This window comes from Corynebacterium sp. H130 (assembly GCF_037572395.1).
GTDB lineage: Bacteria > Actinomycetota > Actinomycetes > Mycobacteriales > Mycobacteriaceae > Corynebacterium.
The window spans coordinates 115,344-173,014 of record NZ_JBBHLA010000006.1 but is presented as its reverse complement, the minus strand read 5'-3'; the positions used below and the strand labels follow the sequence as shown (position 1 = coordinate 173,014).

49 protein-coding genes and 1 tRNA gene (2 of these 50 cut by a window edge) are annotated in these 57,671 nt (G+C 58.3%); 17 read left to right on the top strand and 33 right to left on the bottom strand.

All coding sequences use genetic code 11. The annotated features are described in order from the left end of the window. Nucleotides 1-227, bottom strand: the 5' end (the start) of a protein-coding gene (gene mshD / locus WG939_RS11890; protein WP_339986075.1) for a mycothiol synthase. 682 nt of this gene lie to the left of the window's left edge; the window shows 227 of its 909 coding nt (coding positions 1-227); the start codon lies at nt 225-227; its stop codon lies off the left edge, out of view. A gap of 18 nt (nt 228-245) precedes the next feature. On the opposite strand from mshD, the gene WG939_RS11885 reads away from it, so the two are divergent. Both WG939_RS11885 and WG939_RS11880 read left to right on the top strand, forming a co-directional pair. After that, the gene (locus WG939_RS11885; RefSeq protein WP_339986074.1) at nt 246-1,001 is read left to right on the top strand and encodes an LmeA family phospholipid-binding protein; all 756 of its coding nucleotides are present in this window, start codon (nt 246-248) and stop codon (nt 999-1,001) included. Nucleotides 1,002-1,011: 10 nt separating this feature from the next. Further along, nucleotides 1,012-1,635, top strand: coding sequence for an FABP family protein (locus WG939_RS11880; RefSeq protein WP_339986073.1), 624 nt, complete (start codon nt 1,012-1,014; stop codon nt 1,633-1,635). A gap of 11 nt (nt 1,636-1,646) precedes the next feature. Here WG939_RS11880 and WG939_RS11875 read toward each other — a convergent pair whose 3' ends face one another. Next, entirely contained in the window at nt 1,647-2,504 is an 858-nt protein-coding gene (locus WG939_RS11875; protein WP_339986072.1) for an aminodeoxychorismate lyase, read from the bottom strand. Between the two features lie 31 nt (nt 2,505-2,535). On the opposite strand from WG939_RS11875, the gene ygfZ reads away from it, so the two are divergent. Together ygfZ and WG939_RS11865 are read left to right on the top strand one after the other, a co-directional pair. Beyond that, complete coding sequence (gene ygfZ, locus WG939_RS11870; RefSeq protein ID WP_339986071.1) at nt 2,536-3,555, top strand: CAF17-like 4Fe-4S cluster assembly/insertion protein YgfZ; 1,020 nt, start codon at nt 2,536-2,538, stop codon at nt 3,553-3,555. Nucleotides 3,556-3,713: 158 nt separating this feature from the next. Further along, nucleotides 3,714-3,923, top strand: coding sequence for a DUF3073 domain-containing protein (locus tag WG939_RS11865; RefSeq protein ID WP_339986070.1), 210 nt, complete (start codon nt 3,714-3,716; stop codon nt 3,921-3,923). Nucleotides 3,924-4,021: 98 nt separating this feature from the next. Here the strand turns inward: WG939_RS11865 and purM are convergent, their stop codons facing one another. The 4 genes from purM to WG939_RS11845 all read right to left on the bottom strand — a co-directional run bounded on the left by purM (nt 4,022) and on the right by WG939_RS11845 (nt 7,813). Then, nucleotides 4,022-5,092 (bottom strand): phosphoribosylformylglycinamidine cyclo-ligase, encoded by a 1,071-nt coding sequence (gene purM / locus WG939_RS11860; RefSeq protein ID WP_339986069.1) that lies wholly within the window; start codon nt 5,090-5,092, stop codon nt 4,022-4,024. Between the two features lie 15 nt (nt 5,093-5,107). After that, complete coding sequence (purF, locus tag WG939_RS11855) at nt 5,108-6,607, bottom strand: amidophosphoribosyltransferase (protein ID WP_339986067.1); 1,500 nt, start codon at nt 6,605-6,607, stop codon at nt 5,108-5,110. Between the two features lie 35 nt (nt 6,608-6,642). After that, the gene (locus tag WG939_RS11850) at nt 6,643-7,359 is read right to left on the bottom strand and encodes a VIT1/CCC1 transporter family protein (protein WP_339986065.1); all 717 of its coding nucleotides are present in this window, start codon (nt 7,357-7,359) and stop codon (nt 6,643-6,645) included. Nucleotides 7,360-7,432: 73 nt separating this feature from the next. Further along, entirely contained in the window at nt 7,433-7,813 is a 381-nt protein-coding gene (locus tag WG939_RS11845) for a sterol carrier family protein (RefSeq protein ID WP_339986063.1), read from the bottom strand. Nucleotides 7,814-7,871: 58 nt separating this feature from the next. On the opposite strand from WG939_RS11845, the gene WG939_RS11840 reads away from it, so the two are divergent. Then, nucleotides 7,872-8,858 carry an acyl-CoA thioesterase gene (locus tag WG939_RS11840; protein WP_339986061.1) on the top strand — a complete coding sequence of 329 codons (987 nt, stop codon included), beginning with the start codon at nt 7,872-7,874 and terminating at the stop codon, nt 8,856-8,858. Here WG939_RS11840 and WG939_RS11835 read toward each other — a convergent pair. The 5 genes from WG939_RS11835 to WG939_RS11815 all read right to left on the bottom strand — a co-directional run bounded on the left by WG939_RS11835 (nt 8,855) and on the right by WG939_RS11815 (nt 19,537). Beyond that, complete coding sequence (locus WG939_RS11835) at nt 8,855-9,775, bottom strand: class C sortase (RefSeq protein ID WP_339986059.1); 921 nt, start codon at nt 9,773-9,775, stop codon at nt 8,855-8,857. The genes WG939_RS11840 and WG939_RS11835 overlap by 4 nt on opposite strands. After that, nucleotides 9,747-15,728, bottom strand: a complete 5,982-nt coding sequence (locus WG939_RS11830) for a DUF5979 domain-containing protein (protein ID WP_339986057.1) — start codon at nt 15,726-15,728, stop codon at nt 9,747-9,749. The genes WG939_RS11835 and WG939_RS11830 overlap by 29 nt, the downstream gene beginning before the upstream one ends. A 44-nt stretch (nt 15,729-15,772) precedes the next feature. After that, complete coding sequence (locus tag WG939_RS11825; protein ID WP_339986055.1) at nt 15,773-17,059, bottom strand: isopeptide-forming domain-containing fimbrial protein; 1,287 nt, start codon at nt 17,057-17,059, stop codon at nt 15,773-15,775. Further along, nucleotides 17,056-17,934 carry a class C sortase gene (locus WG939_RS11820; protein WP_339986053.1) on the bottom strand — a complete coding sequence of 293 codons (879 nt, stop codon included), beginning with the start codon at nt 17,932-17,934 and terminating at the stop codon, nt 17,056-17,058. The genes WG939_RS11825 and WG939_RS11820 overlap by 4 nt, the downstream gene beginning before the upstream one ends. An 88-nt stretch (nt 17,935-18,022) precedes the next feature. Further along, nucleotides 18,023-19,537 (bottom strand): SpaH/EbpB family LPXTG-anchored major pilin, encoded by a 1,515-nt coding sequence (locus tag WG939_RS11815; protein ID WP_339986051.1) that lies wholly within the window; start codon nt 19,535-19,537, stop codon nt 18,023-18,025. Nucleotides 19,538-19,954: 417 nt separating this feature from the next. On the opposite strand from WG939_RS11815, the gene WG939_RS11810 reads away from it, so the two are divergent. Further along, nucleotides 19,955-22,588, top strand: a complete 2,634-nt coding sequence (locus WG939_RS11810) for an ExeM/NucH family extracellular endonuclease (RefSeq protein ID WP_339986049.1) — start codon at nt 19,955-19,957, stop codon at nt 22,586-22,588. Nucleotides 22,589-22,746: 158 nt separating this feature from the next. Here the strand turns inward: WG939_RS11810 and WG939_RS11805 are convergent, their stop codons facing one another. From WG939_RS11805 to purD, 12 genes are all read right to left on the bottom strand, one after another. Beyond that, nucleotides 22,747-23,235, bottom strand: coding sequence for a glutathione peroxidase (locus tag WG939_RS11805; protein WP_339986047.1), 489 nt, complete (start codon nt 23,233-23,235; stop codon nt 22,747-22,749). Between the two features lie 9 nt (nt 23,236-23,244). Beyond that, a complete protein-coding gene (locus tag WG939_RS11800; protein ID WP_339986045.1) occupies nt 23,245-23,922 on the bottom strand; it encodes a DUF2334 domain-containing protein in 678 nt (225 codons plus the stop codon). Nucleotides 23,923-24,003: 81 nt separating this feature from the next. Continuing rightward, nucleotides 24,004-25,443 (bottom strand): cation:dicarboxylate symporter family transporter, encoded by a 1,440-nt coding sequence (locus WG939_RS11795; protein WP_339986104.1) that lies wholly within the window; start codon nt 25,441-25,443, stop codon nt 24,004-24,006. Between the two features lie 449 nt (nt 25,444-25,892). Continuing rightward, nucleotides 25,893-27,989 carry a S9 family peptidase gene (locus tag WG939_RS11790; RefSeq protein WP_339986043.1) on the bottom strand — a complete coding sequence of 699 codons (2,097 nt, stop codon included), beginning with the start codon at nt 27,987-27,989 and terminating at the stop codon, nt 25,893-25,895. A 102-nt stretch (nt 27,990-28,091) separates the two neighbouring features. Next, a complete protein-coding gene (locus WG939_RS11785; protein ID WP_339986041.1) occupies nt 28,092-28,841 on the bottom strand; it encodes an ABC transporter ATP-binding protein in 750 nt (249 codons plus the stop codon). Then, nucleotides 28,838-29,914, bottom strand: coding sequence for a FecCD family ABC transporter permease (locus WG939_RS11780; RefSeq protein ID WP_339986039.1), 1,077 nt, complete (start codon nt 29,912-29,914; stop codon nt 28,838-28,840). Before WG939_RS11780 ends, WG939_RS11785 begins: the two co-directional genes overlap by 4 nt. 2 nt (nt 29,915-29,916) lie before the next feature. Continuing rightward, nucleotides 29,917-31,074, bottom strand: a complete 1,158-nt coding sequence (locus tag WG939_RS11775; protein ID WP_445227911.1) for an ABC transporter substrate-binding protein — start codon at nt 31,072-31,074, stop codon at nt 29,917-29,919. A gap of 158 nt (nt 31,075-31,232) precedes the next feature. Beyond that, on the bottom strand, nt 31,233-32,126 hold the full coding sequence (locus tag WG939_RS11770) for a phosphoribosylaminoimidazolesuccinocarboxamide synthase (RefSeq protein ID WP_339986036.1): 894 nt from the start codon (nt 32,124-32,126) through the stop codon (nt 31,233-31,235). A gap of 59 nt (nt 32,127-32,185) precedes the next feature. Further along, a complete protein-coding gene (gene purB / locus WG939_RS11765; protein WP_339986034.1) occupies nt 32,186-33,616 on the bottom strand; it encodes an adenylosuccinate lyase in 1,431 nt (476 codons plus the stop codon). A gap of 12 nt (nt 33,617-33,628) precedes the next feature. Further along, nucleotides 33,629-34,291 (bottom strand): potassium channel family protein, encoded by a 663-nt coding sequence (locus tag WG939_RS11760; protein WP_339986032.1) that lies wholly within the window; start codon nt 34,289-34,291, stop codon nt 33,629-33,631. Next, the gene (locus WG939_RS11755) at nt 34,284-35,639 is read right to left on the bottom strand and encodes a TrkH family potassium uptake protein (RefSeq protein WP_339986030.1); all 1,356 of its coding nucleotides are present in this window, start codon (nt 35,637-35,639) and stop codon (nt 34,284-34,286) included. Before WG939_RS11755 ends, WG939_RS11760 begins: the two co-directional genes overlap by 8 nt. Before the next feature lie 18 nt (nt 35,640-35,657). Beyond that, a complete protein-coding gene (gene purD, locus WG939_RS11750) occupies nt 35,658-36,917 on the bottom strand; it encodes a phosphoribosylamine--glycine ligase (protein WP_339986028.1) in 1,260 nt (419 codons plus the stop codon). Between the two features lie 32 nt (nt 36,918-36,949). On the opposite strand from purD, the gene WG939_RS11745 reads away from it, so the two are divergent. Together WG939_RS11745 and WG939_RS11740 are read left to right on the top strand one after the other, a co-directional pair. Further along, a complete protein-coding gene (locus tag WG939_RS11745) occupies nt 36,950-37,357 on the top strand; it encodes an HIT family protein (RefSeq protein ID WP_339986026.1) in 408 nt (135 codons plus the stop codon). Nucleotides 37,358-37,391: 34 nt separating this feature from the next. Further along, on the top strand, nt 37,392-37,931 hold the full coding sequence (locus WG939_RS11740) for a lipase family alpha/beta hydrolase (RefSeq protein ID WP_339986024.1): 540 nt from the start codon (nt 37,392-37,394) through the stop codon (nt 37,929-37,931). Between the two features lie 131 nt (nt 37,932-38,062). Here the strand turns inward: WG939_RS11740 and WG939_RS11735 are convergent, their stop codons facing one another. The 3 genes from WG939_RS11735 to WG939_RS11725 form a co-directional block, all read right to left on the bottom strand. Further along, the gene (locus tag WG939_RS11735) at nt 38,063-39,433 is read right to left on the bottom strand and encodes a sensor histidine kinase (protein ID WP_339986020.1); all 1,371 of its coding nucleotides are present in this window, start codon (nt 39,431-39,433) and stop codon (nt 38,063-38,065) included. After that, nucleotides 39,434-40,138 carry a response regulator transcription factor gene (locus tag WG939_RS11730; RefSeq protein ID WP_339986018.1) on the bottom strand — a complete coding sequence of 235 codons (705 nt, stop codon included), beginning with the start codon at nt 40,136-40,138 and terminating at the stop codon, nt 39,434-39,436. It abuts the gene before it with no gap. Between the two features lie 110 nt (nt 40,139-40,248). Further along, nucleotides 40,249-40,995 (bottom strand): MerR family transcriptional regulator, encoded by a 747-nt coding sequence (locus tag WG939_RS11725; RefSeq protein WP_339986016.1) that lies wholly within the window; start codon nt 40,993-40,995, stop codon nt 40,249-40,251. A gap of 80 nt (nt 40,996-41,075) precedes the next feature. Between WG939_RS11725 and WG939_RS11720 the strand changes: the two genes are divergently transcribed. After that, nucleotides 41,076-42,341: an MFS transporter gene (locus WG939_RS11720; RefSeq protein WP_339986014.1), complete on the top strand. Its 1,266-nt coding sequence runs from the start codon at nt 41,076-41,078 to the stop codon at nt 42,339-42,341. A 906-nt stretch (nt 42,342-43,247) separates the two neighbouring features. On the opposite strand, the gene WG939_RS11715 is transcribed toward WG939_RS11720, so the two are convergent. The 4 genes from WG939_RS11715 to WG939_RS11700 all read right to left on the bottom strand — a co-directional run bounded on the left by WG939_RS11715 (nt 43,248) and on the right by WG939_RS11700 (nt 46,793). Then, entirely contained in the window at nt 43,248-44,213 is a 966-nt protein-coding gene (locus WG939_RS11715; protein WP_339986012.1) for a diaminopimelate dehydrogenase, read from the bottom strand. Nucleotides 44,214-44,361: 148 nt separating this feature from the next. After that, entirely contained in the window at nt 44,362-46,101 is a 1,740-nt protein-coding gene (locus WG939_RS11710; RefSeq protein ID WP_339986009.1) for a pyruvate dehydrogenase, read from the bottom strand. A gap of 144 nt (nt 46,102-46,245) precedes the next feature. Further along, on the bottom strand, nt 46,246-46,719 hold the full coding sequence (locus WG939_RS11705) for a GNAT family N-acetyltransferase (RefSeq protein ID WP_339986007.1): 474 nt from the start codon (nt 46,717-46,719) through the stop codon (nt 46,246-46,248). 1 nt (nt 46,720) lies between these two features. Beyond that, a tRNA-Thr gene (locus WG939_RS11700) sits at nt 46,721-46,793 on the bottom strand. 110 nt (nt 46,794-46,903) lie between these two features. On the opposite strand from WG939_RS11700, the gene thrE reads away from it, so the two are divergent. From thrE to otsB, 5 genes are read left to right on the top strand one after another with little or no spacing between them, the layout of a single operon-like run. After that, nucleotides 46,904-48,319, top strand: a complete 1,416-nt coding sequence (gene thrE, locus WG939_RS11695; protein WP_339986005.1) for a threonine/serine exporter ThrE — start codon at nt 46,904-46,906, stop codon at nt 48,317-48,319. Nucleotides 48,320-48,375: 56 nt separating this feature from the next. Then, complete coding sequence (locus WG939_RS11690) at nt 48,376-48,729, top strand: hypothetical protein (protein ID WP_339986003.1); 354 nt, start codon at nt 48,376-48,378, stop codon at nt 48,727-48,729. A 9-nt stretch (nt 48,730-48,738) separates the two neighbouring features. Then, nucleotides 48,739-50,160 carry an alpha,alpha-trehalose-phosphate synthase (UDP-forming) gene (locus WG939_RS11685; protein WP_339986001.1) on the top strand — a complete coding sequence of 474 codons (1,422 nt, stop codon included), beginning with the start codon at nt 48,739-48,741 and terminating at the stop codon, nt 50,158-50,160. Between the two features lie 2 nt (nt 50,161-50,162). Then, the gene (locus WG939_RS11680; protein WP_339985999.1) at nt 50,163-50,582 is read left to right on the top strand and encodes an META domain-containing protein; all 420 of its coding nucleotides are present in this window, start codon (nt 50,163-50,165) and stop codon (nt 50,580-50,582) included. A 10-nt stretch (nt 50,583-50,592) separates the two neighbouring features. Further along, complete coding sequence (gene otsB / locus WG939_RS11675) at nt 50,593-51,351, top strand: trehalose-phosphatase (protein ID WP_339985997.1); 759 nt, start codon at nt 50,593-50,595, stop codon at nt 51,349-51,351. Here otsB and WG939_RS11670 read toward each other — a convergent pair. Continuing rightward, on the bottom strand, nt 51,321-52,385 hold the full coding sequence (locus WG939_RS11670; protein WP_339985995.1) for a LacI family DNA-binding transcriptional regulator: 1,065 nt from the start codon (nt 52,383-52,385) through the stop codon (nt 51,321-51,323). The two genes, otsB and WG939_RS11670, sit on opposite strands and share 31 nt — an antisense overlap. A 186-nt stretch (nt 52,386-52,571) precedes the next feature. Between WG939_RS11670 and WG939_RS11665 the strand changes: the two genes are divergently transcribed. From WG939_RS11665 to WG939_RS11655, 3 genes are read left to right on the top strand one after another with little or no spacing between them, the layout of a single operon-like run. Further along, nucleotides 52,572-53,621 (top strand): metal ABC transporter solute-binding protein, Zn/Mn family, encoded by a 1,050-nt coding sequence (locus tag WG939_RS11665; protein WP_339985993.1) that lies wholly within the window; start codon nt 52,572-52,574, stop codon nt 53,619-53,621. A gap of 19 nt (nt 53,622-53,640) precedes the next feature. Continuing rightward, on the top strand, nt 53,641-54,342 hold the full coding sequence (locus WG939_RS11660; protein ID WP_339985991.1) for a metal ABC transporter ATP-binding protein: 702 nt from the start codon (nt 53,641-53,643) through the stop codon (nt 54,340-54,342). After that, a complete protein-coding gene (locus tag WG939_RS11655; RefSeq protein ID WP_339985989.1) occupies nt 54,342-55,190 on the top strand; it encodes a metal ABC transporter permease in 849 nt (282 codons plus the stop codon). Before WG939_RS11660 ends, WG939_RS11655 begins: the two co-directional genes overlap by 1 nt. Before the next feature lie 235 nt (nt 55,191-55,425). Here WG939_RS11655 and rlmB read toward each other — a convergent pair whose 3' ends face one another. Further along, a complete protein-coding gene (gene rlmB / locus WG939_RS11650) occupies nt 55,426-56,367 on the bottom strand; it encodes a 23S rRNA (guanosine(2251)-2'-O)-methyltransferase RlmB (protein ID WP_339985987.1) in 942 nt (313 codons plus the stop codon). Between the two features lie 9 nt (nt 56,368-56,376). Then, a protein-coding gene (cysS, locus tag WG939_RS11645) for a cysteine--tRNA ligase (protein ID WP_339985985.1) crosses the window boundary here: on the bottom strand, nt 56,377-57,671 show its 3' portion. 64 nt of this gene lie beyond the right edge of the window; the window shows 1,295 of its 1,359 coding nt (coding positions 65-1,359); its start codon lies beyond the right edge, outside the window; its stop codon occupies nt 56,377-56,379.

Genomic DNA, 57,671 nt, shown 5'->3' with positions numbered 1-57,671 from the left:
GGAACCGCAGCAGCCCGATCAAGCGCAAGTACTCCAATAAGCCGCCCTTCCGAAAAGGAAAGGAAGTGCTCATGACCGAGCCGGGCATCGCTGAGTCCAAGCATGAATTGTTCCGAAAACGGCGCGATGCCATTTTCTGCCTCCACGATGTTTAGAAACTCGATTACCTGCTGACGAAGCTGCGGATCGTCGACGAGCGTGTGGGGGCTAGTGGCATTGTTGTTCATAGGCCCCATAATAGAGATGTGAAGACTTCCCTCCGCATGGCCGCAATATTGCTCGGCTCGACGTTGGCCGTCGGCTGGCTCGCCGATAGTGCCGTTGCCATGCGCGCCGAACGGACCATCGCCTCAGATGCCCAACAGCACTCGCGCCTCAGCGTTGCGCCGCGCATTAATTTAGGAGGCTTCCCCTACGTCGCAAATATCTGGCGCGAGACGACGCCGTCGATGAGCGCGGAAATGCTCGACGTCAACGTGCCTGGATTTGGCATGGTGAACGCGCGAACGGAAGTGGAGGACCTCACGCTGGACCGGGAGGAAATCCTCACCGGTCAAATAAAGGAAGCGCCCGCAAAGATTGTGCGGAGGTTTTTGCGTCTCGACGGCGTCGCCATGGGAGAACAGTTGGGAATCACCGATCTGGACATCTCCAACCCTTATGACATTTCCCCATCCGGCGGTCCTTCTTCAGAAGTGCAGCTCACGGGAACGCCGGAGGGCTTTAGTGAGCCGGTCACTGTCGTCGCGAAGCTGCGAATTTCTGGTTCCACGATCACGATGACCCCGGCGCGCTTTGTGGACGTTCCGGAGGGTCGCCAGCGTGAGGTTCAGGAAGCGTTCACGTGGACGATCGACAGTCGCACCCTCCCTATTCCAGCGCAAACAAACCGCGTGTACTGCAGCGGCGGTTCGATCTATTTTGAGGCCGAGCAGCGCAACACCACCGTCGATGCGTCGAATCTGTCGCCGATTTCCAAGTTGGACCCTAAGCTCCGCTAACCTGGATGCTATGACAGACAACACCCTGAGTGGTTCCGACGCTGTAAATCTTGCCGCAGAGCAGTCCAAGCTCACCGCGGATCGCAACATTCCGGGCCTCGGTGAACTCCCGATTCCCGATGACACCGCCAACCTCCGCATGGGCCCAAACCTTCACGATGGTTTGCTCGCCCTGCTGCCACTGATCGGTGTGTGGCGCGGTGAAGGCCAGGCCGATACCGCTGTTGACGGCCAGTACAACTTCGGTCAGGAAATCACCTTCGCCCACGACGGCGAGAACTACATCGCGTACAACTCCAAGATGTGGAAGCTCGATGACGAAGGCAAGCCAACCGGCCTGGACATGCGCGAAACCGGCTTCATCCGCATTGATTTGAAGGACGAAATCGAGTTCATCCTCTGCCACTCCACCGGCGTCGTCGAAATTTTCTACGGCAACCCGCTCAACGAGCGCGCATGGCAGCTCGAGTCCGCATCCACCATGGTTACCGCCTCCGGCCCATCGGCTCTCGGACCGGGCAAGCGCCTGTACGGCTTGCTGCCAACCAACGAGCTGGGCTGGGTCGACGAGCGCCTTGTCGACGGCGAGCTGCACCCACGCATGTCAGCGCAGCTCAAGCGAGTTATTGGCTAATTAGAAGTACCTCAGGCTTTACTCTTGAGGTACTTCTCCCACGACTTTTCCGCCTTGGAATCGGCGAGCTTATGCTCATCCAAACGCGTAACGCGCACCGGGCCCCTCGTTGAGGACACCAACCACACGCTATCGGCTTTAAGCAGGTCTCCGTAATACATCGGCTTCTGCTTACAGTTTAATCCCAGCTTTTCTACCTGGGCAAATAGTTCGGCCTGCGTGGTGCCCGCCAGCACTGGTCCTTCGGGAAGAGGGGTGCGCACCTTTTGGCCTCGAACGGTGACGATCGTCGACGTCGCCCCCTCAAGCACCTGCTCCCCTGCAGTGAAGATGACATCGTCGTACCCTTTGGCCTTGGCGTAGCGCAGCGCCGCCATATTTTCGGCGTAGGCCAGTGTTTTTGCCCCAAATGTGCTCCATGGGGCCGGTTCCGACAGTTCAAAGCCACGTGATCCGGTCAGCACCTTTACGCCCTCTTTGCGCTGTCGAAGGATGTCAGGGCTCAGCGGCTTCACCACGAGCCACGTGCTCGGAATATCAGGCCTGCTGGCACGGCCCCGTGACATAGTCCAGGTGCAGGCTGCTTCGCCGTCACCGTTCTTCTCTGCCCATTCCGTGGCAGCTTCCTGGGTAGCGGAGGCCCAGTGGGAGCGAATCGGCGCAGGTAGCCCCAGAATGCTCGCTGAGCGGACAAAACGGTCCAAATGACGTTCCAGGTTCACTGGTTTACCGTCGACGATTTTGATGGACTCAAAGACGCCATCGCCACGAGTTACGGCAGCGTCGTCCCAGAACAGCATGGGCAGCGCTGGACTGTGGGCGCGGGTGGATCCACCGAAGGGCTCCAAGATGTAAATCAGCGGGCTCATACCTCCCAGGCTACGCGCTAACATCGACCTTGTGACTTCGTACGTTTCTCCCCTGCTTAAACGCCCCGGGGCCAGCCCCCTCACTGAGGACTCCCCCGTCGATCACGACGGCGTAGCCTGGCACTACGGTCAGCCCCTCATTGAGCAAGGCTTCTCAGCGGCTATCGTTGACCGTTCCCACCGCCCCGTAATCCTTGTTTCGGGCCCTGACGCAGCGCAGTACCTCAATAATCTCCTGTCTCAAAAGCTCATTGAGGCCCTCCCCGAGCACGCCGTGGCAGCGCTCGATCTTGATGCCCAGGGCCATATTCTGCACCATGCAGACGTGGCTCAAGTCGGCGACAAGTTCTACCTCGACCTACCTGCGGCGCAAGCTGATTCCTTCCAGACCTACCTGGAAAAAATGGTGTTCTGGTCCGACGTGACGATCACCCGGGAAGACCTCGCCATCGTGAGCCTCATCGGTGAAGTTAACGTCCCCGATGCAGTGTTTGTCCGTGTCCTCCCGTGGCGCACCGACATTGCCGTACCCCGCGCCGAGCTCTCCGAAGTCGTGGCCTCCCTAGAAGCCGAAGGTGCCCAGCTCATGGGCCTGATGGCCTACACCGCCGAACGGGTCAAGCATCTGGAACCTGAACTCGGCGCTGATATGGACGCCAAGTCCATTCCCCACGAGGCCCCATACCTCATCGAACACGCCGTTCACCTTGAAAAAGGCTGCTACCGCGGACAAGAAACGGTGTCCCGAGTGCACAACCTGGGCCGTTCGCCACGAGTCCTCGTCATGCTGCACTTGGACGGCTCAGCCCCCACCGAACCTGCCCCAGGCACCGAGATCACGGCCAATGGCCGCACAGTCGGGCGCCTCGGGACTGTCGTTCACGACCACGAACTCGGCCCGATCGCCCTCGGCCTTGTGAAGCGATCCGCACTCGGCTCGGCCTTGCAGGCGGGTGACTGCGCCCTAGCCGTCGATAAGGCGTCGCTTGTCGACGACCAAGGCGAGCGTCCCGGTCGAGCTGCCATTAATCGGCTGCGCGGGCTGACCTAGGGGGTATTTTCCCCGGAAAACTCGCTACTCATCACCCCGTTTGAGCATTTTTCGTCACTACCCGCTATTGTGTCTTACAGGAATACACACACATATAGATTTCAAGCCCTGGGGCGACGAGTTTTCGTTCGCCCCGTTTACTCCAAGGGGGTCAGGCCATGGGTCGCGGCCGTGCCAAGGCAAAGCAAGCCAAGGTTGCTCGTCAGTTGAAGTACAACACGCCGGAGATGGATCTCGATCAGCTCCAGCGTGAACTGGCAGGAAAGTCTTCGAATGACTCTTCCGTCCAGGAATCCGACAGCTATGAGGATCCATACGCTGACTGGGCGGATGACTGGGACGACACTCCTGGAGCAGGACGCCGCTAGCGCCTGCACATCAGCGAAAAATTAAGCGAGGTAAGAATCCACTCGGACTCTTACCTCGCTTAAAGTGTTGGGCTACCTATTGGTAGCCCTTACAGCTGCTATGCGTCTGGGTGGGTACCCGTAAGTACTGCACGTTCGGTCTCGCCTTCGGTGGCGGCGCGAACGGTTCCAAGCTCCCAAGCCTCGATGTGACGAGCGGTGAGCATCGCCAGGGCGCGATCGCGGTCCTCTGCTGCAACAACAGCGACCATGCCGACACCCATGTTGAAGGTCTTTTCCATCTCTTCCTGAGGAACAGTGCCGAGCTTCTCGATGGTGCGGAAGATCTGACCAGGGGTCCAGGTAGCGCGGGACATCTCTGCCACCATGCCTTCTGGGATCACGCGAACCATGTTGCCAACCAGGCCACCGCCGGTGACGTGGCAGAAGGTGTGAACTTCGCACTCAGCAGCCAGCGCCAGGCAGTCCTTGGCGTAAATGCGGGTTGGCTCGAGCAGCTCCTCACCGAGGGTGCGACCAAGCTCTTCCATGTGGGCATCAAGTGGCAGACCAGCCTTTTCCAGGAGGACGTGGCGAGCCAGGGAGTAGCCGTTGGAGTGCAGGCCGGAGGACTTCATGGCGATGAGGACGTCGCCGGTGCGGACGCGATCAGGGCCGAGGACTTCATCAGCCTCGACGACGCCGACGGCGGTTGCAGACACGTCGTAGTGGGTTGGCTCCATGACGCCTGGGTGCTCCGCGGTCTCGCCACCAAGAAGTGCGCAACCAGCCTGGACACAGCCCTCGGCGATACCAGCTACGATCTGAGCGACGTGCTCAGGAACGACCTTGCCAATAGCGATGTAGTCCTGCAGGAACAGTGGCTCAGCGCCACAAACCACGAGGTCATCCACGCACATTGCCACCAGGTCAATGCCGATGGTGTCGTGCTTGTCCATGGCCTGAGCCACAGCGAGCTTGGTGCCGACGCCGTCGGAGCCAGCAGCCAGGAGAGGCTCCTTGTACTTGCCCAGTGCAAAAAGTCCGGCGAAGCCACCGAGGCTACCGCGAACCTCAGGACGGGTGGCGCGCTTTGCCAATGGCGCGAACAGTTCGACTGCGCGATCGCCGGCCTCAATGTCAACGCCAGCGGCAGCGTAGGACGTTACTTGTTCGTTGTTGTCAGTCATTGGAAGATTCCCTAATTAGTTGTTTTCCTGCATGGAGCGGACAAGGTCAGCGTTGGCATTGCCTTCTGGCAAACCGAGTGGGTAGTTGCCGTCGAAGCACGCACAGCACAAGTTTTCGCGCTGCTCGCCCGTTGCCTCGACCATGCCATCTACCGAAACGTATCCGAGCGAATCAGCGCCAAGCGCCACGCGGACAGATTCGACCATGGCGGCTTCGTTGGAGCCGTCCACGTTGTTGGCGATGAGCTCGCCAGGGGACGCGAAGTCGATGCCATAGAAGCATGGCCACTTCACAGGTGGCGAAGCGATACGGACGTGCACTTCCGCAGCTCCTGCTTCACGCAGCATACGAATGAGGGCGCGCTGGGTGTTGCCGCGCACGATTGAGTCATCCACCACGACGAGCTTCTTACCAGCGATTTCACCCTTCAGCGGGTTGAGCTTCAAGCGAATACCAAGCTGACGGATCGTCTGAGTTGGCTGGATGAAGGTTCGACCAACGTAGGCGTTCTTCACCAAACCCAAGCCGAACGGAATGCCGGAGGCCTGGGCGTAGCCGACCGCAGCAGGGGTGCCTGAGTCCGGGGTTGGCATGACCATGTCGGCCTCTGCCGGCCATTCCTTGGCCAGACGGCGACCGATCTCCACGCGGCTTGCGTGAACGGACTGGCCATTAATGACGGAGTCTGGGCGGGCAAGGTACACATGCTCGAAGACGCAGAGCTTGCGGGTTGATTCCGCATAGCGCACAGTGTGAATACCGGCTGCGTCAATGCGGATCAATTCGCCTGGTTCCACGTCGCGGACGAAAGCTGCACCAACGATGTCCAGGGCGCACGTCTCGGAGGCGACGACCCAACCAGAGTCGAGGCGACCAATAGACAGCGGGCGAACGCCGTGCGGATCGCGCGCCGCGTACAGGCTCTTGCCGTCCATGAAAGTCAGGCAGAATGCGCCCTTGATGCGAGGCAGCAGCTCCCGAGCGGAGTCGAAGATAGTCTTGCCATCACGAGCATTGTGAGCCAGCAGCGCGGTCATGATGTCGGAGTCAGATGGGTGCGTCGCTGGGTCAACGAGGCCAAGCTTGGTGGCTTCGTCGAGAAGCTCAAGGTAATTGACCAAGTTGCCGTTGTGTCCGAGAGCGACATCGACGTCGTCCGGAGTCACGCGGAACATCGGCTGGGAGTTTTCCCAGGAGACACCACCGGCCGTCGAATAGCGGGTGTGCCCCACCGCGAGGTCGCCCTTGAGCGCTCCGAGGGATTGTTCGTCGAAAACTTGCGAGACCAGGCCGAGGTCCTTGAAAACGACAATGGAGTCGCCATCGCCAACTGCGATACCGGCGGCCTCCTGGCCACGGTGCTGCAGGGCGTAAAGACCGTAGTAGGTGAGCTTTGCGACGTCTTCGCCGGGAGCCCACACACCAAAAACGCCACACTCTTCGCGAGGGGCGTTTTCTCCGTGGTCATCAAGATCCGGGCGGGAAAAATTTCCGTTGTCTACCACGGTGTTCATCGTAGCCTGTCTAATGGCCAACTACCACATTCCGGTTATGCTACGGACACACCAAAGACCCAACCGATGCCGTAGGTGACAGCCAAAGCGAGGGCTCCACCGACTACCAGGCGCATAACGGAGCGGGACTTGCTGGAGTCGGAGAACTTGGCGCTGAGCCCACCAGTGATGGTCAATGCAACGAGGGTACCCAGCAGAATCACCAGGACTCGCGCACTCAGCGGGGCGAAAATGGCGCAGAGGAACGGGATCATCGCACCGACAACGAACGCCACGGCGCTCGAACCCGCGGCCACCCAAGGGTTGGTCAGCTCCTCGGCATCCATGCCGAGCTCCATATCGAGATGGGCAGCCAGCGCATCATGCGCTTCCATCTCGGTGGCTGCCTTCTCTGCGGTCTCGGGGTTCATGCCCTTTTCCTGCAGAATGCCGACGAGCTCCTGGTGTTCGTGCTCTGGGAACTGCTCCAGCTCCCACTTCTCCTTGGCCACCAGACGCTTCTCGGTGTCACGCTGTGCGGACACAGAAACGTACTCGCCAAGCGCCATGGACACCGCGCCGGAGGCGACTGCTGCCATACCTGCTGTCATCAGTTCTTTAGAACCAGCACCGGCAGCCGCGACTCCCATGAGCAAACCTGCCACGGACACAATGCCGTCATTCGCGCCCAGCACACCCGCGCGCAGCCAGTTCAGCTTGGAGTTGACTCCGGTTGCGTGTGGTTCGAAAAACTCGTTGGAGTGATCAGACATTGCGTCTCCTTTATATGTTGCTTTACCCCAGCCTAAACAACATTTCCGCAGGTCACAACCAAAGTAAGGCTTGTCAAACCAAGGGTAGCCAATGCTGAATCTCAGTTGCGCGCGTTCCAGAGGCTTCCACTCGACCAGCAGCAATCGCCTGGTCAAGGTCAATTTGACCGGTTGCCAATTGCAGCCACGTCAACGGATCGGTTTCCACCACATTCGGTGGTGTTCCCCTGGTATGACGTGGCCCATCGATGCATTGAATAGCCACAAACGGCGGAACTCGAACTTCCACCGAGTGCCCCGGCGCGATCTTCTCCAGCGTGCGGGCGGTGCGCCGGACGGCGTCGGCAAGCAAGCTTCTGGGTGGCTTCGGCGCGCTCTCCGGCTCCTCCACCCACTCCTTGACCGCAAGCACCGCAGCGCGGGTTTCGGCTGGATCAGCTGTTGCTTTCGGCATCTTCCCTCCAAGTGGTTATAGTGACATTACTAACAAAAACCGACCGGAAAGTCCGACAATGCCTGATCGTTCCCCGTCAATTACGCTTCGTTTTCTCGCAGCTCCTACCGATGTTCTCATGGCCGGCAATCACGGTGTCAATGGCGGCCGTGTGCTGGAGTGGATCGACAAGGCGGCGTATGCGTGCGCGACGTCGTGGTCCGGAACCTACTGCGTGACGGCATATGTTGGCCACATTCACTTTTTCCGCCCCATCCCTTCCGGACACATGGTGGAGGTCCGCTCGAAGATTTCCATGACAGGCCGCTCTTCGATGCACATCGTGAACGAGGTGTACTCCGCAGACCCACGAGATGGCCTCTTCACGCGCGCCTGCGACTGCCTGGTCATCTTCGTCGCAAAGGACACCGCCACCGGCGCGACCGTCCCCGTGCCACCTTATGAGCCATCCACCGCCGAAGAGGTGCGCATGCACCAAGCAGCGCTCTCCCGTATCGAGCTGCGCAACGCCATCGAAGCGGAAATGGAGAAGCAGACCTACGACGGCCCTTCGGACGCCCCACGCCTGATCACCCGATTCCTGGCCAAGCCAACCGACGTGAACTGGGGTGGCAAGGTCCACGGTGGCACCGCAATGGAGTGGATCGACGAGGCAGGCGCAGCCTGCACCATGGAATGGTCCGGCGAACACACCGTCGCCGTGTACGCCGGTGGCATCCGCTTCTACCGCCCAATTCAGATCGGCGACCTGATCGAAGTGGATGCCCGCCTGATCCGCACCGATTCCCGAGGCATGCAAACCTCGATTCACGTCCGCTCCGGCGCACCACGTGGTGGCCGCTCCAACCTGCAGACCGCCATCCACGCAACCGTGTCCTACGTGGCCGTAGACATCGACGGCAATCCGCTCAACGCTCGTCAGTTCACCCCGGTGACCGAGGAAGACAAGCGACTCTGGGAGCACGCAGCTACCCTGCGCGAACTGCGCGCACAGTACTCACCGCAGCCACTCGTGGCTCAGCGACCGGTGAATCACACGGACTAGGCGCCTACGCTGTCGCCGGTTGGCAGGGCCTTGGAATCCCTATCAGAGGACTCCTGGCGCTTCCGGCGACGACGCCTGCGTTCCCCAAGGATTACGAACAAGAACACCAGCAGCAGGATGAGCAGGTCGAGGATCATCCACCACGAAAGTGGCAGTTTCCAGTGCGCTCCCGGATCTTCAAAGGGCGGCTCAATGCGCTCGGCCTCGACCAATAAACGGTCGGTATTGAGTCCGTAGGGAGTGCAGGTAATAAGTGTCAGCTTGTCTCGCCCGTGCTCATAGGTGACATCTTGCCATTCGTTTGGCTTGACTACTTTCCTGCCGGTGACTTTGTAATACAGGGTTTCGTCAAGCACCTGAATTTTGACGATCGCCCCATTCTTCACAGCAGGAAGTTGGTCAAACATTGAGGCATTGACCATGCCCGTGTGGGCGGTGATCACTGCGTTGTTGCCCTTACCTCCTACCGGCAGGTCTGAGCCAAACATATGCCCGGCTCCCTGGTAGAGGACTTGAGGTCTAGTCGAGTGCGCGATAGGAAGATCGACGCCGATCGACTCGATCGTTATTCGACCGATGGTGCCTTTGGTCTCCGGAGGCGCCAACGTCTTCATGTAGCGATCAAACCCCGGAGAAGACTCCTCAGGTGGCATGGCATGATGCCCTTGTGCTTCGAGCCAGGCATTGTATTCGTGAGCCTCGCGCCGTAGTCGGAGAATTTCCTCCCGCGGTTCAATGTCCTTGACCTGGGTGCTGTAGTCTCGGGCTCTTTGCTCGATGAGGTGGTTGTTCCACAGCGTCGCCACAATTGGATATAGCAGCAGTAGCGCTCCCAGCATCAGCCACAGCCAGGAGCGCCGCTTTTTGCTTCGCGACGCCCCTTGGCCGTTACTCTTGCTCTTCTTCGTCACGCTCACGCTTCCAACGGTAGAGGCCATACCCAAGAATCAGCAGGCCCAGGAGAAGGACGTACACGAGGGTTTGCATGCCGGTTTCTGGCAGCAGCCACGCGACGGAGTCCATAGGCCTAAATGCACCGTAGTTGTCAGACGTGCTAACGATGCCTGCATCGGATTGTGCTTCAATGAAGACCTGCCCGTCGTCAGGGGTGTAGTAGAAGTTCTCGGTGTGTGGCGCTGGAATCTTCACGTCGAAGGAACAGGTCGTCGATTGTCCTGGCGTCACTGTGGTTCCAGAGATCGAACACACGCTGGCTGGGATCGTGCCTGTGTCGTCGATAAGCACTTCGGTGCCGCCGACGATGACGGTCATGCCTGCGAGGCCACGCTCGACGATCTTGAGATCGCGGAGGTCAAAAGCACCGGTGTTGTTGACGGTGTAGTTGAATCTCATGGTGTCCTGCGTGTGCGGAATCAGCGCGAGGTCTGCGATTCCTCCGGTGATGGAGCTCAGCGGCGAGCCGTCAATCGTTTTCACGACCTCCATGCCTGGGAAGGTGTTGAGGGCAGTGAGGGACCAACTTGGGCCTGCCGTGGTCAGGTCGCTGGCCGTTGTTACATTGCCGACGTCGAAGAGCACAGTGCTGAACTTAGCTTGCAGTTCCGGGTCGACGACTTCTTGCACCCGTGTGTTGTTGATCAGCGCGCCTGTTTCGGAAACAGACACCATGGCATCGTATTCAGCGACACCGTCGTCCGTCTCGGTCACGTTGCACGTCGACATCACGGGAACGTTAGGGATCACGTACTGCTCCCCTGCTTGGAGGCTAAACGTTTGTTCCGTTCCAGAGCAGTGCTCAGTAAACGTGAAGCTTGTCCCCGTTCCTGAATATCCGACAGCTTCCTTGGTGAATGCCACATCCACCTTGTCCTGCTGGAAGTACGTCTCCGCAGCTACCACTACCACCGACTGATCGCTTGGAGCGTCGGACGGAATTGTGAAGTCATAGGTGTACGACTTATAGGAGTCATCAACTGCGGTGGCGTCCGACAGCTTCGACAGGTCGGTGCGTTGCATCGTGCCACCTTGCCAGCTGTTGAACTGGGTAAACGGACGACGATCCCCTGCAGTTACTTCGAGCAATGGATTGGCAGCCAGGGCAGGCGACCCATTCAGATCGAAGGAACACGTCGCTCCCACCGGGAGGTCAAAGGTCAACAAGGCCGGTGGCACGCTTGGCGAAGACACCGTTCGCCCGATGGCAGCCGCGTCCTTGGAAAGTGTTTGTGTTTGCTTGGTCTGAGACGGGTCATTACAGGTGACCGTGACGTTGTACCCAGCGGGATCAGCTGCAGAAATCAACCCGTCATGGGTGAGCGAAACCCCAACGGGAGTCGTGTTTCGACTAATCGAGTTGACGAAGTCGTAGGACTCCACAGGGCTAGACGCGTCAACCCATTCCGAGGTGGAAGCAGCCTTGACAATCAGCTTAGGATTCGGGGTGTTAGTCAATTCTTGTGGGAGGTTGCGCGTCTCAATCTCTTCGAAATTGCACAGCGCGCCCGTTGGCACCGTAACCTCTGGCGAGGCGTATTTCCGCACCTCATTGCCGTTGGCATCGGTGAAAACTTCCCCGAATTGTGGCATTTCCAGCGTCGGATCAAGTTGATCGCCATCCATACCGATGTTCGAGTAGGTGTAGCCTACGCCCTTGCACTGTAGGGAGAAGTCGACTGCGGTGGCGTCGGTAAGCAGCGCGAGGTCACCGGGCTTGCCGACGAATTCCTTCGTCATCTTGATCTTGGTCTTGATGTAGTCGTAGGTGTTGACCAGTTCAACTTCGTTGTTGATCGCCCCGTCTGCGCTGTTGGCAATGACGCGGAAGTATTGGGAGGTGGTTTCGCCATCCGCCAAGTCAGTGTCAACAAACGCGGTGCCGTCGTTCTTATCCACGACCCAACGCACCTGCTTGGGGCGCAGGTTCGCGGTCAAAGGATCGCCGTTGGCATCGGTCAGGCTGAGATTGAGCTGTCCGAATTGATCTCCAGTGAGCTTGCAATCCGCTCCCACAGGGACGCCGTGGAACGTCGTGTCACTCGGGCCATAAATCGTGGAGGTAAAGGTTCCCAGCAACGCTCCGGCATCACCAGTTCCGGTTTCCGGATCATGGCATTCCATAGTGAAGTTGTGGGTGTGGAACGGAATCAGCTGACCTGCCTGGTCATACTGAGCTTGGATGGATCCCGGAAGCTGCGCTGTCTTCTTGACAAAGACGTCACCGAGAATGCGGGCGAAGGTGTTGGTGAAGACCACTGGGTTCTCGCCACTTGCGATAGTGAAATCCACCGTGCGCTCAGCCGTGCTGCCACCGGCGGTCACCTCTTGTTTGACGCTGACGCCATCCGCGGTGGTCGTGGACAATTCTGTCGCGGTGCAGCGGGATCCAACTTCGTGGGTACCGAAATCCAGGGCGCCGGTCACGGATGAGACGGTTCCGGAAACGATCGTTGGGTTTCCGCCGAGCGGCCCAACGCAGCTCATGGTGACGGCGAAATCTCGTTCTCGTTTGATTTGCTTGCGTGCGTCAGAAATGAACTTCTCTGTTGCTGGGTCGAACACGACGTTCTTCGTCGCGCTGACATTTTCGCGTACGTAGTCATATGAGTGATCGATCGCCAGAATTGACTGGTCACCAATAGTGAAGGTTGCGACGACATTTTGGGTGTTGTCGAAACTGCTAGTGACTGGCGTCGTGGTGGTGTCTTCCTCGTAGCGCACTGTGCTGAATCGGGTGATTGGGAAGGATCCAGTGGTGCCGTTGTTCAGCGCGCGCGTTCGGTCGTCAGTGCTGGTCTCGCTTAGTTCACACGTGGCCCCCTTGGGCAGGTTTGCCGATGGAATCGTCAACGTGGAGTTGTCACTGGACAAAGTAAGAGTGGAATTCGCACCAAGATCAATCGGCGCGCCAAGCGCATCGTTGCAAGTGAGCGAATAGGTGACGTCCTTTTGCAACTCAACGTGGTTTTGTGAGTACTGCTTGATGGTCAGTCCCTGCCCTAGAGGCGTGAATGTGTTGGTGACCGTCGCAGTATTAGTCGGGGCCTGCACCTGCAGCGACGCGTTTTCGTCATCGGCGTCCCACACCACGCCGGAATAGGTGGCGGAGTCAGGTGCCTTCTCTGTGAAGGTACACGTGTTGCCGTATGGAACTCCGAGGCTTCCGGCCTGGTCATTGACCAAAGCCCCATCAGCGGAGTTCAGCTGCAATGTTGTAGATGAGCCACCATCGACGGTGACATCTCCTACCAGTCGGACCACACCAATGGTGCCGTCGGGACGCACCACCGAACGCGAGCCACAGTCGAAGGTGAATGAGAAGGTGTTGGGCAGACTGCCCGTGATGCCATTGGTATTGACCTGCTTGTTCAGCTGAACGGTGCCCAGTTTCGGGCTGTATGTGTTAGTGACCAGCACTCGGTTTTGGGCGGCATCAGTCGAGTTGCTTACCTTTAGGATTGGGGTCGTTTGGGCCTGCTCATTGGTCAGCTCAGTGATGGTGTCGCTCTGGTCTGCGCTCTTTAGAGTCGTCTTATCAAGGATCACTTCATTGACGGTCGGAAGACCAGATTCATAAATGATGCAGTCAGCGCTCACTGGGATTCCCGGAATGACGGCTGAGTTCTTGAGCGGATCGGCATTTACCGTAAGGGTACCGGTGGCTTCCTTTGGCAATGCGGACCCCCACGTGCAGCGATAGCTCATCGTGAAATCAGACTTCACCAATGTCGGGTTGGAGGCAGCCGGTCCTGCAAGTTCCTTGATTACCTTGACGTCACGAAGCTGATAGGAGTAGTTCGCCACAATGTGCATTTCGCTTGTCGACGGTGTCCCTCCAGCCGGATAGTCCGGCAATTTGAAGGAATACGAGCCATCTGCGTTCTTTGGCACCGAGGCACCGTTAAAGGTGACGTCCCGCCCATCGAACTTGACTACCTTTGATTCCGCATCGGACAAACCGGTGAGTGGCTTGACGGTACAGTCCCGGTCTACTGGGATACCTGGAATCTGGATGCTGCCATTAGCAATAGTCCCGGTACGGACAATGTCTAGCTGTACATTTTGGTTTTGGTACGACGTACCTGAACAGGTGATTTCGAATTGGTATGGCCGAGATGTTCCTTCAGGGAGTTCACCCATAGGGTCACCAACGAGTTCCTTGGACAGCGTCAGTGTGCCCTCGCGGTAGTCATAGTTGTTGGTGGCGACAAGAGAGTTTTCTGCAGTCAGTACCTTGGACACCGACGGCAGCGAATCAGCTGATTGATTACCACCTGTCCACGTCAAGGTGTGAGTCTCACCGGGGCCTGGATTTGGTTGGTCAGCAGGAAACTCCTCGGTAAGAGTGCACTGCAGTCCTTGCGGCAGCTTAGTGGTGGTCTTTGATTCGCCTTTCATCAAAGGGATGACGCCCGTGAGTGGGATGCCTGGGTAAGCCGTCGAAAAGCCATTGGCGTCTTGGCAGGTGTACCGCATGTTGTAGGTACGTATAATGACGTCGTCGAACTGACGGGCGGTGCCGGTGACGTTCTTTGTCAATGAGACCGCGGCCGGTTCAAAGCGCGGTTCCCAGGTGACATTGCATTTGACGGGGACGTTGTCCGGATTTGTGAAGACAAGCTCACTGGAATCGGGCTTGTTGGTGAGTGTGAATCCACTCGGTGGCGTAGTGCCCGCCCTGATTGTTTGGGTAGTGGCATCATTCAAGACGCAGGTCCAGATTGGTTCGTAACGCTCCAAGGCTTTTTGAGCATCGGCTCCAGAAGCAACGGATTTAAAGACGTAACTGTCGAGGACCGTACCACCGGCATCCAGGGTACGTAGCTGGGTCGTGTACTGACCCGAATAGGAAGGAACCGGAGTATCCGTGGTGCCAATGCGATCGTACATGTTGAAGTCGAATGACGTGCTCTGGCCAGTAGCCGCTTGTTCATAGGAAGTATCGACGGGCTCAAGGGCACCCGCGAGACGTCCAAGATCGATCGCCAAAGCAATGGATTGAAAACCCGTCGATGCCGTGTAAGTGCCGAATTCCAAATTCTTTGGACTCTTAGCGGTAACGATATAAGAACCTGGTTTTGCGATGTCGGTGGTTTTGTAGCCACGTGGGTAACAAATGAAATCGCGAACACGACCACCTGAGGAGCTACCCCATTCATTCACCGGCTCGGTACCGACACCATAGATAGCCCCAGTTTGCCCTGCGGTATTGGAACATGCCGGAATAAAGCCCGCTGGGGTTACCGTCTTCACCAAGCCAACAGAGCCTTCTCGGTTTTCCATGGAGATCAGTTCGCCAGTACTGCCCGAGTAGGTGTTTGCAGCATCCATCATCATGATGGAATAGTTGGGAACCACCTTCCCGTTTTCGTCCTTGATCGTGATGTTTTCCATGTTGAACATCAAGTCGCGTTCGTTAAAGGCACCTCTGTTGGCAAAGTCCAAGATTGGCTTGGAATCAAAGTTGTTGTACGGCAAGAAGGTGTCCGTGCCAAGGGCCTGGAGGGTAGCAATGTTTGATGGGTTGGCAAAGACTGCGCGCTCCGGCTGGAAGGACGGCGTATCCGTGCCAGTAATCAGCGGGATGGTCGAGTTCACATCCGTATTGACTACCCGCATCGTGAACGTCAACGTATAACGACCGATCTTCTTGGTGATCGTCTGCGGTTTGTCTCGGTAGAGCTGGAAACCAGTCCAATCAATCCAGCACAGCTGCTGCCCAAGTGAGGCCAAACTACCGGTGCCCTTACGGAAGTTGCAGTCGCCCATGTTGTACTGCGAACCGGTTACTTGAGCTTCCGCCTTCGGCGCAGGCAGAGAAAACGGATTGTTGGGAACTACGAGGCCACCGAACACAAAAAAGAGGACAGCGAAGAAAGCTAGTACACGCTGCATTTTCTTCGAGTAATTCACAGTCCTACCTTTCTGTTCCGATCCAATTACCTTTACGCTGTTGTTCACCGCTCCTCCTCTTCCTCCGAGCGGCGCCGACCGCCTAGCAAGATCCACCCCAGGAGTGCTAACAATGCGGCGACGAGCGCAACTCCAAGAACACTGGCGCCTGTACTGGCTAAGCCTTTGCTCAGCCGTGGCAAGCCTCGCTGTGGCTGTGCAGTGGGCTCAGAGCTGCCTTTGACCGGAGCCGAGGAAGAAGATCCCGCAGATGATCCCCAAATACCGATCAAAATTGGCCATCCTGGCAAGCCCGGCATTTCGGGTTGTGGCTGCCCGGGCTCGCATTTACAGATCACAATTGGATTCGTGGCAATTGCTACGGCATCAAGCCGCTGTGGATCCGGCACCTTGTTTTCCGGCAGTGGGTATACAGCCTGTTGGAATGAGAACTTGGGCTGTGACGAAATCGGTGTGTACACGTGCCTCATCAGGTCAAAACCCCAACCGTCCGGAATCACGAATGCGGTGTTGGGAACGATTTCTCCCATAGCAGTTGCATCAGCAACGGTGGCTTCAAATGTGGTGACAACGCGTGTTTCTGGATGGCCAGCCCGGGCTGCGGCCAATTTCTCCAGGCCAGCGTCGGTGAATTGGACGATGACGGACGCTGATTGCTGGTCGAAGGAGTGCCGGTAGTCCACATCTTCTTGGAGTTCTTGCTCCCCATGGCCCGCGATCGAGACACGGAGATTGCCCAGGTAGCTCATGCGCGAATCAATCGGGTCAACGATCGCATATTGATGAAGCACACCGTTTTTATCTGGCTCAGGAATTCCCGTGGTGATGGTGAACGTAGCCGGGTCTTCGTTGGTGACGCAGAATTTGTCAGTTTCCTTCACAGCAGGCAGAGACTGATTTTTCGGACGGACTACTTCATCTGCAGAAATCGACACCAAAAATGGTGTCGCCTGGAGATAGTTGATATTGCCAACTCGATAAGGTTGCTCGCGAACTAGATACACACCTGGAGCTAATCCAGGGAATACCGCAAGGCCTTCCGCATTCGTCTCCGCCACGATGGCCGGCCCCATCGGATATGGCGACGCGTCCGTGAGCACGGAAATGTCTTCTTGGGTCAACCGAGAAAGCTCTTCAGGGGAAGTAGGCGGCATCCCGATCAGTTGATTGGCCTGAAACGGTACTCCCGCAACCGGTTGTCCAGCGTTGGAGTCCTGACCATCGGTTTTCACAATGGTGAGCGTGTAGCCAGTCTGTGCTGCAGCAGTGGGCAACCCCATCACGAGCAGTGTGAAGACGAGGGCCAATGCCGTCGAAAAGCGCTGGATCACTGCTCCTCCTTCTTCCTGCGCCTGCGCATCGCTAACAGCCACCACAGGTAAAGGATGACGAGGATGGCAATGACAACCGCCGCGATCATCCACGGCTGCCACGGGCTTTTGTATTCCTGTTTGATGCTTGTGTCGGGTAGATCGACTCGGTGGCCACGGACCAGGAGTCGATGCGAATTGATTCCGTACGGTGTGCAGGTGATCAGCGTGACGTAGTCTTTGCCCTCTTCAGGACGCACACCTTCGACCTCGCCGGGCAGTACAGTCTTAATCTGGTCCACCTCGTAGGCAAGCTGCTCCCCCGCTACCTCCACAATGAAAATGTCCTTCTCTTTCATGTGGGTGAGGTTGTCGAACATCGTGAGGGTTGCCAGTCCGGTATGTCCGGTAAGGACTGCATGCGTCCCCTCGCCGCCCACCGGCAGCGCGGTACCGTACAGGTGTCCGATGCCGTGTGTGAGCGTGCTTTGCGACGTCCCGTGGTAGACCGGCAAATCGATGCCCACAGCGGGTACCCGAAGGCGCGCCATCACTCCGCTAACTTGCAGCTGACTTTCGTAGTCCTTGTAAGCGGGGTTAGAGGTGTCTGGACCATTGACCCAGGGGTCCTTGGCGCCAAACTTTGGGAGTCGCTGGTTGTAGGCGTGAGCATCGGCAAGCATTTGGTTGCGCTTGGCATCATCGAGTCGTTGCACCTCACGGGAATAGCCTTCGGCGATCCGATGCTGTTCCACGTTCTTGTAGTGCGTGATTGCAACAGGCGCCAAGAGAACAAGTATGCCGAGGATGAGGTAAATGAAGCCGCGCGGATTGGTTCGCTTGCTCTTTTTGGGCCCCGATGAGGTCTGAAGCTTGACTGAATGTCTACTACCCAACTGTCCTCACCTCACCGACTTACCGAAATGCGCGCCATTGCCTGCTATGCGCCAATGGCGCGCACTTTTGTTCTCCTTTGTTTCCTAGTTATGCGGTCTGCTTGTTGTCCTTGTAGGAGGTGTAGAGACCGCGTGCGAGCAGTGCGCCGCCGATGATGAAGATGAGAACAATGCCCCACGCACCGGTGGCTGGCAGCTGACCGATGATGGAATCCTTCACGTTGTTCACGGTGACGGTGAACTTGCGATTCGCGGAGTCGTAGGAAAGGACGCGTGGCTCTGGATCACGAGCGAATCCCGTCGGTGCTTTGGTTTCGAGTGCGCAGTAGGTGTTCGTGACGTTGCCCGTGGCGCCACCAGAGAATGAGGATGCTGGCAGGCCGTAGGCGTTAGCAGTTGCGGTGCCGGCATTATCGGCGACAGTCAGTGTTGCATTGGTAGCAGTACCATCAGCAGCGGTGGCCAGGGTAAGTGGCGACCCGAGGAGCTGGTACTTGCCTGCATTATTTGGGTCCGGCTGGCACAGGTAAACCTGGAACTGTGCGCCTGCCATTTCAGCAGAGGTGCCACCGGTCTTAGTGATGGTCAGATCACCGTAGGTCGTGGAAGTTGGACCGGAAGGATTCGTTCCATCAACTGGCACGTCGGTAGTCACGGTTCCGTTGTTGGGCAGTTCGACGGTGGCGGTGTTCACGATCGTGCCAGAAGCCGGAATGCTCTGAACAGTGGCATCAAACGCTACCGAGACCTGCAGAGTTGGATCGTCCTTGCGGGCAGCTTCCAACTTGTCCAAGCCCGTGCGAGTGAAATCAACGCGAACAGTGTTGCCAGTCTCTGAAACCTTGTAATCAGTTCCAGCAGTCAGAGCAGGAGCAGCGGTTCCTACAGCCGAAACCTTCACGGTTCCCGTCTTGAGGGCCAGGTTTGCAACCAGTTCGTCAACGATGTTGAAACGATCCATGGCGCCGGCAGGAACAGGAGCGTTAATGGTGTAAGACATAGTGCCACCAAGCTGCGCCTGATTGTCGTTAGCTTGCTTGTTTGGCTGCACGTTCTGGTTCTTCGGGTTGACCACTTGGTCATAGGTCCAGGCACCGTCAGTTCCGGAGTAAGGCAAGGTCACCAGGAATGGTGCAGCAGTGGTGTAGCCAGCAGTGGTGAGCTCAGTGACGCGGTAAACGCCAACAGTGAACTGGGAATTCGTTGTGGTGCTGATAACAGCCTTACCACCGGAAACGGAGAGTTCCACTGCGTTGAAGGCAGAGTCGATTGGAGCATTTGCTGCGGTCATGCCGGCCAGCGCGGTCCAGCCATCTTGGGTGGTGAGATCAACAGAGACCTTCTCAATCCTGAACTTGACCTCTGGAGAATCTGGGATTGGAGTGCTGGTATTACCAGGTTCACCCAAGTACTTGTTGATAGTCAGGCTGACTGTATGTGCTGGATCAATCGTGCCAGCTGGCGCCGGAGCTGCGGTTGGCAGCGGGGTTTCAGTTCCAGCCTGCGCACCAGCAGCTGGCATATCGACGAATGCACCGCCGAAGACGAGTGCTCCTGCAGCCATCACCGCTGCGATGCGACGTGAGATTCCTACCTTGGTCATTCCTACCATTCCCTGTTCTCCCCTAATTAACTGGGGAAATGCATGCTGTTATAGGAAGTGGCACGAAACTATTGACAGTTCTCGCCACTTCACCCACACACCTAACCTATCGATCAAATAGACAGGAAACAAGCAGCTAACTACTCGGCAATGTGCAGTTTTCTAATATTAACGACAGAGGAAACCAAGAAACCCTGCTCGGAAGTCATTCGTTTTCAACAAAACTCTCAGGAAATAAATTCATAAGAATTATTCACCTTTTTGACCCGCTCGGAACTTGACCAAGCGAACATTTGGTTAAATCTTCCCCACTTCCAACCAAATCCCCAGCTGGCGTCACATTTTCATAACGAAAATTTTCCGATTCTCTGTTATACGTAAGTGGCTATCATCCACATCGAGCCCCAAGGAAGCTTCGTGTTCACTCGTCGTCGCTCTACCGCCCTGATCGCGGCAGTATCTACCGCGGTTAGCGTTGCACTTACCCCTCAGGTTGTTGCCACCCCAGCTGGCGACAACCTTGTTATTTCAGAGGCCTACGGAGGCGGCGGAAACGCCGGCGCCCCATTAGCCAATGACTTTGTTGAGTTGTACAACCCAACCGATGCCCCGATTGACCTCAGCGGTTACTCCATCGAGTACTACTCCGCTAAGGGCGGCTCCGGTGGCACTACCAAACTCACCGGCACCATTCCGGCCAAGGGCTACTTCCTGATCCAGATGGCCGCAGGATCCAATCCTGCTACTGCGCTGCCGACCCCGGATGCCGTCGGCACCCTCGCGATGGGCGGCACCAACGGTTCCGTGAAGCTGGTCAAGGACGGCGGCGATGTGGACGTCGTCGGCTGGGGCACCGCAACGATCGTCGAAGGTGCCGCTACCGCTGCGACCTCGAGCAGCACCTCTGCGCAGCGCACTAATCCTGACGCAGATACCGACAACAACTCCGCCGACTTCAGCGTGAGCGCTCCTACCCCACAGAACTCTGGCCAGGCTCCAGTCACCACGGATCCAACTCCAACCCCAACTCCTACGCCAACCCCTGCTCCTGGCGATGTCACCATCGCCGAGATTCAGGGCACCGGCGACGCGTCCCCGCTGGTGGACAAGCAGGTCACCACCAAGGGTTACGTCACTGCTGCATACCCTGAGGGCGGATTCAACGGCTTCTACGTGCAATCCGGCGGAACGGGCGTCGAAAAGCAGGCCGGCGAGGCATCGGACGGCATTTTCGTTTACCAGGGCAAGGGCGCCCAGGTCCCACAGGCTGGGGAGTGCGTGAGCGTTGCTGGCACTGTCGCTGAGTACGGCGATGCGGGCAAGTCCCTCACCCAGCTGAAGAACGTCACCGTCACCCCAGCTACCGACTGTGGCGCGGCCGTGAAGCCGGTTGAGATCGACACCATGGCTGCTGATCCAGCTCTGCGCGAGGCATATGAAGGCATGCTGGTGCTGCCAAAGGGCGCGTACACCGTCACCAACAATTACAACCTCAACACTTTCGGCACTGTCGATCTAGCCATCGGCAACGAGGCATACAAGCAGGCCACCGACGTTTTCGCACCATCCACCGACCCTAACTCGGACGTGCAGAAGGAAATGGCCCGCCAGGCAGCTGAGGTAGTCACCCTCGACGACGGCCGTAGCGCCAACTACATGAAGACCGACAAGGAAACCCCGCTGCCATACATCGCACAGGCAGGCACCATCAAGTCCCTGCGCACCGGCGACGGCGTCACCTTCCAGCACCCAGTGGTCTTCGACCAGCGCTACGGCGCATGGAGCTACCAGCCAACGTCCCCAATCACCGGCAACAACACCGCCACCGAGCTGCCAATCACCTGGAACGATTCCCGCGCAGCCATACTCAACGTGCCAGACACCGTCCAGGGTGACTTCTCCATCGCGTCCTTCAACGTGCTGAACTACTTCACCTCCCTCGGCGAGAACGAAGCAGGCTGCCAGTTCTACGCCGACAAGGACGGCAACCCAGTCACCACCAACTACTGCAATGTCCGTGGCGCCTACTCCACCGATGCTTTCCAGGATCAGCAGGCCAAGATCGTCGCTGCTATCAACAAGCTGAACGTTTCGGTCCTCGGCCTCGAGGAAATCGAAAACACCCCTGGTGACCGCGATGCTGCCCTGGCCCACCTCGTCTCCGAGCTCAACAAGGCCGGTGGTAACTGGGAGTACGTCCAGTCCCCCGCGAAGCTTCCTGCCAGCGAGGACGTGATCCGCACCGCATTCATCTACAACAAGGACAAGGTCAAGCCAATCGGCGAGTCAGTCATCTTCGACACCGCAGAATTCACCGGTGTCGCCCGCCAGCCACTCGCCCAGGAATTTGCCTCCGTCGCCGACGAGAAGCAAACCTTCGTGGCCATCGTGAACCACTTCAAGTCCAAGGGCTCCGTCGCACACGGCGACGAGGACATGGGCGACGGCCAGGGCAACAACGCCAACCTACGCACCGAACAATCCAAGGCAGTCATGCGCGAACTCGCCGCCCAAACCCAGTGGGCCGACAAGCCAGTATTCATCCTCGGCGACCTCAACTCCTACGCCAAGGAAACCGCCGTCACCGCCTTCACCGACGCCGGCTACACGCTTATCGACGGCGGGTCCGAGTCCTACCAGTTCGGCGGCCGCCTCGGCTCCCTGGACCACGTCCTCGTCAACGACAAAGCCAAGGACCTCGTCAAGGACGCCAAGGTCTGGGACATCAACGCCGACGAATCCGTCGCCTTCGAATACTCCCGACGCAACTACAACGCAGTCGACTTCTACGCCCCAGACGTCTTCCGCTCCTCCGACCACGACCCAATCAAGGTCGGCTTCAGCTTCGGCGCTACCCCGGTGGATCCAACCCCAACCGATCCAACACCAGCGCCAGGCGGATCCTCCGGATCTAGCGAAGGCTCCTCCAGTGGCGGAATCCTCGCCGTCCTCGCAGGCATCGCAGCCCTCTTCGGCGGACTCGACTTCGTGCTCCGCACCTACTTCCCAGCGCAGTACGAGCAGCTGAAGCAGCAGCTCTTCCGCCACTAAAGGAAATCTTTCCCCTATTTGGACCGGAATTCCGGGGTTTCCCCAGGACAGAGGTTCCAAATAGGGGATCTTTTTCTTCCCTCCGGAAATCTTTCCCCCAATTGGACACGCCCACCTGGGCAAATGCCCGAAAAGGCGCCCAATTGGGGGAAAGATTTCTAGATTGGCAGGTTGTCTTCGATCAGATCGATGATTTCATCATCCTCAGGATCGGTCTTCGGCCGGAAACGTCCGATGACCTCGCCTGATGGCGCGATGAGGAACTTCTCAAAGTTCCACTGCACATCCCCTGCTTCGCCAGTGGCATCCGGGGTCTTCTTCAGCTCCACAAACAGTGGGTGCGCATTTTCCCCGTTCACGTCTGCCTTCGCGAGCATCGGGAACGTCACCCCGTAATTCCGTGAACAGAAGGAAGCGATCTCTTCAGCACTCCCCGGCTCCTGCGCCCCAAACTGGTTGCATGGCATGCCGATGACGAAGAATCCACGCATTGCGTAATCATCAAACAGGCGCTGCAAGCCCTCGTATTGGCCGGTCAGGCCACATTCGCTCGCGGTGTTTACTACCAAGATGAGGTGGCCCGCCCAATCCGCGAGAGTGGTCCTTCGGCCGTCGAGAAGCGTGATGGGGGTGTCAAAAATGCTCATGCGGCCAGGCTAGCGGAAGTCGCGGTAGTCGCGCGGGACGGCGCCGGCGGCGAGCGTCTTGTCGACGGCTTCGCGGAAATCTCCCATGGTCTTTTTGTCTGACAAGTTGCGTGCGGACACGGAAAGACGGACGATGCGGCCTTGCCCTGCGCCTCGCGTAGCTGCGCGGATGATGTTTTTACGCCACCATTTCGCGGCGCCGTAGCCTTCGCCGTAGGAGAGGTTGCGGGTTTGGAAGAATTCGCCGGTGGCGAGGTTGTGGATGCCACGGGTGGAAGATGCGAGGGTGAACCCGAATTCCGGGAGGACGCCGAGGGTGCCTTCGGAGAGTCGCCAGCGAGGTGGGGCGAAGAGGTCGGTTTCGAAGCCGATTTTGTGCATCTGTCGCGTGGCGCCCTTGAGCCTGAGGCGTGCCTCGTGGGATTCGAGGTTGGCGAACTCAGCGCGACGCCCCTGAACTGCCTGGTCGAAGCCATTCAGGATGATGGCGCGGTCTTGGGCTTTCTGATCGAGCAGCCATTGCTTGGTGTCGGGGTCTTTGGCGAGGTGCCAATTGCCGTCGATATGCGGTGCGATGAGCAGTGACACGGGGACGCCCGCGGAGTCGAGGCGGCTGATGAGCTTTTCGGTATCGGCACGCGTCGCATCGAAGATGCTTGAGATCGAAACCAACAATGTGCCGTGCATGAGGGGTATTATCGCACGGCTCAGCCCACCCCGCCACAGCAAAAGCCCCCAGCAATTGCTGGGGGCTTCAGGCGCAAGCGATTAGTGCTTGTAGGCGTCCAGGTCGACCTGCGGCGTTGGCTGCAGGGTCATGTTTGGAGCGTTCTCGACCTCTGGGTTGCGGAGGTCAACTTCGGTGTCGTCATCGGCGGGAACGTAAGGAATTTTGCCGTTGAGGACGTCCTTGACGCGATCCTTGTCGACGGACTTCGTCCACGTACCAACCAGCAGGGTTGCCACGGAGTTACCCGCGAAGTTCGTGAGCGCACGGGCCTCGGACATGAACTTATCGATGCCCATGATGACGTCCACACCACCCAGCAGCGCTGGGGAGTGCGACTGCAGGCCAGCAGCCAGGGTTGCGATACCTGCACCGGAGACGCCTGCGGCGCCCTTGGAAGCGATCATCATGAAGACCAGCAGGCCGATCTGCTCGCCGAGGGACATCGGCATGTGCATTGCGTCAGCGATGAAGATTGCAGACATGGTGAGGTAAATCGCGGTGCCGTCCAGGTTGAAGGAGTAACCGGTCGGAACGACGATACCCACGGTGGACTTGTCCACACCAGCGTGCTCCATCTTGCGCATGAGGTTAGGAAGCGCAGACTCGGAGGAAGAAGTAGCAACGATGAGCAAGAACTCTCGGCCCAGGTATTTGAGCAGCTTGAAGATGTTGAAGCCACCGAATACCCACAGCACCAGACCCAGCACGACGAACACGAAGAGGAAACAGGTGATGTAGAAGGCCAGCATCAGCACTGCCAGTTCCTTGACTGCTGCCATACCGGAGCCACCAACAACACCCGCCATTGCGCCGAATGCGCCGATTGGCGCCAGCCACAGGATCATGTTCAGGATCTTGAAGACGACCTTCTGCAGGTGCGCCACGAAGCCCAGAATTGGCTCACCAGACTTGCCCATGCCCTGAACAGCAAAGCCGAACAACAGGGCGATGAACAGCACCTGGAGCACAGAGCCCTCGGTAAAGGCGGAGAACATGGTCTCCGGAATAATCGACTGGATAAAGCCAAGCGTGCCCGTTGCCTTCTCAGGATCCGGCGCGGACTTCGGATGCTCAACCGGCGCGATGTGCAGGCTGGAGCCTGGCTCAATGTAATTGCCCACCATGAGGCCCACTGCAAGAGCGAAGGTAGACATGGTGATGAAGTAAGCCAGCGCAATACCGCCCGCCTTACCGACGGTCGCAGCCGCACGCACCGATCCAATACCCAAAACGATGGTGCAGAAGATCACCGGCGGGATGATCATCTTGATAAGGTCGACGAACATCTTGCCGACGACCTTCCACTCCTTAGCGTGAGCTGGATCGACGATACCGAAGGTAACACCGGCAATGATCGCGATGATCACCATGATGTACAGCCAGTGCGTACGGTCCTTGCGAGGCTTCTTAGGCTCCGCGATCTTAGGCATGTCGGTGCCCACCGCTAAGCGCTGCGCGGACTCCACGTTGCCGTGCATCGCACCAATGGCATCAGCCGTATTGTGTTCGGCAGAGAATTGCCCCTCTGCCTTTGCGTCTTTGTCAGACATGTGTGGTTGTGGTCCTTCTACGAATGGCCAATCTTCACGACGGCCTAAGTGAACTTAACGCTCGCTGCTCGACGCACAGCCCTTTTCCCACCTGATGTGAAACCCACGAATGGGCGCACGGAAGTGTATCGCGGGGCACATCGAACCTTCTGCGAACTGTAGCGCCACGCTGCCTTCTTAATCAATGCACAGATTGCCCCGAGAAAACCGCCCCCAAAAGCGGGATGAAAAATCACAAAAGTGTGACGCCTTCGTTTTCGCAGCGCACAGGCCTAAGGTGACAAATCCGCAAGTGAAAATCGGTTGGTTCAACAATCTAGTGAATCACATCACACAGGCTCGAATAGGGGTAAAAATACCCCCACCCACCTGGCATTTTAGGATTCGAGGCCGGACACTTGATTCACGAGCCACGCGAGCTCAAACGCAGATTGACGCCAACGTTCATAGCGCCCGGATACGCCACCATGACCGGCCGCCATTTCCGTTTTGAGCAGGAATTCGCCCCCGGAAGCGGTATCTCGCAGCTTGGCGATCCACTTTGCTGGCTCAACATATAACACTCGGGTGTCATTAATGGACGTCACAGCCATGATGTTCGGGTACTTCATCGGTGCCACATTCTCATAAGGCGAATAGGACGCCATGTACTCATACACATCGCGATCCTCCAGCGGGTTCCCCCACTCTTCCCATTCCAGCACCGTGAGCGGCAGCTCTGGCATCAGAATCGAGGTGAGCGGATCAACGAAAGGCACCTTCGCTGAAATCGCCTTGAAACGATCAGGAGCCATATTGGCCACGGCGCCCATGAGCAGACCACCCGCAGAACCCCCCTCAGCGCCCAGCATCTCTGGCGTGGTGATGCCCTCGGCAATCAGATAGTCGGCAACATCGATAAAGTCCGTGAAGGTGTTCTTCTTGGCCAGCATCTTGCCATCGTCATACCAGCGACGCCCCATCTCACCACCCCCGCGAACATGCGCAACGGCGAAGATAATGCCTCGGTCATAGACCGACACCCACAGATTGGAGTAGCTCGGATCGAACGAGTGCTCGTAGGAGCCATAGCCGTAAAGAATCGTCGGGTTAGGCTTGCTCAGATCCAGGTCAGCTCGATGAACTAGCGAAACCGGGATCTTAGCTCCATCGCGCGCCGTCACCCAGCATCGCGTAGCCACGTAGTCTGCAGGATCGTAGCCACCCAAGACCTCCTGCTGCTTGAGCAGGGTACGTGACCGGGTTTCGATGTCTAAGAGGCTGACGCTCGCTGGCTGGGTAAAGCTGCCATAGGTGTAGCGGTAGACCGGCGTATCCCATTCTGGGTTTCCGCCACCTCCGACGCTGTAGAGCTCCTCCTCAAAGGACATCTCTTCAAACGCAGTGTATCCAGGGTCGAGCTTCATGATCGCCAGGCGACCGATTGCATCCCGGCGGTAACCAAGAGCCAGGAATCCTTGGAAAGGATCAATGCTTTCCAATCGGACGTCAGAGCGATGCGGGACCAGGACATTCAGCTCATCGAGCTGGAAAGATCCGACCGGGCATTCGCCGATCTCAAAGTTAGGGCCGGTGGCGTTGTGGATGACGAGCCAACGGTCTTCCCCATTCACCACGGCGTGGTCAACGCCGTACTCGATGCCTTCTACGCGAGGAAGCAAGCATTGGAACTCACCCGTCGGATTGTCCAACTCCAGGCTCCACATCTCCGAGGTCATCTTTGATCCAACCTCGATGAGCAGGTACTTCTCGGAACGAGTCGTGCAGATCCCCACCCAGAAGCGCTCATCCGGCTCATAGAACACCCGCACGTCTTCAGAGACAGGGGTGCCTACTCGGTGACGCCACACCGAGTCCGGGCGCCATGCTTCGTCTACGCGTTGGTAGAAGACGTACTCATCGCCCGCCCAGGTGGCGCCTGCTGAGATGTCCTCGATGACGTCGTCAAGCAGCTCTCCAGTGCGCAGATCCTTGATGCGCAAGGTGTAGCGCTCATCGCCCTTGGTGTCCTCAGAGAACGCGAGGAAGTTGCCACTCAGGGTGACAGTTGATGCGCCGAGGGAGAAGAAGTCATGGCCTTCGGCCATGGCGTTGACGTCGAGCAGTACTTGTTCGTCGGGCTCTGGCTGCTCTGTAATCGTTGGAGGCAGCCAGGCATCATGTCCTTCGGAAACCCGGAGACGGCAGGCCGTGCCGTAGCTCTTTCCTTCTTCGGTGCGGGAGTAGTACCAATACTGCCCCTGGCGAACCGGGACCGACATATCGGTTTCTTTGATGCGCCCCTTGAGCTCCTGGAACAGATTCTCTTCCAGTGCCTTCAGGTGCGCCGTCTGCTCCTGGGTGTAGGCATTTTCTGCCTCCAGGTAGGCAATGGTGTCCGGTGATTCCTTGTCGCGCAGCCATTCGTAGTCATCGACGAAGGTAATGCCGTGGTGAGTGCGAGAAATTGGGCGTTTGTCAGCTACTGGATACATGTTTCAAATGATACAGATGAAGCCGGAAGCAAAATTCGACATTCCCACCCTATTTTCAGTCGAATTTGGGGCGAAAATGTCGATTTCTACCCACGCTTTGAGTCAGAAACACAAGACTGGCGAGCCCTCATGCTGCAGGATTTGTGCTTCTACTTGATAGACCGCATCGATGAGTTCCGCAGTCACAATCTCATCAGGCGAGCCTTGCTCTACAAGTTGACCTTCCTTCATAACCACAAGCTCATCGCAAAAACGCGCTGCCAAATTGATGTCATGGATGGCAATCAGGGCGATCCCTCTCATGTCACGAACCCGTTTTCGCAAAAGTTCAAATAGGAACAGCTGTCTATGCAGATCAAGTGCTGAGGTTGGCTCGTCCAACAACATTACGGTGGGATCGGTAACTAGCATCTGCGCCACTGCCACCATCTGTCTCTGACCACCAGACATGTCACTGAGACAGACATGAGCCAAGTCCTCCAATCCGAGCTCATGCATGATTTCCGCGGCTAGAAGCTGCGCCACTCGGGTCCCGAAGTGCCTCCTTGCCGCAACAATCACAGTTTCGAATGCAGTCAATGCGGCAGATTTGGGCAGGTCCTGAGGAACATAGCCAATATGGTCCCTCAAATCACGGCCCGAAATGACTTGATCACCAATGGTCAATTCCACTGAGCCATTCACGGTCCGGTGCACCCCAGCGATCGACTTCATTAGCGTCGACTTGCCTGAAGCGTTGGGACCTAACAAACCAACAACGCGTCCCCCTGTGAGTGGCCTCACGCTGAAGGAATCAAGAATTCGATGGCGACCATAACCTGCGCTAATCCCCTCCAGACCTAGCGAAATCACCACAACACCTTCTTCCTCGAAAGAACAATAAAGGCAAAACAAGGTACGCCCACCAATGCGGTAATGATCCCGATCGGCACCGCGACTCCGGGGACAACAACCAGGCTCACCGCATGCGCGCCAGCTAACAGAGCCGCCCCCGCGGCCATTGAGGCTGGCAAAAAGTAGCGCTGCTCCTCTCCAACCAACATGCGTGCGATATGGGGCCCTACTAGCCCAACGAAGCCGATCACGCCACAGAAAGCGACAGCACTGGCAGAAAGCAATGCCACCACCGCTAGCATGACAACCCGCAATCGGGTCACATTAACTCCCATAGCCAACGCTCGTTCATCACCCAGCCGCAACGCAGTGAGCTGCCACGACAGCACGAACATCACAGGTAAGGCGATGAGCAAAGCTGCCGCAATGACTGCGTTTCCCAGCCATGTCGCTCTGGTGAGCGACCCCATAATCCAGAACACGATTCTCTGTAGCGATTCCGCCGAAGAACGGTATTGCATGAGAGCCAACAACGCCTGAAAGAGGAAGACCATGCCGATTCCGAGGAGAATCATCGTCTCTGCATTGGCGCCTCGCCACATTGCGGCGACGATGATCACCAAGGTTGCGATCATTGCCATCGTCCATGCCATCAAAGCCAGACTAAGTTGTGGCTGCCCTAGCGGATTGAGTCCCAATACAATTCCTGCTGCACCACCGAACGCTGCAGCCGCCGAAATTCCCAAGGTAAATGGCTCCGCCAACGGGTTCCCAAGGATTGTCTGCATTTGTGCCCCCGCAGCGCTCAACGACATGCCCACCAATACAGCCATGACTGACATCGGGAGGCGCAGCCGCCACAAGACCGTCTGCGAAGTGTCATCCAGTGACGAAGGATGCACCAAGCCAACAATTACGTCCCATATTGAGATATCTACCGGCCCTACCACCGTGCTGACTAAGAAAGCCACCACCGCCAACACAGTCAACGCGGCAATAGTCAGGCCGCGCCGGATCGAAACACTGCGATAGCTAGCCAGCAGCTCATTCTTACCTGTTTGAGAGGCAGGAGCGTCGAGTAGCGCCGTCATAGTCAGTGCGCGCCTTCCACGAAGAATGTCCCAGTGGCTGCAAATGGCACATACTTCTCATGTGCAGCCTTCCACTGGCGTTCAATGTCTACTTCTTTGAAAGCTTCTGGATGGAGCCACTTAGCAATGGCTTGAATCGCAATGTAGTTGAGTGGCGAATCGTAGAATTGGTGCCAGATGGCAAGGGAATTGCCATTGTTCAGTGCATTAACTTTGTCCATGCCAGGAATCTTGGAAAGGTCTGCAAGCCCCTTCTCTGCATTTTCAGACTGCGCAGTGTATCCGAGTGGCACATGGGTGATCTTGTTGTCGTTCTTGGGCGCCCACGAACCACCGGTGACAAGGATCTTTTCCGGCTGTTGTTCGATGAGCTTTTCAGGCGTCAGAGACCCCATCTCGGCGTCGAGCAGGGTATCTCCCAAATTCGTACCGCCGGCGACTTTCACAAATTCCCCGATGTTCGCATTCTTGACACTTGCGCAGCAGTCCGCATAGCCACCCGCTCGCCAGGCAAATACCTCGGGCTTCGCAGCGTCTTGCGTCTTCGTCCGGACATCCTGAACCGTGGTGTTCCAGTCGTTAGTGAATTCTTTCGCCCTTTCAGGATTGCCCAGGATCTGGCCGTACACTTCCACGGACTTGGTGGTGTTCTCCAGCGGGTGGATGCGGAAATCCGTCACCACGTACTTAAGCCCTGCCGAATCTATCTTGTCCAAAATGCCGGTGTCTTTTGCGGCCTTGTAGTGGTCCATGGTGATGGTGATGACATCGGGATCTAATGCGAGCAGGGTCTCTACGGAAACATCGCCCTTCGCTACGCTGCCAATGGTCTGAACGTCTTTTGCTTCTGGATGAGCTTCGAGCAGCTTTTCATAGTAGGACGGCGCAGCAGTTTTGATGTCGTTGCCCATCGCCACCACCTTGTTCAAAGGCTGTTCCCTGTCGATGATGGAGGTTGCAAACAGCGCTCGCCCCTCCCCAAGAATGATTCGTTCTGGAAGCTTGTCAAAAGTGACCGTTCGACCCGCCACGTCTGTAACAGTCACAGCTCCACCAGAAGTGGCCCCATCGTGCCCTTTGTCTGCGGGACTACAGGCACTCAACATTGCTGTGGCGCACACTGCAGTGACAACGGCCACGGCCGACTTCCAAACTTTCATCTTCAAACCCTTCCCGGGTAAGGGCACCATAAGGCACCAACAACTAAGGACAGCCTTACCTTAGTTAGCATGCCCTTAGTTGGCAAGATGTTTCAAAAAAGACCCCTTAAACAGACTCATTTGAAATCCGTTTAAGGGGCTAATTCAGCAGCGGAATTTTAGACGCAGCAGCCGATCCACTCGGAGAACTTCTTACCGGAGATCTTTTCGTAGGCCTCGATGTAGCGCTCGCGGGTAGCTTCCACCACAGAACCAGGAAGTGCTGGTGGTGGGGTCTGGGAAGCCTTGTTCCAACCGGACTTCGGACCAGTCAGCCAGTTGCGTACGTACTGCTTGTCAAAGGAAGGCTGTACTCGGCCCTCAACGTACTCATCTGCTGGCCAGTAGCGAGAGGAGTCTGGGGTGAGAACTTCGTCAGCAAGCACCAGGTTCCCCTCGGAATCCAAGCCGAACTCGAACTTGGTGTCGGCGAGGATGATGCCCTTCTCCAGCGCCATCTCGGCTGCCTGAGAGTAAATCTTCAAAGTGGCGTCGCGCAGCTCCTCCGCACGTGCCTGACCAAGCTTCTCAACGACAGCTTCGAAACTCACGTTCTCATCGTGGTCGCCGAGATCAGCCTTGGTAGCCGGAGTGAAGATTGGCTCAGGCAGCTTAGAAGCTTCGCGCAGGCCTTCTGGGAGCTCGATGCCGCAAACGGTGCCGTGCTCCTGGTACTCGGCGAGGCCGGAACCGGTGAGGTAGCCACGTGCTACGCATTCGAATGGCAGCATGTCGAGCTTCTTGCACACCAGTGCTCGGCCGAGGACTTCTTCTGGGATGCGAGGATCGTCGATTGGGCCGGCGAGGTGGTTAGGAAAGTCGATGTTGTCGAAGAAGTACATCGACATGGCAGTGAGCACACGGCCCTTGTCCGGTATTTCGGTGTCAAGGATGTAGTCGTATGCCGAAATTCGGTCAGAGACCACCATGAGCAGGGTCTCGTCATCGATTTCGTAGATTTCGCGTACCTTACCTGCGGAGAGGTGGTTGTACGAAGAAAGTTCTGGACGCATGAATATGCAGTGTAGCCCTGCCCCCGACGATTTGCCACGTCGAGGGCAGTTTGTTGCAACTACAAAATGTCGCCAGGCTTGTAGGCCGCAGCCTCAGGGTAGCGATTCACCACGTCCTGAATGCGCGCGAGCACGCGGGAGACCTGGGATTCTGCTGCACCGATGAAGGCGTGGCGATCTGCCAGGGCAGCCTGCAGCTCCTCCAGAGACAGGGTCATGCGGTCATCGGCAGCCAGACGCTCAATGAGGTCCTGAGACCCGCCGTTTTCACGCATATTGAGGGCCACTGCGACCGCATTCTCCTTGATAACCTCATGCGCGGTCTCGCGGCCCATTCCGGAGCGCACAGCAGCCATCAGGATGCGCGTGGTGGCCAGGAATGGCAGGTAGCGCTCAAGCTCGCGGTCGATCATGGCCGGGAATGCGCCGAACTCGTCCAACACAGTGAGGAAAGTCTCAAACATGCCGTCAATGGCGAAGAAGGCATCCGGCAGCGCCACGCGGCGAACCACGGAGCAGAATACGTCGCCTTCGTTCCACTGCTGACCGGACAGGTCCGCCACCATCGTGAGGTATCCGCGCAGGATGACCTGCAGGCCACCGACGCGCTCACAGGAGCGTGCGTTCATCTTGTGAGGCATTGCCGACGAACCGACCTGGCCTTCCTTGAAGCCTTCGGTCACGGTCTCATTGCCTGCCATCAAGCGGATGGTGTGCGCCAGGGAAGATGGGCCTGCGCCCAGCTGAACGAGTGCGGAAACGACATCGAAGTCGAGGGAGCGTGGGTAAACCTGGCCCACGGAATCGAAGACACGGTGGAAGCCGAGGTGATCAGCAATGCGGGTCTCAAGGGAAGCAAGCTTGGTTTCATTGCCACCCATGAGGTCCAGCATGTCCTGTGCGGTACCCATTGGGCCCTTGATGCCACGCAGCGGGTAGCGGGCAGTGAGGGATTCGATGCGTTCAATAGCAACGAGCAGCTCGTCTGCTGCAGATGCGAATCGCTTACCCAAGGTGGTTGCCTGAGCTGCAACGTTGTGGGAACGGCCAGCCATGACCATGGACTGGTACATCGCGGAACGCTCGCCGATGCGAGCGAGCACGGCAACAGACTTGCCGAGCACGATTTCCAGGGAGCGGTGAATCTGCAGCTGCTCCACGTTCTCGGTAAGGTCGCGGGAAGTCATGCCCTTGTGAATGTGTTCATGACCTGCGAGGGCGTTGAACTCCTCGATGCGCGCCTTCACGTCGTGACGCGTGATCTTTTCACGGGCAGCGATGGATTCAAGATCTACTTGATCCTTCACTGCTTCGTAAGCCGCAATCGCCTCGGCTGGAATATCAACACCGAGATCCTTTTGCGCCTTCATCACCGCAATCCAGAGCTCGCGCTCCATCACGATTTTGGTTTCAGCGCTCCACAAATTAGACAGGTCAGCGGATGCGTAACGGTTGGACAGGACGTTGGAAATCTTCTTTTTTTGAGCCACGCCTCTAGCCTACTAGGAGCTTTCGGAAAACTTGTCCAGCGCCTTGGCGGTACCGGCAGCAATCACAAGGTCGCCAGACTGAATGACGTAGTTGGAATCTGGCGTCGCAAAGCGACGATCTGCATGACGCACCGCCACGATCACGATCCCGCTCGGCATGTCACACACCTTTCGGCCGATCATGTGCATCGGAGGCGCGAGCTTGGCAAGCGCGAAGTCCGGGTCGAATTCGACATAATCCTGCAGGTGACCGGCAATAAGGTGCGCTACTCGACGCCCAGTGTCACGCTCTGGGCGGACCACATGGTGGACACCAATTTGGGTCAGGATCTTGGCGTGCTGGTCATTGTCTGCTTTGGCCCACACATTCTTCACACCAAGGTCGAGAACAGCAGAGGCTGTGAGCAGGGACGCACCCATGTTGGAACCGATGCCGATCACCACGCGCTCCGCGTCATCAACGCCAAGTTGCTTGAGGGCTTCTGGATCAGTGGTTTCGGCGATCACGGCGTGAGTGATCACAGAGGAAGCCTTGGTGACGGTGGCCTCGTCCACGTCCACGCCGAGCACTTCGACGCCCGCCTGCACTAGTTCCTCGCCCAGGGCAAGGCCGAAGCGGCCGAGGCCGATGATGATCACGGGCGGAACAGTTTTGGAAGAAAAGAGCTTAGCCAATGAACGGCCTTTCTACTGGGAAGCGGTACAGCCGCTTGCTGTTGCGGGCAGCCAGTGCAGCGACCAGGGTAATCGGGCCCACGCGCCCCGCGTACATCAAGATCACGAGCCAGAATTGGGCAAAGTCAGGAAGATTCGGGGTGATTCCCGTGGTCAGGCCAACGGTAGCGAAGGCACTGATGCACTCGAATACGATTTGGTGCGAGGCGAACTGCGGGAGCAGCACCTGCAAGGTCAGGATGGAGAAAATCAGCAGCAGAGCCGTTGCCATGAGCACGGCCATCGCCTGACGGACGATGCGTCCTGGGATTCGTCGTCCAGCTACAAACACCAGATCATCGCCACGAATCTCGGCAATCATCACGGCGACGAGCACGGCGATCGTCGTGACTTTTACACCGCCGGCGGTTCCGCCCGAGCCACCACCGATGAGCATGAGCATGTCGGTCATCATCATCGTGGAGTCGTGCAATTGGGACAGATCAAAGGAATTGAAACCCGCAGTACGGGCGGACACACTGTGGAAAAACGCCGCCATCAGCGCCGTGCCGGGCTCCAGGTGCGCTAGCGCGCCATTCCACTCAAAGACTGCGGTTCCCAACGTTCCAAGCGCCAGCAGGATGCCGGTACCCCAGAGGGTGAAACGCATGGTCAACGACACTGGAAGCGTGGTGCGGTGGTGGAGGCGCTGTCTCATCTCAAGCAGCACTGGGAAACCTAGGCCACCGATAATGATGCCCGAGGCAATCGGCAAGATGATCGCTGCGTCACCGACGTACGGGACAAGGTTCGTGCTGGCCAGGCCAAAACCCGCATTGTTGAAGGCTGATACGGCATGGAAGCCACCTTCCCAAATGCTGGCCCCTACCGATAGTCCGTAGCCAAAGTAGAACCGCAGCGTCAAGATGATGGCGATCATGAGCTCGACGGCCAGGGAAAAGCCGAGCGTGCCCATGATGACGGTTTTGACTTCGCCAAGGTCGCGGCCACGCATTTCGGCTGCGGCATTCAGTCTGCCCTTCACTCCGATTCGGCCAACAAGTAGATAAGAGGCGACCGTCGCGAGGGTCATGATTCCCAGGCCACCAACCTGGATCAGCAAGATAATCACTGCTTGGCCGAAGTGCGACCAATACGTCGCAGTATCCACCACATTCAGACCCGTCAGGCACACCGCCGAGGTGGCCGTGAACAGCGCGGTCATGAACTCTGGGGACTGCGGACCGCTCCGGGAAATCGGGAGCAGCAGCAGCGAAGTCCCCAGCAAAATAAGAAGCAGAAAGCCCCCGGCCACCAGCTGTGCAGGGCTGAGGCCTTGGGGCTCCCGCTTGCGCGTTGTAAAACTCACAACGCACCACTGTAGTCCTTAGATAGAGATGCGTCCCTCTACGGCAGGAAGTGCGATGTCGCTGCGGTAGTGAGAGCCATCCAACTGGATATCCTTGATCACGGCATAGGCGGCGTCGCGGGCGTCGGCAAGCGTTGCGCCGGTGCCGATCACGTTGAGCACGCGACCACCAGCGGAGACCAGCTTGCCATCCTTCATTGCGGTGCCGGCGTGCAGGACAGCTTCGGAGTCGGCGCCGATGATCTCGTCGCCCGTGCGTGGGGACTCTGGGTAACCATTTGCAGCCAGTACAACGGTCAGCGCGTAACCATCCTCCCACTCAAGTGGTGGCTGCTCTGCGAGGGTGCTGGTGGCCACGGAGTTCAACAGGGTGCCGAGCGGGGTCTTGAGCAGTGCGAGGACGGCCTGAGTTTCAGGGTCGCCGAAGCGGCAGTTGAACTCGACGACGGCGATGCCTTCCTTACCCCAGGCCAGGCCGGCGTACAGCAGACCGGAGTACGGAGTACCGCGTCGGACCATTTCCTTCGCCACTGGGACGCAGACCTCGTCGACGATGCGCTGCACGCCATCCTCAGGAAGCCAAGGCAGCGGGGTGTACGCGCCCATGCCACCGGTGTTTGGGCCTTCGTCGTTGTCGCCGACCCGCTTGTGGTCCTGCGCTGGAATGAGCGGAACCACGGTCTCGCCATCCACCAAGCAGAACAGGGAAACCTCTGGGCCATCCAGGTAGGACTCGAGGAGAACTGGGTTGCCAGCCTCGTGCACATCCAGGACGTGCTGCTTTGCTGCTGTCTTCTCCGGGGTCACCACAACGCCCTTGCCACCGGCAAGGCCATCATCCTTGACCACCCAGATTGGGCCGAAGCGATCAAGAGCAGCATCGATGTCCGCTTCCGAGGCGCCTGGCTCAAGGATCTCGGCGTGCGCGGTCTTGACGCCCGCAGCAGCCATGACATCCTTAGCAAAGGCCTTAGAGCCCTCGATCTGGGCAGCTTCCTTGGAAGGGCCGAATACCGCGATGCCAGCCTCGCGCAGGGCGTCAGCAACGCCAGCAACAAGAGGGATCTCAGGGCCAATAACAACCAGATCCACGCCCAGCTCCTGAGCGAGCTGAGTCATCTCCGCAGGAGAATCAACCTTTCCGGCATGCAGCGTGGCAAGGGAAGCCATGCCAGCGTTGCCCGGGACTACGTGCAGTTCAGTAACAGATGGGTCCTTGGACAGTCCAAGCAAAAGGGCGTGCTCACGGGCGCCCGAGCCGATTACGAGAATGCGCATGGCTTCATCCTAGTTCAGCTACCCTGGTGGGTATGAGTAGCGTATTTACCAAGATCATTGAAGGCGAACTGCCAGGGCGTTTCGTGTACCGCGATGACAAGGTCGTTGCCTTCCTCACCATCGAACCACTTGCCTATGGCCACACCTTGGTCGTTCCTATCGAAGAAGTAGACAAGTGGACCGATCTCTCCCCTGAGCTGTGGGCACACCTGAACATGGTTGCTCAAAAAGTCGGACAGGCTGTGATCAAGGCTTTCGGTTCCCAGCGCGCCGGATACATCATCGCCGGCTTCGACGTCCCGCACACCCACATTCACGTCTTCCCAACCAACGCAATGGGCGACTACGACTTCCGCAAGGCCATGGCCATGGACGCAACAGACCCAAAGCTGATGGACGATGCCGCCGAAAAGATCAAGGCTGCTCTGGCTTCCGCGTAGGGGCCGACTCCCCTCCCCCATTAATTCCCCGGACGTGCCGGTGGTCGTCTTACACGGCACGCTCGGCTCACCGGGCAACTTCGAACGCCTCGCCCACGCATTGGCGGCACAAGGTCGCCGAGTCATCGGTTTCGAATACGGTGACCGCGGCACCGCCGATCTCGCACGCAGCACCGCCGAGGTTGCCGATTTCCTCGGCCAATTCGAGCTTGTCGACGTCATCGGCCACTCACTCGGCGGGCTCATGGGACTTCGCGCTGCCCACATCCACGGCAACGTCCGCACCCTGATCGGCCTAGGAGCCGCGTGGCGCGGCGTTCCCGCTACTCCTTTCCCGCGCCTGCTCGAATGGGTCGCAGGACCTGCCTTCCGACAGCTACAAACACGCTTCGAAGCGCGCGTTCCCGCACGCACGCGGGTCGTGTCAATCATTTCCGATGCCGACACCGTCGTCCCTGCCTGGTCAAGCACACTCGGCGAAATCATCAGGCTGTCTGGGGTGCATCATGCGCACCTGCCGAATCAAGTGGAAGTCATCGCCAAGGCGTTGAAATCTTTCCCCCAAAAGGACTGACTTTCAGGCGTTTTCCCAGGACGACTGGTCCAAATAGGGGATGTTTTTCCTGAGGCCGGAAATCTTTCCCCCATTTGGACACGTTTTGAAGCAAAACGCCAGGACGCCTGGCCCAAATACGGGAAAGATTTCTAGGCGGCGAGCTTGGGAAGACATACCCGGAACACGGTTCCGACCCCGAGCTCCGACTCGACGGTGACAGTTCCCTTGTGCGCTTCGACTAGAGACTTCACGATGGCCAGCCCCAGTCCGGATCCGCCGGTCTCGCGGGAGCGCGACGTGTCGGAACGGTAGAAGCGTTCGAAGACGTGCTCGGCGTCCTTTGGGGTCATGCCAACACCGTCGTCCTTGACGTTGATGCAGACCTTGTCGTCGGTCGTCGCAATTTCGATTTCTGCTGTGGCTTCCTGACCACCGTGCGTTAGAGCATTGTTGACCAAGTTGGTGATCACGCGGTGGAGCTTTTGGGCGTCGCCGTTGACCAGCGGAATGTCTTCCGCCCGGTTGAACACGGTGATCTTTCGATCTGGGTGGGCTACCCGCAGCGAAGAGGTGACGGATACGGCCAGTTCAAATACATCGACCGTGCGGAACTCGGCTGGAGTTCCTTCGGCGCGCGTCAAGGAGAGCAGGTCTTCCACCAGGTAGTTCATGCGGCTAGCTTCGTCGGAAATTTTGCCCAGTACTTTGTCGATGTCCGGCATCGCGCCCGACTTGTACAGTTCGGTGTAGCCACGCAGCGACGTGAGCGGGGTGCGCAGTTCGTGGGAGGCGTCGCCGACAAAGCGTCGCATTTGCTCTTCTTGCGCGTGTGCTTCCTCCACAGATGCCTGCAGGCGGCCAAGCATCGAGTTGAGTGCGAGCGACAGCTGCCCCACCTCGGTGGAGGTGTTGGCGTCTGGGACGCGTCGGTCGAGGTCGCCTCCTGCGATGGCGACGGCGGTCTTTTCGACGTCCCTGAGTGGTCGCAGAGACGACCGCACGGCGAAGTACGCGATGAGCGCCAACACGATTAGCACGAGAATGCCAATGGTCACCTGTGTGAGCATGAGCTGTTCAATGATGCGGTCTTCGCGAGCCAAGCTCAATGCTACGACGGTGAAAACGCCGTCCTCTTCACGTGCGACAACGCGCCATCTGGTGGCGTTGCCATCCGATGAGGCCGTGCTGACGGTGACTGGCCCCACGCCCGCTTTGATGTCTTTGAGTTCGGGCGCGCTTTCAGAGTCGTTGACGATGATGCGTGAGCCGTCCGAGTAGACCTTCTGGACATAGAAGTCGCTCGGTGGTCGGGCGCTGGCGGGGTCGGGGCGCAGAAAGTCGTTTCTGGCGGCCCAGCCCTGCGAGGCTTTCATCAAATCTTGGTCAACGCGGTTGATCGTGAAGTCACGCATGATCGAGCTGACGGCGATGGCGCTGGCGCCAAGACCGCAGCCCGAAATCACCACCACGATGAGCACCAACCAGGTGCGCAGCGGGATGCTGCTGGACACTCGATACATTTACTGCCGTGGCTTACGCAATACGTAACCGACGCCGCGAACAGTCTGGATCAGCGGAACGTCGCCCGTATCAATCTTGCGGCGCAGGTAGGAAATGTAGGACTCGACGACGTTGCCGTCGCCACCGAAGTCGTAGTGCCACACGTTGTCCAGAATCTTGGCCTTGGACAGCACGACCTCTGCGTTGAGCATCAGGTAACGCAGCAGGTTGAACTCAGTTGGAGACAACTCGACCAGTTCGCCACCCTTGGTGACTTCGTGGGTGTCGTCATTGAGGACGAGGTCAGCGTAGGTGAGGACAGAGCTAGTCTGCTCATCCTCGGTGATCACAGAGCCACGTCGCAAAATCACGCGCAGACGGGTGATGACTTCTTCCAAAGAAAATGGCTTGGTGACGTAGTCATCAGCACCAATGGTGAGGCCGTGGATACGGTTTTCTACGGCATCCTTAGCCGTCAGGTACAGCACTGGGCCGTCGAATCCTTCAGCACGCAGCTTCGAAAGCAGCTCAAAGCCGTCGATACCTGGGAGCATCACGTCGAGGATGAACGCCTCAGGGCGGAACTCGCGGGCAACGCGAAGCGCGTCAGTGCCGGAAGCGGCGGACGCAACATCAAAACCCTGGAACTTCAGGCTGACGGTGAGCAGCTCGACGATATTTGGCTCGTCGTCTACGACAAGCACTTTTACACCTTGGTCACTCATGACATCTACTTTCGTCGAAAACGTGCAGTTCTTTCGATCCAGTAAAGGCGATCGCCCTACCTCGGATCTGAACGTTTACTGTACGCTTCCTGTGAGAGTAAGTGCCGTGACTAGCACCACTGAACGTCCTCCAGATCCACGCCTTCCTGTTTTGCCTGCGCTTCCACCAATTCCAATAGGTAATCCTGCTTGCCGGCATACGCCTGATGAAAGCGTTCATCTGCCACATACATCCGCGCCAAGCACACCTGCTTGTGGGGAGTGCACTCGTACCACTGCGAGATTTGTGCGCGATGCCGAAGCACCAGCTCGCGCGCAGCCTCGCTGCCTGGCTGAATTCCTTGACTATGGGCGTCGACAAGCGCGGCGGTAAAGGCCTCCATTTCCACCTTCACGGCAGCCCAGTCCGCTTGGCTCATCGACTGTTGTTTACGCTGCGCCTGTTGCCACTCCGGGGTGTCGCCCCAGCGCTGCTCAGCTTCGTCGGCGTACTGGTTCCAATCGCCCATAGCCTCGATCTTTTCTTGCATGGTCATCTCCTTTTCGAGCATTGCGGTGACTGCGCCATGCATCTGACGCAGGCGAGCGATTTGGCGGGCGAGGTGCTCCTGCTGTTTGATCAGGCGATCTCTGCTGGGTGCCCCGCTGACAATCTCGGCAATGTCCTTCAGGGGCATCCCGGTTTCGCGATACACGAGGATTTCGAGTGCGGCCTCCAAGTCTTCCTCGGTGTACAGGCGATAGTCGGCCCAGCTTCGGTAGCTCGGCACGAGCAACCCAATGTCTTCCCAATGTCGCAGCGTGCGGGCGGATACGCCGAGCACCTCTGCAGCCTGTCCGATAGTCAATTCGCTCACGTGATTTAGCCTCCACCTTTACGCTACGACAAGGTCAACTCATCGAGCGCGTTTGCACCGGTCAGGTTAAAGTTTTGCGCATGCAAACCAAAAAGCCCGTGTTTTCCTGGGCATTGTGGGACTGGGGTTCCGCAGCATTCAACGCCGTGCTGGTCACCTTCGTCTTTTCCGTTTACCTCACCAGCTCCGTAGGTAAAGAGATTCCGGACGCCACCGGCAAGTACAGCTTCATCATGGCAGTGGCCGGCGTAGCGATCGCGGTGTTTGCCCCGGTACAGGGTCGCCTTTCCGACGTCCGCGGCACCCGTCGTCGTAGCGTCCGCCTGTGGACCCTCGTCACATTTGTCCTGATGGCAGCGCTGTTTTTCGTCCGCAATGACGCCCCCTCCTACTTCTGGATCGGCGCCGTCATCATGGCTGTCGCGTCCGTGACCTTCCAGTTCGCCGAGGTCCCCTACTTCGCAATGCTCCGCCAAGTCTCCACCCCCGCCAACGTCGGCCGCGTCTCGGGCATCGGCTGGGCGGCCGGTTACTTCGGCGGCATCTTCCTGCTCCTGGCCTGCTACGTCGGCTTCATCGCGGGCGATGGCGGCCTTTTGGGCTTATCGACGGCCGGAGGCTCCAACATCCGCTTTGTCGCCGTCTTCGCCGCAGTCTGGTTCCTCATTTTCGGTCTGCCTGTGATGTTCCGTGTCCCGGAGATCTCACCTGATCCAACTGCAGGACCAGTAGGTTTCCTCGACTCCTACCGGCAGCTCTTCGCTGAAATCCGCGACTTGTGGCACACCGATCGCAACGCGATTTGGTTCCTCCTCGCAGCAGCAGTGTTCCGCGATGGCCTCGCCGGTGTCTTTTCTTTCGGCGCCATCCTTGCCGTGTCCGTTTATGAAATCAATGCCTCTGACGTGCTCCTCTTCGGCGTCGCAGCCAACGTCGTGAGCGCTATTGGTGCCGTTGTTGCCGGATTCCTCGACGACCACTTCGGCCCCAAGCCCGTCATCATGTTCTCGCTGATCTGCATGATCATCGACGCTGTCGTGCTATTCCTCGTGTCCGGACCGACAATGTTCTGGATCTTCGGCCTCATCCTCTGCTTGTTCGTCGGGCCGGCACAATCTGCTGCAAGAACCTTCCTGACCAGGGTTTCCCCCGAAGGACGCGAAGGCCAAATGTTCGGCCTCTATGCCACTACCGGACGCGCGGTAAGCTGGCTCGCCCCAACCGCTTTTGGCGCATTCGTGTTCCTCTTCGGCAGCGACCGCGGCGGAATCCTCGGCATCGGCCTAATCCTGCTGGTCGGCTGCGTCCTCCTGGCAATGGTGAAGGCGCCGCAGGTTCGCCAGTAGGTTACTTATCCGGGGCTTGCCGGGGTTCCTGGTCTCCGGTTCTGCCTTGGCATTCCCTTCCCTTCCGTCCCCTTCCCTCCCCGGAGGAATCTGACACCTGGAACAAATTCCCCCGGCTTCCAAGCCCAAAACCCCAGCTAGCAAACCAGCTACCAGCGGATATTCAGCAAGACGCCCCAAATTCCCCCGGGACAACCGGAGAAACAAACCAAAATCAGCCACCAGCCCAGGCGCCCAGAAACCTCCCGGAGGAATCTGACATCCGGAACAAATTCCCCCGACCGCCAAGCCCAAAACCCCAGCTAGCAAACCAGCTACCAGCGGATATTCAGCAAGACGCCCCAAATTCCCCCGGGACAACCGGAGAAACAAACCAAAATCAGCCACCAGCCCAGGCGCCCAGAAACCTCCCGGAGGAATCTGACATCCGGAACAAATTCCCCCGACCGCCAAGCCCAAAACCCCAGCTAGCAAACCAGCTACCAGCGGATATTCAGCAAGACGCCCCAAATTCCCCCGGGACAACCGGAGAAACAAACCAAAATCAGCCACCAGCCCAGGCGCCCAGAAACCTCCCGGAGGAATCTGACATCCGGAACAAATTCCCCCGGCTTCCAAGCCCAAAACCCCAGCTAGCAAACCAGCTACCAGCGGATATTCAGCAAGACGCCCCAAATTCCCCCGGGACAACTGGAGAAACAAACCAAAATCAGCCACCAGCCCCAGGCGCCCAGAAACCTCCCGGAGGAATCTGACACCCGCAACAAATTCCCCCGGCCTCCAAGCCCAAAACCCCAGCTAGCAAACCAGCTACCAGCGGATATTCAGCAAGACGCCCCAAATTCCCCCGGGACAGTAGACACAAAAGCGCCCGCAAGATTTCTCTCGCGGGCGTTTTCAAGGAAACTAGACGTCGCGTGCGATGAGCTCGTCGAGGCCCAGCGGGTGGATCAGGTATGGAGCAATCTCTAGGACGGTGAATGCGCCGGAAGCACCGGACTGTGCGAGGCGGTGTGCCGCACGGCCGTAGGCAACCATGACACCTGCGGTGAAGTCTGGGTTGCGATCCAGCTTCAGGGTGTACTCGATGAGGTGGTTGGATTCGCCAATCTTGCCTGCGGTAACAACGTGGCCACCGTGTGGCATGCCGGTGTGCTCTGCGTCGAAGACTTCGTCAGAGATGAAGTTGACCTCAACCTCGTAGCCAACGAAGTAATCCGGCATGGTGCGGATGGTGTTTTCGATTGCCTCGAGGTCTGCACCTTCTTCAGCAACGATCCAGCACTGACGCAGGTGAGCGTTCTTGCCGGTGATGTCCTGGCCTTCGCCGCGGCGAGCCTTGTCGAGCGCGTCTTCCGCAGGGATGGTGTACTGGACAGCCTTCTTCACGCCCTCGATGCGACGGAGTGCATCGGAGTGCCCCTGGGAAAGACCTGGACCCCAGAAGGTGTGCTGATCGTATTCAGGCATGACTGCGGATGCGTAGGTGCGGTTCAGGGAGAACATGCCTGGGTCCCAGCCGGTGGAGATGACGGATACGTGGCCAGATTCCTTGGCTGCTGCATCCATTTCTGCACGGTGGCGAGGGATTTCGTTGTGATTGTCATAGGTATCAACCGTGTTGTACAGCTTGGCCAGGCCGGCTGCCTGCTCTGGCATGTCGGTTGCGGAGCCGAGGCACATGTAGAGGACGTCAATTTCGTCGGCATGCTTCTCGACGTCTGCAACCGGAATCACTCGGGCATCGGTGTCCAAAGATTCGCGGCGGGAGAACACTCCAACGAGGTCGATATCAGGCTGAGCAGCGATGACCTTTTCTACGCTCTTGCCCAGATTTCCGTAGCCAATGATTGCGGCACGAATGTTGCCCATGTGTGTTCCTTTCCACGTACGAGCATGTTTTTTAGGATTTTTATCCTACAGACTGCACGATTATTCGGGCCATTTTATTCAAGAACCCCTGCATAAAATTAAGTTTCACTTAACTGCGTTAATGAGAATTTGCCGAATGTTTGAAATGTCACGGACGCGGTATGTTTCTCAAATTCGCAGTAGCCAAGTCGTACATTCGTCCCACCCCTCCTTCAAACACCGTTCGGCTAGCGGCCTTAGAAAAACCGAGAATCTGTTCAAATGTGATGTTCGGAGGGATCGAGAGCGCGTTGGGATCCGTAACGACGTCGACAAGCACTGGCCCATCAATGGCAAGTGCCTCGGCAAGCACGGCGCGGAGATCGGCGGGATCCGTGACCCGGAAAGCCCTGATGCCCATGGCGGAGGCAATCGCCGCGAAGTCCACGCCAGCATGGTCAGTTTCAAACTCAGGGTAGCCCTGTACCAGCATTTCCAACTTGACCATGCCCAGTGATGAGTTGTTGAACACCACCGTTTTGATAGGGAGTTGGTGCAGCTTGACGGTGAGAAGTTCGCCTAGCAACATGCCGAGCCCACCATCACCTGACATCGAGATCACCTGACGGGAACGGTTCGAAGCGGCTACACCAATTGCATGTGGCAGAGCGTTAGCCATGGTGCCGTGCCGGAATGAGCCGATGAGCTCGCGTTTTCCAGCAAAGTTGTTGATGTATCGAGCCGCCCAGACGTTACACATGCCCGTGTCTACAGTGAACACAGCATCATCATCGGCGAGTTCATCGAGCAGATCCGCGACTAGCTCAGGGTGAATTGGAGTGTGCTTCTGGTTCTTCGAGGTATATGCCTCCACCACAGTCTCCAATTTGCGATGATGCTCGCGCAGCATCTTGTCCAAGAACCCACGATCCTCCTTGGTCACCACGTGCGGCAAAATGTTCTCGATTGTCGCCGCCACGTCACCGACGACCGGATATTTGACAGTCGTGCGACGACCAATTGCAGCACCGTCGATATCCACCTGCGCCACATTCTTCTTAGGCAAGAACTCGGAGTACGGAAAGTCAGTTCCAAGCAATATCAACAGGTCGGCATCGTTCGTAGCATCGTGACAGGCACCATAACCCAACAATCCAGACATGCCCACATCGAAAGGATTGTCGTGTTGGATGTACATCTTGCCACCCAGGGCATGCCCAATTGGGGCCTTGATCTTTTCCGCCAGCGCAAGCACTTGGTCGCGGGCATCCTTGCAGCCTGCACCACAAAACAGCGCCACTGTATCTGCATCATTGATCGCCTCGACAAGTGCCGCGGCTTGTACGGGGTGCGGATAGCTGATGGGCTTTTCGACGGCCATCGTTGATGCCACAAACCCGTCATCTTCGGCTTCCTGCATGGAAATATCCCCCGGAAGCACCAGCACCGAGACTCCTCGCCCAGCCAAGGTTGACTGCACCGCATGATGCAAGATTCGCGCTCCTTGCCCCGGCGCGTTGACCATTTCGCAGTAACCAGAGCATTCCGCAAAGATCAGCTCAGGATGAGTTTCTTGGAAGAAACGTGAGCCGATCTGTGGGCTTGGGATGTGGCTTGCCAAAGCCAACACTTTGGCACCGTTGCGGTGGGAATCATATAGCCCCTGGATCAGATGCGTATTTCCAGGGCCACAAGAAGCTGCACACACAGCGAGCTTCCCCGTCATCAATGATTCTGCTCCTGCAGCGAAGGCAGCTGCCTCTTCATTCCGGACGTGGACCCATTCAATTGAGGATTCACGAACGGCATCAGAAATCGGGTTGAGGCTGTCTCCAACCAGGCTGAAGATACGCTCCACACCGTAACTTTCCAAGGCTTTCACTAGCTGTTGAGCGAAAGTTGTAGCCAAGAGAACACCACTCCAATCAAAGGGTTTGCTTTGCACCCCAGTGTGGTGTCATATGTGCGTTCTTGCCACGTGCCCCTGACTGCCCTACTAGAAAAGTAGGTGATGACCAGCACTTTCCCGTATGGTCACAATCCGATCAACTAGCTACAGGCACTTCAACCACAAAGATAGATCGAGCTCCCGTTCCCACTTCTCCCCCACCCCTGGCATGGTCCCAACGAATTCAAAGCCGAACTTGCGATGCAAGGCAATGGACGCTTCGTTTTCAGCTTCAATGGAGGCCACCATTCGTCTGAGGTGAGCCTGCTTTGCGGCGTCGATAAGCGTGCTCATCAGCGCCGAGCCGACGCCCTTGCCCGCTGCGGCCGGGCTGATGTAAATGGAGTCTTCGACAGTGAAGCGGTAGGCGGGGCTGTCACGCCACGGCCCGTAGCCGGCGAAACCGACAACTCGGCCGTCTAACTCAGCGACGAACGCGGTGTGGGTGCGGATCCAGTCCACGCGGTTGGAGACGGGAACAGGCTCCGGAAGCCAGGACGCCACGGAGGTTTCAATCGCATGATTGAAGATTTCCGCCATCTCAGGTGCGTCTGATTCCAGAGCCTGTCTGATGATCATGAGCTGGAGACGAGACTTGAACTCGCAACCTACGCATTACAAGTGCGTTGCGCTACCGATTGCGCCACTCCAGCACGTGCCCGAGGCACGAGGTGAGATATTACCCGAAAGATGTACCCAGAACCAAGATTAGGCAAGGCACCTACAATGGCAGCGTTAGCCAAGGACAGGGAAAGGGTGGGACGTGCTTGAATTTTTCCGTGGACGCGGACGCATCGCCACAATTGACGCAGCGAAGGCTGCCCCGCCGCCATCCCCGCTCGCCCCGATTGATCTGACAGATCCCGGCCAGGTAGCGGGCGTGATGCATATTGCGGCTCGCATCGGCGATATCCTGCTGATGTCCGGCACTGGAAACAATGACACCAAGGCCCAGATCCGCGCGGTGACCAGCGCCTATGGCCTGCATTATGCACACGTGGACATCACGATGAACACCATCACCCTGTTCACACACATGGGCACCTTCAAGACCCCGGTGAGTGTGTTCCGTGTGGTCAATAGGTTGGGAACCAACTTCGGCCAGCTTGCCGAAGTCGACCGCCTGATCCGCTCGATTCAAGCCGGCGCCACTTCCCCTGACATGGCCGAGCAAATCCTCGACGAGATCATCTCCACCCGCCCGCAAGCCCGCTGGTGGCGATTCACCCTCGGCTGGGCACTCATGGCCGCCGCGGTTGCCGTTCTCCTCGGCGGTGGTTTGTTGGTTGCGGCGATCTCGCTGGTTGCGGGCGCAGTGATCATGGTGGGCAACGAATTTCTCGACGCCAAAGGCTTACCGCTTTTCTTCCAAAATATTTTCGGCGGTTTCGTGGCAACAGTGCCCGCAGCCGTTGCCTATGTCATTGCCATTAATCGCGGATTTGTGATCGCGCCAAGTCAGATTATTGCTTCGGGCATCGTGGTGATGCTCGCAGGCCTGACCTTGGTGCAGGCATTGCAGGATGGCATCACAGGAGCGCCCGTGACTGCGAGTGCTCGATTCTTCGAAACGATGCTGATGACCGGCGGTATCGTCGCGGGCGTGGCGATGGGTATCCAGGTATCCGATGCCCTAGGCATCCATTTGCCACCAATCCAGACGACGCCAGCTCCCAATTTCTCCTCGGCCACGGTCAAGGTGGTGTCGGGTGCCTTGGCCTCCGCGGCGTTCGCCGTGGCCTGCTTCGTGGAATGGCGCTCCATGTGGATCGCCGGGCTTACCGCCGCTGCCGGCTCCTCGGTGTACTACTTCCTGCTGATTCCAAACGGCGTCGGCCCCGTGGTTGGCATCGGCATCTCGGCCACGATCATCGGTCTTGCCGGTGGTTTGCTTGCTCGTCGATTCCTGATCCCACCACTCATCGTGTCCGTTTCCGGCATCACCCCATTGCTGCCCGGTTTGGCTATTTACCGAGGCATGTACGCCATCCTGAATGAGCAGCTGCTCATCGGTTTCACGAACATGGCTTTGGCTCTTGCAATCGCAACCTCGCTAGCCGCCGGCGTGGTGCTCGGCGAATGGATTGCCCGCAAGCTGCGCCGTCCGCCACGCTTCAACCCGTACCGGGCGTTCATCACCCGGCGACGCTTCTTCCACAAGCCACTGCCACAGGGTTAGATGGCGTAGGATAGAATGCCTACGTGCTCAGTTAGCTTTCGAATTCAGGAGGATCCTTGCCACCCAAGGTGACCGACACCCGCTCCGCTGCTGCCGAATACATGGTTGCTCTCGAGGAGGAAACCGCCCTCGCTGCCCGCCGGATCGTCGCAACGTACTCCACTGACTTCTTGGATGCCGTCACGCTGTCGTGCATGCTCGGTGTTGAGCCAGAGGGGCTGATTCATCGTCGCGTAGCCGCAGAATTCGAAGAAGCGACTCCAAAGAAGGCCACCAAGCGTACCCGCAAGAAGGCCACCACTAAGGCTGCAAAGAAGACTACCAAGAAGGCCACGAAGAAGGCTGCTGCAAAGAAGGCCACCAAGAAGGCCGCAAAGAAGGCTACGAAGAAGACGACCAAGAAGGCGTAGTCTGGCTGCATGGGTGGAAATAGCTTCGTCGTAGTTGCCAATCGCCTCCCCGTCGATCTCACCGCGGATGGAAGCTGGCAACCAAGCCCGGGCGGTCTTGTTACTGCCTTGAGTCCTGTGCTGGCGAAGCACCAAGGTTGTTGGGTTGGTTGGCCCGGCGTACCCGACCAATGCCCAGAGCCTTTCCGTACTGACAACGGAATTCTGCTCCACCCGGTTTCCCTTACTCAGAGCGACTACGAACTGTTCTACGAGGGCTTTTCCAATGCCACCTTGTGGCCTCTCTACCACGACCTGATTGTCACGCCGAAGTTCCACCGCCACTGGTGGGAGGCATACCGCGAGGTCAATCTCAAGTTCGCTGAAGCGGTCAGCAATGTCGCAGCCGAAGGCGCAACCGTTTGGGTTCAGGATTATCAACTGCAACTCGTGCCTGGTATCCTCCGCCAGATCCGCCCGGACCTGAAAATCGGCTTCTTCCTGCACATTCCATTCCCCGGCGCCGAGCTTTTCCGGCAACTGCCGTGGCGGGAAGAGGTCATGCGTGGCCTCCTCGGCGCGGACCTCATCGGCTTCCACAGCGTGGAAAACGCCAAGAATTTCCTTGCCCTCTCGGAGCAAATTTCCGGAGCGGCAGGATCCCATATTGGCCAGCCTGATGAGCTAGAAACGCAAGGAACGCCGTCGATACGCGCGGTTACCGCGTCGGTCAAGGCACCGGACGGCCGGGCCGTAGGGGTAGCTGCGTTCCCAATCTCGATCGATTCGGCTGAGGTTGCGCAGCTGGCGCAGCGCCCGTGCGATCTGAAGCAACGGCTGGGCAACAAGATCCTGATTTTGGGCGTCGACCGCCTTGACTACACCAAGGGCATTTTGCAGCGCCTGCTGGCGTTTGAGGAGCTGCTGGAGAGCAAGGCCATTGACCCTCGGGACGTGGTTTTTGTGCAGATCGCAACCCCTTCCCGCGAGCGCATTGACCACTACCGCAAGACCCGAATCCAGGTTGAGTCGGCTGTCGGCCGAATCAACGGTTTGTATGCAGAGGTTGGTTCGCCGGTGGTCCACTACATCCACCGCAGCGTGCCAAAGGATGTGCTGATGGGCTACTACGCGGCTGCCGATGTCATGCTGGTCACTCCTTTGAAGGACGGCATGAATCTGGTGGCCAAGGAATACGTGGCCTGCCACGAAGACTCCGGCGCGCTTGTGCTCAGTGAGTTTGCCGGTGCAGCAGTAGAGCTGGGCGAAGCCTACTTGACCAACCCACACGATCTTGAGTCGGTCAAGCGCCAACTGCTGTCCGCCATCAACGACGTTGCCTCCGGAGCGGAGGACTCCCGCGAACGCATGCGCGTCCTGCACCGACAGGTCATGGAACACGACGTCAATCTGTGGGCGAACAGCTTCCTCTCTGCTTTGGAGGAGCACTAAACATGCGCAAACTCCTCGCTGCTCTAGCCTGCGCCTGCGCGCTGTCAGCATGCTCGACGGACATTCCGATGTCCACAACATGGCAGATCACGAACGTGTACGTGAGCGACCAGTTCCCGTCGCAGGTCCCCGAGCCTGCCTACCTGGTCTTTGGCGGCTCAACCGTCACTGGTTCCACCGGTTGCTCTCAAATCCAGGGCCGGGTGCACTTTAGCCCGAATGCGGACCAGCCAGAGAAGGCATCGTTCAGCGACATGAACTTCCAGGACCCCACGTGCGAGGGCAGCCAGCGTTTCTTTCACGATCAGCTGACGAATCTCCTCGCCGGCGAGTTCGAAGTGAAGAAGTCAGGCGACGAATTGTTGCTCACCAAGACCGGGGAATTTGACCGCCAAGGTGTCCGCTTGGTGGCTTCCAACTAAGTTGGAGTGCATGACAAGCTACTCCTCCCCCGCTGACATCACCTCCGCCCTCACCCGGGTTGCAGGCGCTCCGACGCTGCTAGTGGTGTCCGACTTCGACGGCACGCTCGCAGGCTTTTCCACCGACGCCTTGCACGTGCCCGTCAACCGGGAATCAATCGCAGCGCTCCAGGCGCTTGGCAACCTCCCCAACACCCACACAGCGATCCTCTCCGGTCGTCACCTCGCCGGACTCGCGCAGGTGGCGGGCGATGTCGGAGACATCCAACTCGTGGGCAGCCACGGCGCCGAAGGTATCACCCTCACCTCCGAACAGAGCGAGAAGCTAGAACAACTCACCGGCCAGCTTGAAGCGCTTGTCGACGGCATCGACGGCGCCTTCATTGAACACAAGCCAGTCCACCGGGTGCTGCATTACCGAAAGGTGTCCCCTGACCTGCACGAAGGCCTCGTGGAGCGCGCCACCGCACTCGCCACCGACGGCGTACACCTGACCCACGGCAAATGCATAGAGGAGTTTTCGGTCCTCGACGTCACCAAGGGCACCTGGATCACCCAGGCCAGGGAGAACTACTCCGCGGATGCCGTCGTGTTCCTCGGCGATGATTTCACGGACGAAAACGGCATGCGCGCCCTAGGGCCGAATGACCTCGGCGTCCGCGTGGGCGATGGCGAAACCCTCGCACACCTGCGTGTCACTGACGTTGACGCTGTCGAAACGTTTCTGAAGGAACTGCTTCAGATGCGTCGCACACTCTCGCCTGCATAAAAGCGAGTCGGCAACACGATATTCTCCAGGTCCGGGGCGCGGTCGGACAGGTGGGCGTCGATAAGCCCGCCAAGCATGTGCCTAGCCGCAGCCCCCTTGTCCCGGTTCGGCTGGATCACGGTGGTCAGCCCACTTTTCAGCGCCGTCTCGATGCCATCGAAACCGGTGACGGACACCTCCGGCCGGTACTCGTGCACCGCCAGGGCCATCGAGTCGGTCGTGCACAGCACTGCGGTGAGGTCGGGGTGCGCCTCGAGGAGTTCGCGGGCTGCATCGAGATTGTTGGGGCGATCGTTGATGTACCGCTCCACGATCGGCACCTGTCGCGGATCGACGCCACCGGCCGCCAGCACCGCCAACGCCCCTTCCACACGAGCCTTCTGCACATGCAAGCTTGCCGACGCCAACCTCTCCGCAGACACTGGCCCATCGTTGCGCTGCCGATCAAGGCGAATACACAAAATGCCGATCTTGCGGTGCCCAGCGTCAAGCAGCGCCTGCGCCGCCGGTGCGATCGCATGATAGTCATCGATTCCCACCCACGGCAGCTCCGAATTAGTCGGCTGATCTACAACTACAACCGGCAACTTTCGCGAAACCGCTGCCTGCAAGTATGGATCCTCCGCAGCAACCGAATACACCACAAAGCCGTCCACCACGGCCTGGCCGACCAACAAATGCGGATCGACGCCTCCCGAAGGGCCCGCTGGGATGAGCGTCAGCGACGTCCGATCCTCCTGGGAAGCCGCCGCCATGCCCGCGAGGAAATCCACCGATGCCAAGTCCTCAAACGCATAGGTGAGGTCATCAGTAAAAAGCACGCCGATCGTGCCGATGCGCCTCGTGCGCAGGGAACGCGCAGCGGGGTCGGGACCGGGATAACCCAGTCGCTCGGCGGTCGCAAGGATCTTTTCTCGGAGAGCAGGAGATAGCTGATCAGGGCGGTTGTATGCATTCGACACACTCGTGCGAGAAACACCAAGTTCAGCTGCGAGCGAAGCAAGTGTTCCTCGGGCAGTCATGCGTTTGGGCATGCAGAAAGACTATCACGAAATCTTTCCCCTAATTGGACAAGAATTTTCCCATTTCTGCAGGTGAGCTTGCCCAAACAGGGGATGTTTTTCACCCGGCCGACACCAATTTTCCAACAACCCACCCTTATTGAAAAATTACCCCCATAAGGATTTGACAGCATTTCCCATTAGGGGTGTGATAGGGCCATGACTCATTTCCCAAAGAGATTGTTCAGTTCTGCACTCATTGCCATCACCGCTGCTGGCCTGACCGCATGCTCGGCCGGAAATGACCAGGCCAAGGATGAGGACAGCATCAAGATCGTGGCTTCCACGCAGGTGTGGGCAGATGTTGTGGACGCAATGACGGACGATCCAAAGGTGAAGATCGAAGCGATCGTCAAGGGAAACGACACCGATCCGCATTCGTTTGAGCCTTCCGCCATGGACATGGCAAAGGCCGAAGAAGCCGACATCATCGTTGTCGGCGGTGGCGGCTACGACTCGTGGCTTTACTCCAAGGTCGACGAAAAGAAGGTCGTTCACGCGCTTGAGCTCAGTGAACACGACCACGATCACGACCATGGCGAGCACGGCCATGGCGAGCACGGCCACTCCGAAGAGGCTCATGCCGATCATGGCCACGCTGAGCACGGCCACGCTGAGCATGGCCACGCTGAGCACGGCCACTCTGAGGACGCTCACGCCGGCCACGACCACGGCCCAGTGGCACAAGGAGCCGAGGAGAATGAGCACGTTTGGTACAACACCAGCGCGCTGACCCAGGTCGTGGAGGACACTGCCAAGGCTATCCAGGAGAAGGACTCCTCTGTTGCGTTGAACGTTGATGCAGCTAAGGCGAAGATCGATGGGCTGGACAAGCAGATCCACGCTCTCCCTGAGGCAAAGATCGCCCAGACTCACCCAATCGCAGACCACATCCTGCTGCACACCCACATGACTGACATCACCCCAGCGGGCTACCGCGCCACGACCCTGAGCGAGTCCGAGCCAGCAGCTGCTGATGTCAATGCTTTCCTCGAGCTGATCAACTCCGGCGAGGTCCAGCTGCTCGTGGACACCCCACAGACCAAGACCCCGTACTCCACCCGCATCCGCGAGGCAGCCGAGGCAAAGCACATCCCAGTGATCGAGGTAGCGGAAACCCCAGATCCAGGCACCAACTTCTTTGATTTCTTCTCCAAGACCGTGAAGGAATTCCAAGATGAAGCTGGCCACGTCGGCCACAGCCACTAGTTGAGATATCCTCAATACCGTGCTTGTGAAATTCACCGACGCGGCGGTGACCCCGCTATGGAGCGATCTCAACTTTGAGGTCGCTCCTAGTGAGTTCATCGCCATCCTCGGCCCCAACGGCGCCGGGAAATCCACCCTGCTTCACACCATTTTGGGCACCCGCGATCTCTCCGCCGGTGGCGTTGATGTAACCGGGCGGATTGGCTTCATCCCGCAGCAGCGAATGTTCCCCATGGACCTGCCGATGCGCGCAAAAGACCTGGTGGGACTGTCGCTCGCGCACGGCGTGTTGCGGGACCGACGGGCGTCGAAAAGCGCGGTGCTCGACCTGCTGCGCGAAGTCGGCGGCGAACATCTCGCGGACATGCGCGTGGGCAAAATGTCGGGTGGCCAGCAACAGCTGGTGCGGCAGGCGCAGGCCCTCGCCAACAACCCTGATCTGCTGCTTTGCGACGAACCCCTCCTCTCCCTCGACCCAGGCGCGCAGCAACGCACCGTTGCGCTTCTCGACGCCCGTCGGCAAGAACACGGCACGGCGGTCCTCTTCGTCACCCACGGCATCAACCCGATCCTGAACGTAGTGGATCGTGTGCTCTACCTCGGCCCCTATGGACACACTCTCGGGCCGGTTGAGGAAGTTATGCGCTCGGAAGTGCTGTCTGAGCTGTACCGAGCCCAGGTGGAGGTCATCAACGTCAACGGCCGATTGGTTGTGGTCTAATGCTGGAACAAACCCTCTACCTGCTGAATGTCGAGTTTGTGCAGACAGCACTCATCGCCGCTGCTCTACTGGGTATTGTCTCGGGAGTCATGGCGCCACTGATTGTGCTGCGCCAAATGTCGTTTTCCGTGCATGGCACCTCTGAGCTGGCCCTAATGGGCGCGGCTGCTGCGCTATTGCTCGGCCTCAACGTCGGCGTGGGCGCCATCGTGGGCTCTGTCGTGGCGGCCATCGTGTTGGCGCTGCTCGGAATGAACCAGCAAGACAGCGCCGTCGGCGTGGTGATGAGCTTCGGCATGGGCCTCTCAGTGCTGTTCATCCACCTCTACCCCGGAAAATCATCCACCGCCTTCTCCTTGCTAACCGGCCAAATTGTCGGCGTTTCCGGAAATTCTTTGTGGCTACTAGCTGCCGTCGTTGCTTTCGTGGTGATCGCCGTCGCCTTGCTTTGGCGCCCGCTGCTCTTCGCTTCCGCCGACCCAATCATCGCAGCGGCGGCCGGCATCAAGGTTCGCTGGATTGCGGTTCTCTTCGCTGTCTTGGTCGGCCTCACCGCCGCCCAATCTGTGCAGATCGTTGGCGCTCTCCTGGTGATGGCGCTGCTCATCACCCCGGGTGCCGCTGCTGTTCAGATCACCTCGAACCCAGTGAGCGCTGTGTTGTGGTCCCTGCTCTTCGCAGAGGTATCCGCAGTTGGTGGCCTCGTGCTATCCCTCGCACCGGGCCTCCCAGTCAGCGTCTTCGTGACCTCAATTTCGTTCCTGATCTACCTCATTTGCCGCGTTATCGGCTGGCGAAAAGGAAAGGTAGTGCAAGTGCGTGAGGCAGAGGCCTGCTGCGCCCACTAGTGGTGGGGCCAATCTGGAATCACTGCGGGCTCGTTTTCCTAGCTACCTTCTCAAACCGTGAGTTTAGGAACCCGAGTTTCGGGTAAAAATCCCCGAAAAAGCACGACTTAGCTCCGAAACTCGGGTTCCTAAATTCACACTTCACGCGGGGAGCCCTGCATCGCCTTGGCCCGCAACACAAAACCGCCAGATGCAACGTCGATACGCTGCATCTGGCGGGTTATTACCGCGGGAGCTACTTCGCTACGCGGCGCTGCCTTGCGAACTCGCTCAGCACAACGCCTGCTGCCACTGCGGCGTTGAGGGATTCAACCCAGCCTTCCATCGGGATGGACATGATGGTGTCGCATGTTTCGCCGACCAGGCGGGAGATGCCCTTGCCTTCGGAGCCAACCACGATAACCACTGGATCGGTGCCGTCGTAGGTGTCCAGGGTGTGATCGCCACCGGCGTCGAGGCCTACGACCTGGTATCCGGCCTGCTGGAGGCGCTTGAGCGTGCGCACAAGGTTCACCTCGCGGGCGACCGGCAGACGCGCTGCGGTTCCTGCAGAGGTTCGCCAGGTCACAGCGGTGACGGAAGCGGAGCGACGTTCAGGGATGATAACGCCGTGGCCGCCAAAGGCAGCAACAGAGCGGATCACCGCGCCGAGGTTGCGTGGGTCGGTGATGTTGTCGAGCATGACGATCATGCCTGGTTCGCCGGACTCGTTCACGCGGTCGATGAGGTCGTCCACGGTGGCGTACTTGTATGGTTCGACGACGAGGCCGATGCCCTGGTGCAGCATGTTGCCCGTCATGCGGTCCATTTCATGCTTCGCTTTCTCGATCACCGGGATGGCACGGTTGTGCGCCAGGTACACGGCCTCGGATAGACGGTCGTCCTTGGCGGTACCTTCGGCGATGTACAGGGCGGTGGCAGGCACCTTGGCGTGCAGACACTCGACAACAGGGTTGCGGCCCACGACGAACTCGTCTTGTTCCTTCTCGTGGCGGCCCTGTGCACGTCGTTCAGCAGCCTTCTTCGCCTTGTACTTTGCGTGGTACTCGCGGTCCTCAGCCTTTGGCGTCGGCCCCTTGCCGCGGAGGGAGCGTCGGGCCTGCCCACCAGTGCCCTTGACCATGCCCTTTTTATTGGACTTGCGGACCGCGCCACGTCGTTGATCGTTACCAGCCATGTTGTTTCCTTAAGATAGCGACCACTGTGGGCCGTCTGGGGTGTCGGTGACCTCGATGCCTGCCTCTGCCAAGCGGTCACGCACTTCGTCGGCGGTTGCCCAGTCCTTTTCGGCGCGCGCCTTCGTGCGACGGGCCAGCTCTGCCTCAACGAGGACGGACAGCGCGTGGTCACCACCAGCATTGCTTTCCGACGCCCACTGCTCAGATTGCGGGTCAACACCAAGAATCGCCATCATTGCACGAACTTGGCCGGCGAGCCTAATTTGCTCTTCCTTGTCATTGGTCGAGTTCGCAGCACGCACGGTGTTGTGGATCTCGGCAAGCGCCTTAGGCACGGAAATATCGTCATCCATCGCAGCCTCGAACGCAGGGGTCCAGGTGGTCTTCTCCACCTTGCCGACGCGCTCCAGCAAGGACTCGATACGGCGGTAGCCGGCGGCTGCTTCCTTGAGCGCGGCCTCGGAGTACTCCAGCATGCTGCGGTAATGCGCGGAGCCGAGGTAGTAGCGCAGTTCCACTGGGCGCACGATCTCGAGGATGTTCGGCACAGACAGTACGTTGCCGAGGGATTTGGACATCTTTTCGCCGGACATCGTCACCCAGCCGTTGTGCATCCAGTAGTTGGCAAAACCATCGCCAGCTGCGTGAGCCTGAGCGATCTCGTTCTCGTGGTGAGGGAACTGCAGGTCAAGGCCACCGCAGTGAATGTCGAAGGTGCCACCGAGGTACTTGGTTGCCATGGCGGTGCACTCGATGTGCCAGCCTGGACGGCCCCGTCCCCATGGGGTTGGCCAACTTGGTTCGCCTGGCTTGGCTGCCTTCCACATGGCGAAGTCGCGTGGATCGCGCTTGCCGGTGACGTCGGTCTCCCCCTGGTCCATCTCATCGAGCTTCTGGCCCGAGAGCTGACCGTAGCCCTCGATGGTGGTTGGGGTGGCGTAGACGCTGCCGTCAGCTGCGTAGCCGTGTCCGTTGTCGATGATCCGCTGCATGTACTCGACCATTTCGGTCACGTGGCCAGTGGCGCGAGGCTCGATGCTTGGCGGACGAACGCCGAGCTGGTCGTATGCCCACTGGAAGTGGCGCTCATGCGTTGCTGCCCATTCCCACCACGGCCGGCCGTTTTCCTCGGCCTTGCGGAGGATCTTGTCGTCGATGTCGGTGACGTTGCGAACGAAGGCAACGTCGAGGCCTTTGGCTTCCAGCCAGTTGCGGAGGATGTCGAAGGCGACACCAGATCGGACGTGTCCGATGTGCGGAATCGATTGCACGGTGGCACCACACAGGTAGACGGATGCGTGCC

Excerpts from the sequence above, each read along its gene's own strand:
- WG939_RS11815 (WP_339986051.1), bottom strand. The coding sequence starts at position 19,537 with ATGACCAAGGTAGGAATCTCACGTCGCATCGCAGCGGTGATGGCTGCA.
- WG939_RS11680 (WP_339985999.1), top strand. The coding sequence starts at position 50,163 with ATGCGCAAACTCCTCGCTGCTCTAGCCTGCGCCTGCGCGCTGTCAGCA.
- WG939_RS11795 (WP_339986104.1), bottom strand. The coding sequence starts at position 25,443 with ATGCACGGCAACGTGGAGTCCGCGCAGCGCTTAGCGGTGGGCACCGAC.
- WG939_RS11655 (WP_339985989.1), top strand. The coding sequence starts at position 54,342 with ATGCTGGAACAAACCCTCTACCTGCTGAATGTCGAGTTTGTGCAGACA.
- WG939_RS11720 (WP_339986014.1), top strand. The coding sequence starts at position 41,076 with ATGCAAACCAAAAAGCCCGTGTTTTCCTGGGCATTGTGGGACTGGGGT.
- purF (WP_339986067.1), bottom strand. The coding sequence starts at position 6,607 with ATGAACACCGTGGTAGACAACGGAAATTTTTCCCGCCCGGATCTTGAT.
- WG939_RS11850 (WP_339986065.1), bottom strand. The coding sequence starts at position 7,359 with ATGTCTGATCACTCCAACGAGTTTTTCGAACCACACGCAACCGGAGTC.
- WG939_RS11800 (WP_339986045.1), bottom strand. The coding sequence starts at position 23,922 with ATGCACGGCACATTGTTGGTTTCGATCTCAAGCATCTTCGATGCGACG.
- WG939_RS11665 (WP_339985993.1), top strand. The coding sequence starts at position 52,572 with ATGACTCATTTCCCAAAGAGATTGTTCAGTTCTGCACTCATTGCCATC.
- WG939_RS11845 (WP_339986063.1), bottom strand. The coding sequence starts at position 7,813 with ATGCCGAAAGCAACAGCTGATCCAGCCGAAACCCGCGCTGCGGTGCTT.
- WG939_RS11780 (WP_339986039.1), bottom strand. The coding sequence starts at position 29,914 with ATGACGGCGCTACTCGACGCTCCTGCCTCTCAAACAGGTAAGAATGAG.
- WG939_RS11875 (WP_339986072.1), bottom strand. The coding sequence starts at position 2,504 with ATGAGCCCGCTGATTTACATCTTGGAGCCCTTCGGTGGATCCACCCGC.
- WG939_RS11865 (WP_339986070.1), top strand. The coding sequence starts at position 3,714 with ATGGGTCGCGGCCGTGCCAAGGCAAAGCAAGCCAAGGTTGCTCGTCAG.
- rlmB (WP_339985987.1), bottom strand. The coding sequence starts at position 56,367 with ATGGCTGGTAACGATCAACGACGTGGCGCGGTCCGCAAGTCCAATAAA.
- WG939_RS11705 (WP_339986007.1), bottom strand. The coding sequence starts at position 46,719 with ATGATCATCAGACAGGCTCTGGAATCAGACGCACCTGAGATGGCGGAA.
- WG939_RS11670 (WP_339985995.1), bottom strand. The coding sequence starts at position 52,385 with ATGCCCAAACGCATGACTGCCCGAGGAACACTTGCTTCGCTCGCAGCT.
- WG939_RS11735 (WP_339986020.1), bottom strand. The coding sequence starts at position 39,433 with ATGTATCGAGTGTCCAGCAGCATCCCGCTGCGCACCTGGTTGGTGCTC.
- purM (WP_339986069.1), bottom strand. The coding sequence starts at position 5,092 with ATGACTGACAACAACGAACAAGTAACGTCCTACGCTGCCGCTGGCGTT.
- otsB (WP_339985997.1), top strand. The coding sequence starts at position 50,593 with ATGACAAGCTACTCCTCCCCCGCTGACATCACCTCCGCCCTCACCCGG.
- WG939_RS11745 (WP_339986026.1), top strand. The coding sequence starts at position 36,950 with ATGAGTAGCGTATTTACCAAGATCATTGAAGGCGAACTGCCAGGGCGT.
- WG939_RS11715 (WP_339986012.1), bottom strand. The coding sequence starts at position 44,213 with ATGGGCAACATTCGTGCCGCAATCATTGGCTACGGAAATCTGGGCAAG.
- WG939_RS11805 (WP_339986047.1), bottom strand. The coding sequence starts at position 23,235 with ATGAGCATTTTTGACACCCCCATCACGCTTCTCGACGGCCGAAGGACC.
- purD (WP_339986028.1), bottom strand. The coding sequence starts at position 36,917 with ATGCGCATTCTCGTAATCGGCTCGGGCGCCCGTGAGCACGCCCTTTTG.
- WG939_RS11685 (WP_339986001.1), top strand. The coding sequence starts at position 48,739 with ATGGGTGGAAATAGCTTCGTCGTAGTTGCCAATCGCCTCCCCGTCGAT.
- WG939_RS11775 (WP_445227911.1), bottom strand. The coding sequence starts at position 31,074 with ATGAAAGTTTGGAAGTCGGCCGTGGCCGTTGTCACTGCAGTGTGCGCC.
- WG939_RS11730 (WP_339986018.1), bottom strand. The coding sequence starts at position 40,138 with ATGAGTGACCAAGGTGTAAAAGTGCTTGTCGTAGACGACGAGCCAAAT.
- WG939_RS11880 (WP_339986073.1), top strand. The coding sequence starts at position 1,012 with ATGACAGACAACACCCTGAGTGGTTCCGACGCTGTAAATCTTGCCGCA.
- WG939_RS11790 (WP_339986043.1), bottom strand. The coding sequence starts at position 27,989 with ATGTATCCAGTAGCTGACAAACGCCCAATTTCTCGCACTCACCACGGC.
- WG939_RS11770 (WP_339986036.1), bottom strand. The coding sequence starts at position 32,126 with ATGCGTCCAGAACTTTCTTCGTACAACCACCTCTCCGCAGGTAAGGTA.
- WG939_RS11840 (WP_339986061.1), top strand. The coding sequence starts at position 7,872 with ATGCCTGATCGTTCCCCGTCAATTACGCTTCGTTTTCTCGCAGCTCCT.